The sequence below is a fragment of the Paractinoplanes aksuensis genome (assembly GCF_024137025.1).
Lineage (GTDB): Bacteria > Actinomycetota > Actinomycetes > Mycobacteriales > Micromonosporaceae > Actinoplanes > Actinoplanes aksuensis.
In genome coordinates this window covers 1-44,379 of the sequence record NZ_JAMYJR010000065.1, presented here as the reverse complement: position 1 = coordinate 44,379, position 44,379 = coordinate 1, and the positions used below count along the sequence as shown (strand labels likewise).

The 44,379-nt window shown below is 67.9% G+C and carries 36 protein-coding genes and 2 pseudogenes; 21 read left to right on the top strand and 17 right to left on the bottom strand.

Annotated elements, in window-relative coordinates; genetic code table 11:
* Positions 1-209: 209 nt before the first annotated feature.
* From def to M1L60_RS45310, 3 genes are all read left to right on the top strand, one after another.
* Positions 210-743, top strand: coding sequence for a peptide deformylase (gene def / locus M1L60_RS45320; RefSeq protein WP_253243819.1), 534 nt, complete (start codon positions 210-212; stop codon positions 741-743).
* A 280-nt stretch (positions 744-1,023) separates the two neighbouring features.
* Positions 1,024-2,127: an esterase-like activity of phytase family protein gene (locus tag M1L60_RS45315; RefSeq protein ID WP_253243818.1), complete on the top strand. Its 1,104-nt coding sequence runs from the start codon at positions 1,024-1,026 to the stop codon at positions 2,125-2,127.
* Positions 2,128-2,323: 196 nt separating this feature from the next.
* Positions 2,324-3,256, top strand: coding sequence for an esterase-like activity of phytase family protein (locus M1L60_RS45310; RefSeq protein ID WP_253243817.1), 933 nt, complete (start codon positions 2,324-2,326; stop codon positions 3,254-3,256).
* A gap of 187 nt (positions 3,257-3,443) precedes the next feature.
* Here M1L60_RS45310 and M1L60_RS45305 read toward each other — a convergent pair whose 3' ends face one another.
* From M1L60_RS45305 to M1L60_RS45235, 14 genes are all read right to left on the bottom strand, one after another.
* Positions 3,444-3,641, bottom strand: coding sequence for a hypothetical protein (locus M1L60_RS45305; RefSeq protein ID WP_253243816.1), 198 nt, complete (start codon positions 3,639-3,641; stop codon positions 3,444-3,446).
* A 1,550-nt stretch (positions 3,642-5,191) separates the two neighbouring features.
* Complete coding sequence (locus M1L60_RS45300) at positions 5,192-6,400, bottom strand: beta-ketoacyl-[acyl-carrier-protein] synthase family protein (protein ID WP_308208642.1); 1,209 nt, start codon at positions 6,398-6,400, stop codon at positions 5,192-5,194.
* A gap of 117 nt (positions 6,401-6,517) precedes the next feature.
* The gene (locus M1L60_RS45295) at positions 6,518-7,927 is read right to left on the bottom strand and encodes a condensation domain-containing protein (protein WP_253243814.1); all 1,410 of its coding nucleotides are present in this window, start codon (positions 7,925-7,927) and stop codon (positions 6,518-6,520) included.
* 482 nt (positions 7,928-8,409) lie between these two features.
* Complete coding sequence (locus tag M1L60_RS45290; RefSeq protein ID WP_253243813.1) at positions 8,410-8,883, bottom strand: NUDIX hydrolase; 474 nt, start codon at positions 8,881-8,883, stop codon at positions 8,410-8,412.
* 2,427 nt (positions 8,884-11,310) lie between these two features.
* Positions 11,311-11,760 (bottom strand): peptidase inhibitor family I36 protein, encoded by a 450-nt coding sequence (locus tag M1L60_RS45280; RefSeq protein ID WP_253243812.1) that lies wholly within the window; start codon positions 11,758-11,760, stop codon positions 11,311-11,313.
* Positions 11,761-12,234: 474 nt separating this feature from the next.
* A complete protein-coding gene (locus M1L60_RS45275; protein WP_253243811.1) occupies positions 12,235-13,845 on the bottom strand; it encodes a GDSL-type esterase/lipase family protein in 1,611 nt (536 codons plus the stop codon).
* 849 nt (positions 13,846-14,694) lie between these two features.
* Positions 14,695-15,324, bottom strand: a complete 630-nt coding sequence (locus M1L60_RS45270) for a hypothetical protein (RefSeq protein WP_253243810.1) — start codon at positions 15,322-15,324, stop codon at positions 14,695-14,697.
* Between the two features lie 2,117 nt (positions 15,325-17,441).
* Positions 17,442-17,891 (bottom strand): LLM class flavin-dependent oxidoreductase, encoded by a 450-nt coding sequence (locus M1L60_RS45265; RefSeq protein WP_253243809.1) that lies wholly within the window; start codon positions 17,889-17,891, stop codon positions 17,442-17,444.
* Complete coding sequence (locus M1L60_RS45260) at positions 17,852-18,274, bottom strand: LLM class flavin-dependent oxidoreductase (protein ID WP_253243808.1); 423 nt, start codon at positions 18,272-18,274, stop codon at positions 17,852-17,854. Before M1L60_RS45260 ends, M1L60_RS45265 begins: the two co-directional genes overlap by 40 nt.
* A 766-nt stretch (positions 18,275-19,040) precedes the next feature.
* Positions 19,041-20,426 carry an IS701 family transposase gene (locus tag M1L60_RS45255; protein ID WP_253243807.1) on the bottom strand — a complete coding sequence of 462 codons (1,386 nt, stop codon included), beginning with the start codon at positions 20,424-20,426 and terminating at the stop codon, positions 19,041-19,043.
* Between the two features lie 168 nt (positions 20,427-20,594).
* On the bottom strand, positions 20,595-21,203 hold the full coding sequence (locus M1L60_RS45250; protein ID WP_253243806.1) for a hypothetical protein: 609 nt from the start codon (positions 21,201-21,203) through the stop codon (positions 20,595-20,597).
* Positions 21,204-21,815: 612 nt separating this feature from the next.
* The gene (locus tag M1L60_RS45245) at positions 21,816-22,814 is read right to left on the bottom strand and encodes an ABC transporter substrate-binding protein (protein ID WP_253243805.1); all 999 of its coding nucleotides are present in this window, start codon (positions 22,812-22,814) and stop codon (positions 21,816-21,818) included.
* Complete coding sequence (locus M1L60_RS45240) at positions 22,811-23,614, bottom strand: ABC transporter ATP-binding protein (protein WP_253243804.1); 804 nt, start codon at positions 23,612-23,614, stop codon at positions 22,811-22,813. The genes M1L60_RS45245 and M1L60_RS45240 overlap by 4 nt, the downstream gene beginning before the upstream one ends.
* The gene (locus M1L60_RS45235) at positions 23,611-24,720 is read right to left on the bottom strand and encodes a FecCD family ABC transporter permease (RefSeq protein ID WP_253243803.1); all 1,110 of its coding nucleotides are present in this window, start codon (positions 24,718-24,720) and stop codon (positions 23,611-23,613) included. Before M1L60_RS45235 ends, M1L60_RS45240 begins: the two co-directional genes overlap by 4 nt.
* A gap of 43 nt (positions 24,721-24,763) precedes the next feature.
* On the opposite strand from M1L60_RS45235, the gene M1L60_RS45230 reads away from it, so the two are divergent.
* A complete protein-coding gene (locus tag M1L60_RS45230; protein WP_253243802.1) occupies positions 24,764-26,017 on the top strand; it encodes an MFS transporter in 1,254 nt (417 codons plus the stop codon).
* Between the two features lie 19 nt (positions 26,018-26,036).
* Here M1L60_RS45230 and M1L60_RS45225 read toward each other — a convergent pair whose 3' ends face one another.
* Positions 26,037-26,369: an ArsR/SmtB family transcription factor gene (locus tag M1L60_RS45225; RefSeq protein WP_253243801.1), complete on the bottom strand. Its 333-nt coding sequence runs from the start codon at positions 26,367-26,369 to the stop codon at positions 26,037-26,039.
* Between the two features lie 281 nt (positions 26,370-26,650).
* On the opposite strand from M1L60_RS45225, the gene M1L60_RS45220 reads away from it, so the two are divergent.
* From M1L60_RS45220 to M1L60_RS45165, 12 genes and pseudogenes are all read left to right on the top strand, one after another.
* Positions 26,651-28,120, top strand: coding sequence for a choice-of-anchor M domain-containing protein (locus M1L60_RS45220; RefSeq protein ID WP_438862225.1), 1,470 nt, complete (start codon positions 26,651-26,653; stop codon positions 28,118-28,120).
* Positions 28,121-28,168: 48 nt separating this feature from the next.
* Complete coding sequence (locus tag M1L60_RS45215) at positions 28,169-29,188, top strand: WxL protein peptidoglycan domain-containing protein (RefSeq protein ID WP_253243800.1); 1,020 nt, start codon at positions 28,169-28,171, stop codon at positions 29,186-29,188.
* Positions 29,185-30,723: a TIGR03773 family transporter-associated surface protein gene (locus M1L60_RS45210; protein WP_253243799.1), complete on the top strand. Its 1,539-nt coding sequence runs from the start codon at positions 29,185-29,187 to the stop codon at positions 30,721-30,723. The genes M1L60_RS45215 and M1L60_RS45210 overlap by 4 nt, the downstream gene beginning before the upstream one ends.
* A gap of 71 nt (positions 30,724-30,794) precedes the next feature.
* Complete coding sequence (locus tag M1L60_RS45205) at positions 30,795-31,460, top strand: choice-of-anchor M domain-containing protein (protein ID WP_253243798.1); 666 nt, start codon at positions 30,795-30,797, stop codon at positions 31,458-31,460.
* Complete coding sequence (locus tag M1L60_RS45200) at positions 31,457-32,095, top strand: choice-of-anchor M domain-containing protein (RefSeq protein WP_253243797.1); 639 nt, start codon at positions 31,457-31,459, stop codon at positions 32,093-32,095. Before M1L60_RS45205 ends, M1L60_RS45200 begins: the two co-directional genes overlap by 4 nt.
* Before the next feature lie 67 nt (positions 32,096-32,162).
* Complete coding sequence (locus tag M1L60_RS45195) at positions 32,163-33,707, top strand: anchored repeat ABC transporter, substrate-binding protein (protein WP_253243796.1); 1,545 nt, start codon at positions 32,163-32,165, stop codon at positions 33,705-33,707.
* 13 nt (positions 33,708-33,720) lie between these two features.
* On the top strand, positions 33,721-34,584 hold the full coding sequence (locus tag M1L60_RS45190) for a choice-of-anchor M domain-containing protein (protein ID WP_253243795.1): 864 nt from the start codon (positions 33,721-33,723) through the stop codon (positions 34,582-34,584).
* Positions 34,585-34,598: 14 nt separating this feature from the next.
* The gene (locus M1L60_RS45185) at positions 34,599-35,321 is read left to right on the top strand and encodes an anchored repeat-type ABC transporter ATP-binding subunit (RefSeq protein WP_253243820.1); all 723 of its coding nucleotides are present in this window, start codon (positions 34,599-34,601) and stop codon (positions 35,319-35,321) included.
* Between the two features lies 1 nt (position 35,322).
* Positions 35,323-36,168 (top strand): anchored repeat-type ABC transporter permease subunit, encoded by an 846-nt coding sequence (locus M1L60_RS45180; protein ID WP_253243794.1) that lies wholly within the window; start codon positions 35,323-35,325, stop codon positions 36,166-36,168.
* A 249-nt stretch (positions 36,169-36,417) separates the two neighbouring features.
* A pseudogene (locus tag M1L60_RS45175) lies at positions 36,418-36,642 on the top strand (choice-of-anchor M domain-containing protein); the annotation flags it as partial.
* 117 nt (positions 36,643-36,759) lie between these two features.
* The gene (locus M1L60_RS45170) at positions 36,760-37,743 is read left to right on the top strand and encodes a cation diffusion facilitator family transporter (RefSeq protein ID WP_253243793.1); all 984 of its coding nucleotides are present in this window, start codon (positions 36,760-36,762) and stop codon (positions 37,741-37,743) included.
* Between the two features lie 295 nt (positions 37,744-38,038).
* Entirely contained in the window at positions 38,039-38,410 is a 372-nt protein-coding gene (locus tag M1L60_RS45165) for a hypothetical protein (RefSeq protein WP_253243792.1), read from the top strand.
* An 82-nt stretch (positions 38,411-38,492) separates the two neighbouring features.
* On the opposite strand, the gene M1L60_RS45160 is transcribed toward M1L60_RS45165, so the two are convergent.
* Positions 38,493-38,684: a hypothetical protein gene (locus M1L60_RS45160; protein WP_253243791.1), complete on the bottom strand. Its 192-nt coding sequence runs from the start codon at positions 38,682-38,684 to the stop codon at positions 38,493-38,495.
* A 21-nt stretch (positions 38,685-38,705) separates the two neighbouring features.
* Positions 38,706-39,263, bottom strand: a complete 558-nt coding sequence (locus tag M1L60_RS45155) for a helix-turn-helix domain-containing protein (protein WP_253243790.1) — start codon at positions 39,261-39,263, stop codon at positions 38,706-38,708.
* A 76-nt stretch (positions 39,264-39,339) separates the two neighbouring features.
* Here M1L60_RS45155 and M1L60_RS45150 point away from each other — a divergent pair, with 76 nt between their 5' ends.
* The 5 genes and pseudogenes from M1L60_RS45150 to M1L60_RS45135 form a co-directional block, all read left to right on the top strand.
* Positions 39,340-40,920, top strand: a complete 1,581-nt coding sequence (locus M1L60_RS45150) for a bifunctional NAD(P)/FAD-dependent oxidoreductase/class I SAM-dependent methyltransferase (RefSeq protein WP_253243789.1) — start codon at positions 39,340-39,342, stop codon at positions 40,918-40,920.
* A gap of 73 nt (positions 40,921-40,993) precedes the next feature.
* Positions 40,994-41,536, top strand: a complete 543-nt coding sequence (locus tag M1L60_RS45145; protein WP_253243788.1) for a hypothetical protein — start codon at positions 40,994-40,996, stop codon at positions 41,534-41,536.
* 597 nt (positions 41,537-42,133) lie between these two features.
* Positions 42,134-42,664: pseudogene (locus tag M1L60_RS48445) on the top strand (sensor histidine kinase); the annotation flags it as partial.
* A gap of 264 nt (positions 42,665-42,928) precedes the next feature.
* Positions 42,929-43,192, top strand: coding sequence for a hypothetical protein (locus M1L60_RS45140; protein ID WP_253243787.1), 264 nt, complete (start codon positions 42,929-42,931; stop codon positions 43,190-43,192).
* A gap of 412 nt (positions 43,193-43,604) precedes the next feature.
* Positions 43,605-44,379: RsbRD N-terminal domain-containing protein (locus M1L60_RS45135; RefSeq protein ID WP_498370532.1), on the top strand; the 775-nt coding region annotated here is incomplete at its 3' end.

Sequence of the window (44,379 nt, the reverse complement as noted above, 5' to 3'; positions counted from 1 at the left end):
ACACCATCGACGAAGCCGTCGACGACGGCACCTTCCTGCTCGCCTTCACCATGTGGGTGGCCGTCGGCACCCGCCCGTACTAAACGGACTCCCGAGCCCGGTGACCGGCCGGGAACTGGCGTTCAGCACCGACATCCCATCACCCGGGACGCTGCCCCTCACCGCGTGAACACCGGCCCGTCAACGCCATGACCGCTACGGAGGTCCGTATGACCATTGTTCCGATCCGGAAGATCGGCGACCCTGCTCTGCGTCAGGTCGCCGAGCCAGTGACCACTTTCGACGCGCAGCTGGGCAAGCTGGTCAAGAACCTGAGGCAGACGCTCGCGGCCTCCGGGGGCGCCGGCCTCGCAGCCCCGCAAATCGGTGTCGGCCTGCGGGTCTTCGCCATCAATCCAGCCCTTCCCGGGAACGACGGAAAGCTCGACCACCTCGTCAACCCCGGCGTCGAGTTCCCCGACGAGGAAGAACAGGACGGCCCGGAAGGCTGCCTGTCCATTCCGGGGATCTACCTCGACACCAAGCGGAGGATGAATGTCGTCGCCCGGGGAATGACCAAACACGGTGACCCGGTACAAGTGGTCGGGTCCGGGCTTCTGGCCCGCTGCATCCAGCACGAGAACGACCACCTCGACGGCGTCCTGTTCATCGACCGGCGGGACAAGGCGAACCAGGACCGGATCATCGCCACACTGCGCGCCGCGGACTGGTCGGGTGCACGGGTCGAAGTCAGCCCGCACTGATCACAAGTAGCTCCCGACCGCAGTCGTGCAAACGGGCCGGGCGGTGCCGCTCCGACGAGCGCCGCCCGGCCCGTCGCTGCACCACGAACGGGATCCGGCGCCTGAGGTCACTGATCCCGGCCGTCCGCGAGAGATCAAGATTTTGCCTCGGCGAATGGGCCTGCTGAACATCGCGGTCGGCATCTCGTCGGGACAGTCGGGCGGCAACCGGATGTCTCTCGGCTGCCGTACATCCCAGCCACGGGTCCTTCGACGGGACCATCCACCAAAGGAGCGATTCATGAAGGTGGCCTACACACTGCGCGGGCGCCTGATGGGGCCTGCGGTAGCGGCCGGCGTTCTGGTGCCGCTGCTCGCTGTTCCGGCAGCCCACGCCGCCGCGGCGCCGAGCGGGGGCAACTGCTCACCGCAGGCCGAGGCGGTCTCGTACAGCGACAGTCTGGACAAGACGACGACCGCCGACGGTGTCGCCGTCGGCGGGCTCTCCGCCATCGCGTACGACAGGTTCAGCCGCTCGTACGCGACGGTGGTCGACCGCAGCGGCACGCAACCAGCCCGTCTGGTCTTCCTCAGCACCGGCCGCACACCGCGAGCAACCGCGACGACGCTGTTGAAGCGGGCTGACGGCACCGCCTACGACGGCACGAACTTCGACGGCGAAGGACTGGCCGTCCTGCCGAACGGCAACTTCCTGATCAGCTCCGAGGCCGAGCCGTCGATCCGCATCTTCGGCCGCGACGGCGTGCAACGGGGCGAGCTCCCGGTGCCGGACCGTTTCCGGGTCGCGCCGACCGGCGAGGCGGTGGAGAACGCCACCCTCGAGAGCCTGACGATCTCGCCCGACGGCAAGTACGTCTACGCGGCGATGGAGGGTTCCCTGGCCGGCGACGCGCCGGCCGACGGCACGGTGGCCCGGCACCGCGTGCTGGTCTACCGGAACGACGGTCGTGGCGGCTACCGGCTCGCGCGCCAGTTCGGTTACCAGGCCGACCGGGGCAACCGGATCGCCGAGGTGACGGCCTACGGCGACGGGCGGCTGCTGTTCCTCGAGGCGGCCTTCACTTCAGGAGTCGGCAACACCGTCCGGCTGTACGCGGTCTCCGGGGTCAACCGGGCCCCCGACGTCAGCGCCGTGCCCAACCTCTCGACCGTCAGCTACCGCAACCTGGCCGGGAAGCAGCCCGTCGCTGATCTCGCGAACTGCCCGACCCTGGGCGCAACGAGCCCGCAGCCGCAGCTGAACCCCCTGCTCGACAACTTCGAAGGTCTCGCGGTCGAGCCCGGGGCCCACGGTGCCCGGCACCGCCTCCGGCTGATCAGCGACGACAATTTCAACGCCAACCAGAAGACCCGGGTTCTGTTGATGGACACCCGCCTGCCGTAATCGTCGTGAACGGCGGGAGCGCCGTGCCGGCAGTCTCGGTGCTCCCGCCTCCATCAACCATGGCGTCATTAGTGAGATCACTTCATTTCTCAGAGGGATACTTTCTCATTCCGGCGTCTTAGTTACTGAACCCTCCTTTGGACTGTCCGTCGTGGACAGAAGAACCACTTCCTGGTTCCACGAGAGAGGCAGTCGAATGACAATTTCGGAATCGGGTCGCGTAACGCTCGAGGGCTTTACCGACCACCTGGACAAGACGACTTTCGAAGGGGAGTTCGTCGGCAACTTCTCCGGTCTGGGTAGGGATCACGACGGCCGGATCGCCGCGCTGTCGGACCGTTCCGTGATGTACTACCTCGATCCCGAGAGCCTTGACCCGACCGAGATCATCAGGTTTAAGGACGAGCTGCGGCACCCCCTCGACGGCGAGGCCATCGTCTTCGACAACGACACCATCCTGGTCGTGACCGAGCGACCGGAGATCTTCCGCTACGACCGGGCCGGCAAGCTCGTCGGCGCCCTGCCGATGCCCGCGCAGTTCCGGGTGACGCCGCTGGGCCGGGCAAAGCTCAACGAGTCGTTCGAGGGCATGACCATGCTGGACGAGCGGACTCTGCTCGCCTCGATGGAGAACTCGCTGCTGGGCGATGAGGACGGCATCGCGCGGTTCCAGAGTTGGGAGCGCAGTGACCCCGATGACGACTTCAAGCCCGGCGCCCAGTACGCGTACCGGATCGAACCCGGCCTGATGGTCTCCGACATCGCAGCGACCGGCGACGGCCGGCTCCTGGTGATCGAGCGGGGCTTCGACAGCACCGGCAACCAGGTGCAGCTCCACCTGGCCGACCTGAACGGCGCGGCCGACGTGAGCGCCGTCGAGCACCTCGACGCGGACTCGCCCGTCCTCGCCAAGCAGCTCCTGCTGGACCTGGCGGATCTGCCCGACTCCGGCGCGGTCAGCAAGCAGCCTCAGGTCAACCCGCTGCTGGGCAACATCGAGGCCATGGTGGTCACCGACGGTGGCCCGGACGGCGAGATGCGGGTCCTGCTGGCCACCGATGACAACGCCAGCGAGAAGCAGATCACCCGGATGTACCGGCTTCGCGTCCAGCTGCCTAAGCGGTCCTGACCAGCGTCCCGGCCGGGTGGCCCACTCGGCCGGGACGACCGGCACAGAATCTGTTGCCGGTAAACTTCCGACTCGAAGTCCATCGCACTGAACAAGACCTCACTGATCGGCCTCTCCCTGCCGGCCAACGAGGTGGACGGCCCCGTTCACTACCCGCAGACCCCGGCTACGTCACCGAGTGCTCCACCTAAAACTTGCTGACCCCGTAGCCGTTTACACCGCCGGGGGTTGCCGTGGTGCTGATAACGCTCGACCGGTTCCAAGGCGTGACGGTCGACCCCACCGGCGCCCGGGCGCGGGTGACCGGCGCCGCCCGCCGGTCGGAGGTCATCGAGCAGACCACACGGTACGGGCTGGCGCCGATGAGCTGGTCGTCGACCACCACGCCAGCCCCGCATAAGCCCTCGGCGGCGCCAGAGCACGACCTTCAGCCGGCTGCACGGCTACGTCCGGTCGTCAGACATCACCGCGGACTGCGCCCTCCGGACCCTCAGCGCGGTCGACGACCCGCCGTGTTCGCGGCACTGCGCGGCGCCAAGGTCAACTTCGAGTTCACGCGAAGATCCGCGCCCGAGGTGAACGCGCGATCACGATGAGCCATCGATGGGAACACTCATCGAGGCCCGGTCGATATCGCTGTGAGATCGCGGTCTTGCTTTACTTGGAAGGAGAGCAAGCGATGGCGATGATAAGTGTCAACAGTGCGGCGGCAAACGCCTCTCTGAAATCTGATCCGCTGGTGGCAGCCACCGCCGGTCCTTACGAACTTCTGGTCGGCGGTGGCTGCTTGACGCCCACGGGCAGCGACCGTACGTCACCGCAGGTCAGAAAGACTCCCGCTTGATCATCACGACCCGGAGGCCGGAGCCGGAGCCTTACTCGTCCAAGAACCGCCAATTCTTGCAAGTGGCGCCGACCAAGGGTCCCGCATCCCCGCAGACACGGTAAGTTTGAATCCCCCGGCTGAAGCCGAAGGAACCAGTACTGTTCGCCGGGACATCGGCGTGCCGGAGGACACCGGCACTGCCGAACAGTCGGAATTCGACCCAGCCCCGACCCGGCCCTTGTACCACGAGTACAATCTGCTTGTTCCAGTTATAGACCCCGGCTGTGAAACTCCTGTCCGGCACCGGGGGCTCGAAGTCGACAAAGAGTTGGTCGACATCGCCTCTCGCAGCGAAGGCGGGCGACGAAATTCCCAGTCCCCCCAGGACCGCGACCATCGTCATGACTGCCGCTTGGACACTTCTCTTCACGTTCATCTTGACCCTTCGTTCGATAGGAGTACCTTTCGACCGAAATATCGCGGTACGCAGGATGCGAGCCAGGCGAAATCACATCTCTGCGATGCTTGCGTGCGCTCCATTCACCCGAGTGAATCATCAAACATCCGTACCGTTCTCCACGACATTCCGACCGCGGGGCCTTATCATGATGGCAACCAGAATCTCCCCTGTGAAGTGATAGTGAAATTCGCCCGGACTTTGAATTACTGGGCGCGCGAGACGTCTGCCATCGGTTCAGTCCTTGTTCACGCCGCCGGACGGCGATACCGCATATTCGGACCGAGCCTGTTCCGAGCTGACCTCAGGGCCGATCAGGCGGCATTCTTTCAGACAGCCGAGTCCATCAGCTCCGCGTCCATACGTTCACTCTCAGCAAGGGCATGGGTGTAGACCTCCCGAGCTCGTCGTTCTGGCGTTCCTTGTTCCCTCGTAGCACGCGCACCGTCGCGGTGCCGATCGCGATCGGGCGTGCCGGCTCTTGCCTTCGGAGACTGATCCAAGCCTTGTTGGCGGAAGATCACCCGCCATATCGATGCCCTCAGCGAGGATTTACTCGAATAGTTCGTCGACCTAATCCATGGTGTCCAACGAGCGACTCCCCCTGCCCGGCTGTCCGGCGGGTTACTGGCAGACGTCCTGGCCGGCGAAATCAAGGGCGGGTGAACGCGAGTACGCAATTGTGCCCGCCGAATCCGAATGAGTTGCTGAGTGCCGCACGCAGATCGACGTTCCGCGGTTCTCCCAGTACGACATCAATATCGAGTGCGGCATCGAGCGGACCCGCCCCGGCAGAGAGCGGGATGGTCCCATGTGCGATCGCCTGAATCGTCGCCACGGCCTCGATGGCCCCGGCAGCACCCAAAGTATGGCCCGTCAGTGACTTGATCCCGGCGATTGCTGGGCGGGTAGCCCGGTCCGCGAAGACCTTGCGGAGAGCCAGCGCCTCGTGTGCGTCGTTTCCGGCGGTCCCGGTGCCGTGCGCGTTGACGTAGCCGACCTCATCCGGGCGAAGGCCGGCCGAGCGCAGAGCACTTCGGATCGCCCGCTCGGCACCGGCCGCGTCGGGATGCAACCGGAGCATATGGTGGGCATCGCTGGAACGCCCGTATCCAGCAAATTTCGCTACTGGAGCCCGGCCGCGCGCCGCGGCGTGCGACGCCGACTCGAGAATGAGGTAGGCCGCGCCCTCGGCCAAAACCATACCGGTGCGGGTCGCGCGGAACGGCCGGCACGCCTGTTCGGGTATGTCGTTGTCACGTGACAACACGCCGAGCCGATCGAAGCCAGCCACGATGTGCGGCGTGAGGGGGGCTTCGGCGCCGCCGGCCATGACCAGATCTGCTTCGCCGCTGGAAATCATCTGATGGGCCACAATCAGCGCGTCGGCCGCCGAACAGCATGCGCTGGTCGTCACCGTGGCCGGCCCGCCAAATCCGTAGCGGATAGCCAGCCAGGCAGGCGTGTTGTTGTTCATGGCCATAGGCGCAAACCTGGCCTGTACCGCCTCCGGACCGTCCGTCACGAAGTTGCGATGGCTGCCCTCGAGAGACTCGACGCATCCCCAACCGGTACCCGAAACGATGCCGGCGTCGGAGAGATCGAAGCCGTCCAAGCCGCCGTCGACGATGGCCATCTTGGCCGCAGCTGCGGCCAACTGCGTACAGCGATCCGTGCGGGTCAGATCCATCTGGGGATCGGCCAGGCTTTCCGGGATCAGTGCCTCGCCCGCGATGCGCACGTTGTGCAAGGTCGCGTCGAACCGGGTGAGCTTGCGTATTCCGCTGCGGCCGGCAACTTGCGATTCCCAGAACTCCTGTTGGCCAGATCCGTTGGGGGCGACGACGCCCATGCCAGTCACCACTACTGTCGGCGGATTTGTCGGCGACCACGATGCGCTACTCACACGACGCTCCCAGGTTCTCCTACACTCGCCCCGGAGCCGGAGTTGTGCGGTCACAGCTAACGAGTGCCACGGTCATTCGGCGGATACCTGAGTCGGGGTGACGGGCTGTTTGAGGCTGTAGGAACCAGCACTCGCGATCTCCCGCAGGACCTCGCGTAGATGATTGACATACAGCTCCAGCGGGGCCTGCGCGGACCCTGTGTCGGGGTACTGCACGTGTATGTCGGTCGATTCCGGGAAACGGCTGAGCCACATCGACACTTCGCTGGTCGGGCTCGGAGCGGCGAGCCCGGTAAAATTGAGACTCGTCCATTCTTCCGCGTGTGGCGCATGCCGGAAGTCGAGGTAGGACACGACCGGCGCGATCGCCGCGGCGGAACCCCTTTGGGGGTCGAGTTGCGGCAGAAGCTCCATGATCTTCCACATCGGCACCCCTGACAACTTTCGGCCTCGATCGAACCCGCTCTGAGCGGTCTTGAGCAAACCCTCGAAGTTTTGTTCGTCCACCGTGAAGGAGATGGGCAGAAGATTGATGAACCATCCCTGGGCTGACTGCCACCGCGGCTCACCGCGAGTGCTCACGATGGTGAGGGCGGTGTAACGGCTCCTTCCGGTCATCTCGTAATCGGTGATGGCGAGCGCCGTCAGCCAACCTGCGGTGAATCCGGCGCCCTGTTCCCTGCACACCTGAGTGAAGCGCTCACTCAGGTCCGGCTCCAGCATCTCCCGGTGCAGGATGGCGCTGGTGTACATCTGGCCGGGACGAACCCCGATGTCCAACGCAAAGGAGGGCGGCGGACCGGACCGCCAGATATCCAGCCACTCGCGGGCCTCCGGCGAGTCGCGGGTGAGGTCAGCGACCCGTTTCCTCTCCCGCGCGGCCGTTTCGGCATAACTACCGACCTCAGGAAGTGCCAGCTCGACGCCGATCGCCGACGATTGGTAGATCATTCGCAATTCATGGAAGAGCAGCAGCATGGACGTGGCGTCGGTATGGGTGTGGTCGACGGCATAGTAGAACGTGGTGGTCGATTCGCCCAGGATGGCGCCACTCACGAAGGGCGGCCATTGGAAAGGATCGGTTCCCTCGTCAAACCGTCGTTTCAAGTAGCCCCTGACATCCTCACCCGCCTCCACCGCGACATCGGTCATGGTGACCGGACCAGTGACGTGCCGGTTTAAACGACCGTCGTCGTCTGAGGAGAACCAGCTGAGCAGGCTGGAATGGCGCGCCACCCAGATCTCCAGGGCGGCGGTCATCGCCGGTACATCCAACGCTCCGGGCAGGTCGAAGGCGACAGCCAGCCAGGGTGACTGTGGCCGGCCGGCCCGCTTGTTGGCGAGGATCCGCCGGAGATGGTTCTCTTGGACGTAGGTGAGCGGGTCAGCGCTGACCTGGGCCGTCACGCCTGCCGCCGTCGGACGGAACTCAATCAAGCGGCCAGCAGGCGGACAGTAGTCCTGGATGAACACGTTCTGCATGTCGGAGGCCTTTGCTGAATGGGTCTGACATCTGGTTGCCCGACCGCCATTTCCGATCAACCGCCCTGACAATCGTGGTCGCGGGCAAGAGCGTCAAGATCCATACATATGCACAAGAGGAACGTGCGCGCGATTCAGCGAACTTTCATCAGGGCCGGAGTCGGCCGGTTCGATTAGGCCCCTTCTCGGCTTCCCCATGCTGGATCAAATCCGCAGTCTGACTGAGATAGAAGGTACGGGGTGGCCAGACGTTGAGCCGGCCACTCCGTCACAGCAACAGGAACGCCTAGAAAATTAGTTACCGCCGCACCTTTTGCTGGCACTCGCCGACCTTAAGTGCGACGATACCTGCCTATCGTCCATAAACCAGCTCACGGAAGAGCTCCTGACGGAGCACAGTCCGTCGGCGGCAACCACTTTATGAGCAACATCGGCAACTTTTACCCGACCGTATACTCCGGCCAGGAATCAAACTGATTGCTCTAGGCCGCCGGAACGAACCACGCCTCTGCGGAACCTCCGAAGGCGGCCTCGATCACCTGCGTGTCGTGGTGGCCCAGCTTGGGGAGCCGGTCCTTCGCGAACCACTCGAACCCGCTGCTTTCGTCGTTTCCACCGACGATGGAGCCGCTGACGACCTTGCACAGGAAGGCCGTATCGAGGTAACGGCACTGGTCGCCGTTGCTGTAGGTCCGCTCGTACGCGATGACGCTCGCGATCCGCTGCGGCGCGACAGTCAGACCGGTCTCTTCGAGCGCCTCTCGTACGGCCGTATCCGCGGGCTGCTCATTCGGCTCGACGAAACCGCCGACAAGACCCCAGGTCTCGTCGTCGGCCCGCCGGCCAAGCAACACCTCATTATTGTCGTTCATGATGACGGCAATGGCGCCCGGAACCCAGACGAGATCGTGCCCGATCTTCTCGCGCAGCTTTTTGATGTAGTTTGAGGTAGCCATGCCAGAAGGCTAGTTCGCTCGCCGCGAGTCCACAATGGTGCAACGCGACATGGCTTCTTCGCCACACTTCGACGCTGATCTGAAATATCACCCTGCTCGTACGTTGGTCTCAAGACGGCCGCCAAAAGAACGTCATGGTAAATTTACTTGAATCCGATTGAACGATCGTCTGAGATAGACGTCGATGCGAGACACGTTTCGTCGCCGTCAGCCGCGGAGGAAACTGGGATGCCTTGGCCGCTGAGCGGATCCTGGAAATCGCCAACGCGGCCAGGTTCACCCTGCCGGCCGCCCCAATTTCGCGCCGATCTGGTAGAGATCTCCAGCCCCGCCGAGGCGGTCAGGCTGAGCCAAGCCTGTGCTCGTGAGCTCGCGGTTATGTTGTGCGGGTGGCCCGTGACCGCGAGCCCGATGGACCGGTCGAGCAGTTCGCAGAAGACATCGGGTTCACGCGATGACCTTTGAAGCGCTGCGCCAGGTCCACATCGACTCCGGCGTCAAGCCGGGCTCGACCAGGAGCGAGTTGGCGGAACTGCGTAAGCCGCGACGTCGCAACAGGTCCTCAAATGGGAGAACGAGGTATTGCCCCGGGCCGCGGCTCACCTGTCGCAGTCGAATCTGCCGGGAAAGATCCATACCCTTGTTAACCAGCCCGCCACCGGCTCCTCGATGGGGATGCCTCTGGCCGTAGTCGACATCCAGCTGGCCGCTGTCGCTAGCATAGGCCCGAATATTGTCCGCCCGGATCCGCAAAACGGTGCAGCGCCGTCGCGGCCCGGATCAGGCCCGGCCATGTCCGAGACCGGACGCCATCGACGCGGGCGATGCAGAGTCTCATTCATCAAAAGAATTTATGCGAACAGCAGCGAGAACATCGTCGAACAGATTCAGATTTCCTCCGCAGAGATCCCCTTCGCCTTACCCGCTTGCGAGGCTGCACGCTTTGCCGAGGGCTCGATGACATCCAAGTGCGGGAGCAGCTGTGGCCGTACGGTTGAACCATCGGATCAAGACCTGCATTCGGTAGCGGTACCGATGGTCGGCACACGTCCCGCCGCGAATCGGGCTCGGTGGGACGGCGGGCCGACAACCAACATGATTGATCCGGCCCAAGGCGGACAGTCTCGCGGCTCATACGGCGGGTGAACTCTGGTCCGGCCCCGCCGTACTCTCATCGTGGGTTCCGACTTCGTGTTCCCCCCGCGCTCCGGTGCAGCGGGGGGAACCCGTCGAATTTCATTCTAAGAGGTGATGCGTTTCTGGATGTTGCCGATCGGTGAGAACGTCACCGCATCGCTTCGGTCATGCGGCCACAAGCCCGCTGTAGTACACCTCCCCGCCTGTGAAATACGTAAGCTGGACCTCGCAAAGGCCGCGATTCCCGACGCTGAAAAAGAAGGAATAGTCAAGGTACGGCGAGGTCGAGAACGCGCCGTGGTCTTGTGCCGTGTACCCCGAGGTACAGTGAAGGCTGAACCTCATGTTCGCGTAGCTGGGGCCACCAGCGCCCCTCGTCATGTATGCCAGGTAGCCATTTGCGTACGCGTATGCGCACAGCCGCCCGTACCTATAGTCCTTACAGTTTGATTGCGCTGCCTGCGCTGAGGTGGGGACGGCTACCGACCCCAGCACGGTCGCGACCATGGCAGCGACCGCGACAGCAGCCGCGCGGATAGACTTCTTCACTGCTCTAGCTCCTTTGTCCGACCGACCAGATCGGGCGGTCTGTAACCTCGCTTACACCCTGCAGACGGTTCAAGTGCTGCTCGTCTCATTCGCCACCTCGAAAATTTGGTGGTGCTGGAGGTGCGAGCGACCAGAGCGACTGGCCGGCGCGCGTCCAGGACTGACGCCTACCGGGCGCTACCAGCCGCAATCGTTTTCGTCTCCGTATCGGACGTGAGGGCGGTCGGTAGCTCGGGCTCAACGAGCGTACGACGGTGCTCGCCGGACCACTGACGGCTCAGGAACCCCGCCGTCCCGCCCGAGGAAGGCCGTGACCACACGGCAGGCGAACCGCATCCGGCAGCCATCCCAATCAGCCTTTTCGTCCTGCGCGACGATTGACTTCAACGTGGTGCATGACGAGGTTTGCCTGCACGATCATGGTGCCCGACGGAAGCAGCAGCGTAGGTTGGCGAGTATCTTCCTGGTCTTGAGAGCGGCGATCGCACGTTGGCAGCGGGCGCGGATCTTCGTGTGGGCCCGGTCGACGGCCCTCTGCAGGCCTGTCAGCTTCGGCCGGAACGGCGCCGCGGGGATGTGTGCGCTAGCGCAGGCTCCTCGACAGTCCCTGGCGGCGATGGTCGTCGCCTTTGCACTGATCAGCGGCTTGCTTGCCGGAGCGCCCCCGATTCCGTTGGAGCGGGAACTGGGGGCGCATGAAACTCGGACCGGCGCATCAAGGGTTTGGTGACTCGCGGTCCATTACCCGCAACTCGTGCCCGGAGCAACCCCGCGAAGGGAACTGACATTGTCGTTCATGGGAAGGCTCACATTGGCGAGGTTGTTGTTCGCGGTGTTGTGCGGAATTCTGAGAGGCCACCCCTGGTATCCGTAGTTGGGGTAAAGGCAGATGTCGACGCCAGTGCCGAAGTTCTTGATTGAGGACACACGGTTGTCGAAATTACCTCCATCCCTCATGTCGTACCTGTCGTTCCAGGCGTCGATCCGCCGCCCCTGAAAATCCGCGTGCTCGTACAGCTCTACCGGCGCCCGGAACACCATGTCTCGGGCCAGACCGGTCGAGCTGTTGACCGACGCCGACGTAGCCGGCCCGTCGCCCCAGGCCGGGGGTGCAGCTGACGCTGGCGTCCCGGCGAACACAGCAGCCATCGCCAGGATGGCGACCGGTGTGATGACTCGAGCAGTTCGCATTTTGTCTCCTCTGCAGACGGCCGACCCGGAGGCGCCGACGAGCCGATGCCACCACCGGCCGACCGATCAAAAGTTCGTGGAGCACGGTTTCACCCACGGGTCGGTGCTTCTCTCCGTGTCGACGCACTTGATCCAGAGGAGTTCACACGGAGTCGAAAAAGTCAGACAGCGCTGACCGGCGACCGCTCCGCCCAGACAACCCGTGACACCAGTTCAACCGACTCTCCGTTGGGATTGCCGCTCGGCGTGGGCCCCGCTACCGGCACGCTCTGCACGGGTTGGTCAGCGGCCGAGAGGAGCGCTCGCCGTCGGCATGGGCCTACCACCCTGAGGTTCCCCGGGCTTGGCAGCCGCTCCACCAAGCCCGGGGAACTTACTGCCAGGAGCTGTCGCGAAGGGCCGGCGTCGAGGTTGAGATACTCGCCCAAGAGCAGTCCACGTCCATCGGCGAGTATCTCACCGGTCAGGGCTGGCCTACTGTGGGGTCAGCTCCGCGAATTGCTCCCACGGGCCGATGCTGTCGCGGTTGGCGATCAGGGGCTTGGCGCCAGCGTCCTCGGCCGCGACGTAGCGGCCGTTGGCCACCGACCTGAGGCTGGTGCTGCCGTTGCCGTTGGCCACGAAGATGAACTTTTCCTCGAGGCCGACCTTCGTGGCCGACGGGGTGAGCGGAACATCGGTGGTAGCGGTGACGAACTTGCCATTGGCATGCGACCGCAACGCGAAACTACCGTCAGCCTGAGGGATCTTGTCGAACTGCTCCCACACTCCGAGCTGCGAGCGGTCGGCGATCAGCTGGGCGCCGTCCGGCGTCGTACCGACGATCTGCATGTTCTCCAGCGACCGAAGGCCGATCACCTTGGCCGGAGCGACGACCGGGCCGGTCGGCGCTCCGAAGGTGTCCAGGTTGATGACGTCGGCCATGGCCTGCAGGCCAGCCCGGTTGGGGTGGAGGTGATCACCGGCATCGAAGGCCCCGAGGAAGCGCTCCGGGGCCGCCGGATCCTGCGTCGCGGTGGCGAAGTCGGCCACCGCGTCGCAGCCGCTGGCCGACCCGCGGACAAACGCGTTGTACGCCTTCCGGGATTCTTCCCTGTCCTGACTCCAGGTCGGCCACCCGGCGAACGGCGTCAGGGTGGCACACAGAACCTGAACGCCCTTGTCGTGCGCGGTACCGATCAGCCCTCTGAGGGCAGCGATCAGCTCGGCGCTGGACGGGTTGAAATTGTTCAGGTCGTTGATGGGCATGTCGGCGATGACAACCCAGCGGACGCCGGCTTGATCGAGCACGTCGCGCTGGAACCGATTCACGGCGCTCGTCCGGTCGCCGCCGATCAATCCCTGACCGCTGATGCCCTGATTGAGCACACCGACCACCTGACCGCGACCGCCCAGCCGCGTGGCGAGAGCGTTGGTCCAGCGCAGATTCGCGCCGAACGGCGAGTTGAACGCGTCGGTGATGGATGCCCCGAGGGCCACCACGGAGCCGACCGCCGCGCTGTTCCGGACGTCGAGGTTGGCCAGCAACGTATAACTGCCGTTGGTCGTGTAGTTGGTCAGCGTGGCCTCACCAGCGACGTTGCCGTCCGCGATGTAGTTGGTCTGCCACGCGTCCCAGTGCTGAGTGGCGTTGACGACCTCGTTCGGGCTGTAGAAGCTGATCGCCACGTCGGACAGCGGCTTGACCGGGTAGCCGACCTCGTCGCTGACTGCCTTCCCGCCCGCGGGAATGGTGACCGAGCTCTTTCCGCCGAAAGTGACGCTACGGTCAGTGGACGGGTCGATAGCCGGACCCGCGAGTTGGTCGGCGATATGGACGTCGGCAATGGTCACGGCTTCGGTGCCGAACGCGTTGGAGAGCTGAACCCGCGCCGCGTCTCCGCCGATGCTCGTCCGCAGCGTCTGTCGCAGCGTCTGGTTCTTGAACCCCCGGTTCCCAGTCGGCGCCGGGGAAGCCGACCACGTTCCGACCCAGCCGTCGGCGGCTCGTTCGGCCGGGGCGGATGTCGTGGGGGCAGCCTTGGCCAAGGCGGGTGACGTGGGGACGACAACGGCCGCGGTCAACAGGGCAACCGCCGCCGTCAACCATCTACCTCTTTGCACTGCCGCACCTCTCGATGGATGGATGGATGGATGTCGACCATCGCGTCCAAGAACGAAAACATCAATGAATAGAGAGGGTGCGATTGATAACCCAAACGGGAATGAACTTTCCGGGATCGGTTGTGCCGCCTGGGCTTTGCCCGGTCACGCCTCGGCCAAGGGAGCGCTGCTGCCCGTGCTGATGGTGACGGCCCGGGACTGTGCTGGTGATTGCGTCACCGAGCGTCACCGCATGGGTGGTCGTCGCCGGCGACTCAGCGCCACCGTCCGCAGTCTGAACTGACGGCCGATGCCTCCGCCACCGCCGTGGCACCGGATCATCGGCTGGCCGCATCGGCTTCGCTGCCGGAGCTCCAGGGAGTCAGCGGGCGCGGCGACGGCCACTGCGGAACCCGCCAATTGCGTCCGCGCTATCAAATGCTCGATGCCAACGGCGTCGTGATCAGCCGAACGGCACCCGGAGATCAAGCACCGTGTCCCGGCCGAGCAGCGCGGAAAGTTGGTCGGCGATCTCGAAGGCCAGGTCGGTAAGCGGGCCATGCTCACCACCGAGCTCGCTCGGACGGTAGGCGTGAACCGGGGGCGTTTCGTCCCGCCCTCGCATCCATTCTGGGCATTCAGAGGTTTCCGGCCGACGATTCGGCGGGAGAACACGTCGCGGGCGGCGGCCAGTCAGAACGCGCCCTCGCCGGTCAGGATTCTGGTGACGTCGGCGACCCAGAGCCGGTTCGGGCGGTCCGCGGTGAACTTGCGGTTGACCAAGTCCGGGGCCGGGGGTGTGCCGCGAGTCCGGCCGCAACGATGATGATCTTGATGATGGCACCGAGCAATTCAGGCGTACCTGGACCATAGATCGCGCATCGGCTCCCATTTCTCGCCCAGGCCATCCTTCCAGTAAGCCAGCAGATAGCCAGCGACCGGAGTCTCGGCGTCGTCCCACCAGATGCCGCTCACCGTCCGGGTTACCCCACGCTCGGCAAGACGGAACGCGTACTCCAGGTAGGTTCCGGTGACGCGGCCCGAAGGGGTGACCCGATCCGCCGCCGGAGCGACTCCCGGGGTCAGCGTACGGGCGTCGACGGCCTGCCCCAGGGCTTTGAACCGGGCCTTGTCCCGTTCGGCGACCGAGTCGTACTCGACGAAGATCGCGCTCATGCCGTCCAGCGTGCAGCGGACGCGAACCTTCTCACCCACGTTGAGCTTGGGGCCGCCCGCGTCGCCGCTGCGCGAACAGGTTGACAGGTAGGGCAGCCAGCTTGAGGCCAGGGCGGTGAGGTTGCTGTCAACGAACTCCGGTTGATTGACGGCGACCTGGCTCTGCTCGAAGACGCCGAGGGAGCCAGCGCTGGGAGCCGGTGCGGTCGGACCGGCCGCGGGAGGCACAGTGGCCCGTCCGGCGAAGTAGCCGCCGGTACCGAAGAACAGCGATCCGGCAATGAGTCCGGCCAGCACGCCGACCACGAGGCGGCTGCGCCGCGGAGGCGGCGCGGGTTCGACAGGCCAGCCGGAGGACGAGGTGAGGCCGTGCGGGTTGCCGGTCCAGTCGTCCGGGCTGTCGGTTCCGATCCGGAATGGGCCGTAGCCCAGGCTGCCGCCGCTGGGCGTGACTCCGGCGGTTTGCGGGCGGCTGTCCGGGTACAGGCCGCTACCGGGGTACGGATCCCTGCTCTGATACGAGTCGCTGACCGCATATGGGGCGCCGCCCGCCAGGCCTTGGTTGCCACCAGGCTGTGGGCCACTGCTGGTCGGATGCGGGTTCCCCGCGATGGCCGGATAGTCGTCGTCGCGAGGGATGTCGAAGGGATGCGGTTCGCTGCCGGTCACTGTCGTCTTTGATCCGCATTGATGAGGGGACTCGGCGGCCGAGGACGGGTTCGCTTCGGCACCCGGCTCGGCCGGTCGCTGGGCACCGATCGGGACGGTCGCCTCGGCTACCTTCGAGAAGGGACCGTGTCCCAGAATGCCGCTCTGCGAGTAATAGGTCACTAGCTCACACGCTACCAATCAGTGACGAACGCCGATGTCCGGCGAGAAATCGTCAGCTCGGCCACAACACCTCTGCCGCGGCCGAGCTGACAGCGAATCACACGGGTGTCTCACCCACGGGCCTGCGGCGCCGGGTCACGAGGACCAGCCCGACACCACCGGCGGCGGCGACTGCCCCCAGCCCGGCCACGCCGAACACATTCATCCCGGTCACCGGCAGGCTGCTGCTACCGGAACCCCCGGTGCCGCCGGTACCGTCGTCGCCATCCTCCAGCCCGTCCTCGGCCCCAGTGCCTCCACCCGTGCCGGGTTCGGTCGTGGGTGGAGTTCGTCCCGGCCCGTCGTCGCCGGGCGGGGCCTCGCCGCCTCCGCTACCCGGCTGGTCGCCGTCGTCAGGAGGATTACCCCCACCGTCACCAGGCGGAGTACCCCCGCCATCACTAGGCGGAGTACCCCCACCGTCGTCAGGCGGAGTACCCCCGCCATCACCAGGCGGAGTACCCCCACCGTCGTCAGGCGGAGTACCCCCGCCATCACCAGGCGGAGTACCCCCACCATCACCAGGCGGGGCGTCTCCGCCGTCACCGCCTTGTTCAGGCGTGCCGTCCTCCGGTGTGCCGCTGCCTGCTTCGTCGTCCCCCGGAACCTTTTCGTCCTTGGTGGCGTCAGTACCGGCCCGTTGTTCAGCGACAATCGCAGGCCCCCGAGGGGCGGCCGAGTCGGTAGTCGCGCCGGCCGCTTGACCGCCCGCGAGTGCCGCCACACCGACCGCTCCCGCCAGTACTCCGAGGCGTACGACTGCGCGCATACTCCGATGTCGCGCAAGCTGATTGATTCGCATGTTCCTCCCCGTACGAAGCGATGCGGGGGCACAAGTCCACGGTCGACCAGGCACCTCTCCCGCCGCTAGGCGAGGAACGTAGCCCAGGTCAAACCCCCACACCAGGCACAACTGACATAGTGTGGACTTGCTGACACTTAACGTCACCAAATGAACTTCGCCGTCTCCCCACCTCCGGCAGCAACGCGACGCGCTCGAAAACTACCTGGCACGAGGACACATCGTCAGCTTCGTGGGCCGGCCGCAGCAGGCGCACACGCTCGGTGTCGTTGAGCTGCAGCGCGCGGGTGAGAGCGTCGAGGACCCGGGTCAGCGAACCGGGCTCAGTTTGGCCAGATACTCCACGCCCACGCCGGCCAGAGCGGCCACCTTGCTGCAGTGCGCGGGTTCGACCCGAACTACAGCTTGACGAACTCGGTGTGGCTGTCCCTCGGTGTCGAGGAACAGCCACACGTCACCATCGACTCACGATCTCACTGACAGAGCTATGGATACAACGCTGCCGTTCAATCCGTCGGTTGAACCTCGGGAGGGCCGCACCTTACCGAGGCTCCGGTGTAGCTTCCGCCAACATCCGCCCCGCACGGTTAAGCCCAGTGATTTTGTGATTGATGCGGTACGGGGTGCGATCCGAGATGGACCCGAGAATTGTCAGCTGCTCCTTTCGCTTCGCTTCCTTCTTCGCCATCGACGGGGAGTTATCTTTTGGATTTCATGCCGGGCGTCACGCCATGCACAGCCATCGTCCTATTCACTCGGTGGTCGCGCGCACCGCGGCGTGGAGCTCGGCCAGCCGGTCGTAGTACTCGTTGCGGTCGCGCACGACGTACGGCAGCGTGGCGTAGACATGGTCGACGCCGCCCTCAGCCAGCTCGGCGATGTCAGCCGCCAGCTGCCTGGCACTGCCGGTGAACGGCTTGCGGTCGCCCTCGGCAACCTCGGCCAGCAGCGCGTACAGGCTGACCTGATAGACGCAGCGGATCTGGGCCGGGTCTCGACCCTCCTCCTCGGCCATCCGGCGGATCTGGGCCAGACCGGCCAGCGTCTCGGCCGCAGAGATGCCGGTCGGCAACCAACCGTCGGCCCGCCGGGCGATGCGCCGGAACGCGGTCCGGTTGCTGCCGGCCAGGTAGACCGGGATGGGCCGGGCTGATTTCGGGTTCACGTCGGCCGGGTCGATGCGGTATCGGCCGGTGTCCACGGTGACCGGGTTGGGCCCCAGATCGCCGCGGCGACGTCGAGGAACTCGTCCAAGGCGGCACCTCGCTCGGCGAATGGCCGGGGCACCGCAGCAACGAACTCGTCGACCGACCAGCCGGTCCCCAGACCGGCGATGACCCGGCCGCGGCTGACGTGGTCGAGGTTGGCCAGCGTCTTGGCCGGCTTGACCGGCAGGTGCAGTGGGGCCACGAGCACGCCGGTGCCGAGCTCGACCCGGCTCGTGACAGCCGCCGCCAAGGCCAGCGTGATCAGGGGGTCGGCGACGATCCCGTACAAGGCCGGCCAAGGTAGATCCGATACGCCGTACAGCCCGTGGGTCCCGGACTGGTCGTGCGGGAGGAGAACCCGTTCGAACGCCCACACACTGTCGTACCCGATCTGCTCAGCCGTGCGGGCCGCGTCGTGATGTCGGTGGCGAGGTCATAGTCGGTGATTTGCGGAAGGTTGACGCCCAGTTGATAGTCATACCCGCTACAGCGGACGGTGGGACGCGAAGTTCAGTTCGATGAGCAAGTTCGCCTTGAGCCCGAGATGGATCCGGCCCGGGCAATCGCAGGCCGACGCCGCTTTCGGTGTCCTCCGGTCGGCAATGCCCTTGGTACCACCGGCCGGTGAACTTCGAGTCCCGGCGTCCGTCGGCGTCTTCGTGATCCCGCAAAGGTTTCTCCGGGCCGGTGCGGCCCCTCGTCCTGGTCCTCCTGCTCGGCCACTGGTCCGTCCCGGCCGGGCTGCCAAGTCGGTGCTGATGCTGCCATCGTCACCCCGGCCGCACTCGGCTCCCGCACCGCGGATCTGGAGCAGAGCTCACCGGGCGGAGGCGACCACGACGATCATCGGCGTCCGGACGGTCGACGCATCTAGCTGGCAGCGGGCGCAGCGATCCCCGACCTCGGGAACGAAAACTGGCTCTACAAGCAGATCAGCTCGTTCCGGGCCGCACCGGCCTACCGTCAGTACTGACCGCGTCCTCGAAAGTAGTAGCGTCTGACCAGTTTCCTTGATCTGGTCGGCGGTCCCGGCACCGGCCTAGTAGGACTTTGTTAGGTGGGGACGGGTTGGTGGCAGTGTGGGCAGAAGCCGAGCCAGGTGGCGAGTTGGTATTGCCGGTGCCGTAGGACGGCGTAGAGGCTCAGGGCTGCCCTGCTGCTTTTGGGACGGCCGCCCGTAGCTGGGTGAGGAACAGTTGGGCGGTGGTGACGAGGGTGACGTGGCGGTGCCAGCCGATCCAGGAACGTCCTTCGAAGTGGTCGAGGCCGAGGCCGGTTTTGAGTTCGCGGTAGTCGTGTTCGATGCGCCAGCGGCTTTTCGCCAGCTGGACCAGGTCGGTGAGGCTGGTGTCGGTGGGCAGGTCGGACAGCCAGTAGTCGCTGGGCTCGGCCTGTCCAGGCGGCCATTGCACCAGCAGCCAGCAGTCGGGCAGGACCCCGTCATCGGCCGGTGGCAGGCCTTCACGGACGCTTCTGCCTGCGGGGCGGACCCGCAGGGCGAAGAAGTGCCCGGATAAGGTGCCGTTGGGTCGATCGCCGCCCTCGGCTGCGGGCAGGCGTTCACGCCAGTGCACGAGGGCGGCCTGGCCGGCGCCGTGGTCGAGGGCGAGGTCTTTGATGCTGCGGGCCGGGTCCGGATAGCGCGGGGTGGGATATTTCCCGACGCCGGCGTAGGCGACCGGGGTGGGCTCGGCGTGACCGGGCTGGGCGGTGGTGCTCGAGGTGGTCGCCACGACGAAGCTGATGCCGCGGTCGGTGAGACCTTGCCGGAACTCGGCGACCTGCCCGTAACCGGCGTCAGCGGTCAACAGCGGTGGATACAGCTCCCAGCCGGCCAGCTCGTCGATCATTTCCAGGGCCATCAGCCATTTCGGCCGGTACCGTTCATCGGCCGGAACCTTCGACGCCGCCCGCCGGGCGAGAATCTGGGCGATCAGCTCTTCACGCGGGACCTCTTTACGCAGGTGAGGTTTCTTCTTGCCGGCCTCGTCCAGGGTGACCGGCTGCCGCCGCAGACGTCGGGCGTGGGTGTTGGCGACCTTGCCTGTCTCGTCAGGAACGCAGGTCTCGTCCCAGGACTCCGGGACGAACAACCGCCAGTTCAGCACCGCCGACGCCGCATCACAGGCGGCGTGAACGCTGACCGCGATCTGGCAGTTGCCGACCTTGCCGAGGGTGCCGGAGTACTGCCGGGCCACACACGCCGACGCCGGCCCGTCTTTCGCGAAGCCGGTGTCGTCGACCACCCACACCGTCGGCGAGACCACACCGACTGCGGACGTCGCAACCCGGCGCCGGACACCGGTCACGTCCCACGTCGACGACGTCAGAAACTGTTGCAGCTGCTGGTGATCCACGCCCAGACGGGCAGCCATCGGCTGCATCGACTTACGCTGCCCGTCGAGCATCAACCCACGCAGATATCGAACCCCGGTCTCCCGTTGATCGATCCGCCTCAGCCCAGCGAACACCTCAGCAGCGAACTCCTGGAGCTGCACCCGGACCTGCTCCAACCCGCCCTCATCCACACCGAGCAGCCAACCACCACAGCACAACCGTCACAAGCGACACGCCACAACGACCTAACAAAGTCCTACTAGTACTGCAACGGCACTTGTAGTTGGTGGTGCGTGCCCGGGTGATGCTCTGGGGCGTTAGTCGGGCGTGGTCATCGGCACGCTCGAGACAACCCGGAGTCAGCTGCCCTCGGGTGCGCCGTCGCCGACGCTTGCGCCGCCTTCGGGTGCGTCCGTGAGGTAGACGTGTTGGTGTCCATGACCGGCGTCGATGTTGATCTGGTCGAGCTGCGTGGCCGCCACCGACCAGTCGTTGACCGCGAGTAGTCGCTGGCGCGATGCCACAGCGAAGAGTGGCGGTTGATGGCCGGACGGCAGGGCACGGGCAGCGGCGAACGTGTCGAGGGCGATTGACAGCTGGCTGACCGCGTTGCGCAGACCGTTGCGCGCGACGTTAGTGGCGGTGCTGCCCGACGGTGTGTCTTTGTGCCGCTCCACCTGCTGCACCATGATCTGTTTCCAGACGGCCAGTTGCTTGTCCGTAACCGCGGTGCTCGCACTGCCGCCATCCGTGTTCGGGAGCCCGGCCTTCAAGCCGGCCACCACCGGCTTGACCTGCTGTGCGGTGCTACGTGCCAGCGCGGTCAGCTCGACGACTTGAGCGGCGTCCCGCTTGGCCTCAGCCTCTTGCAGCGACGCGACTGCCGTGTCGGTATCGGTATCGGTGGGGCTGGCTATGAGTACTCCGATGAACAGACCCACTGCCGCCGCCACCATCAGTGCGATCACAGCGCGAAGCGGCCCGGCGGAAGGCTGACCGGTTGCGGAGTTCCGGGGCGTCGCCCTGTTTGACTGCGGCCTGCTGATCTTTCGCGCCATGCACACCCCTGCCCACCGGGTTCGGAACGAACGTCAGATTACGTGGGCTTTTAGACAGGCGTCAATGTGGATCCACGCGATCGAAAGTGTGCCTACGGCACCGAAGTGAGTCCGATGAACCAGTAGCACTGCCGGAGCTTGCGCGCAGACACCCAAGCAGCCACTGCGAGTCAAGACACCGTACTGGCTGCCGCAGACCCGCTCCCGCAGAGCACCCAGCAGACTGGCTGACTCACTGTCAGCGACACCGGTGTCGGTACGGTCTCGCAAGGCATGACAGCGTTGACCGTCGCACACTACGACCGTGACCCCGGCCGGAGCAGTGGGCACGGGACTCATGACGCTCCCCTTCCGGCGCGTCGGGCTCGTCCCTCGGACGCAAGCCCGGCCGGGGGCCTCGTCGCTTCCCGGCCGGGTCCGCATCGGCGCCCGCTTCCCGCTGTCAGTCGTGGACATCGGGCGCGCACATCACCGTACAATGAAAATCGTTTTCGATGAAGTGGACTGGCGGGCGTACTTCGCTCACGAATGGAGCCCAGCCACCAGCTTCTCGACACCCGCGACTCCGGCCAGGTTGGTCGAGTCGTTCTGCGGGAGGTAGACGATGCGGTTGTCACGGATCGCGGCCACAGTCGGCAGGGTCTTCGTGAGCTGAGTCCGGGCGGTGGCTTCGCTCTCGCCCGCACGGAGCAGATAGACCAACGTGCCGGGATTCCGTCTGGTCACATCCTCCACCGACACTTGCCCGTAGTACGACTTCTCGGGCAGAACACCTGCGTAGACGTTCGTGGCGCCGGCCAGTCGGGCCATGTCGCTGTAGACGCCTTCGTAGGTGTAGAGCTGACGGTCGAAGGTGCTGAGGAACGCGACCGGAGTGGCCGGCTGATCACCGACGCGCTCGGCCACGGCGTCCAGGCGCCGGTCGAGGTCGGCGCGCAGCCGCTGGGCGTCGGCCGGACGGCCGAGGATGCGGCCCAGCGCGTCGAGATCGGTGTCGACGTCAAGCACCTTGGCCCTGGTGGCATCGTCGCCGCAGAACCCGCTCAGCACCATGACCTGCACTCCCTGTTCGGCCAGGTCGGCGATGGTGGGCAGCTGCTTGCCGTCGAACAGGTACTCGCCGTCGGCCCAGACGAGTTGCGGGCGGGCGGCCAGCAACTGTTCCCGGCCGGGGGCGTTCTCGCCCAGCACCGGGATCCGGGCCGCAGCATCGGCGTACTGGCCGGTGACCGTACCGGTGCTGGTGTTGTACTGCCCCACGAGAGTGTCGCCCGCGCCCAGTGCGAGCAGGAGTTCGGTGCTGGACGACCAGCCCGAGACGACACGGGTCGGCGGGCCGTCGAAGTGCAGGGTGCGGCCGCAGTTCGTCACATCGACCGGAAATCCGGCGGCCGACGAGGCAGGCGCCGGGTCGGCGGCCGACGAGGCAGGCGCCGGGTCGGCGGTCGCAGAGCCCGATCCGCAGGCCGCAACTACGCTCAGAATGGCCACCGCCATCGCGACAGGCCGGAACCTTTTCATGAGTTGTCCTCTCGGGAGGGTGAAACAGGGTCGGCGAAGATGAGGTGCGGGCGTCCGGTGTCGGGGTGGGCGACGCGGTGCGCGGTGACGCCGAAGACGTCTGCGATCAGCGCGGGCGTGAGCACCTCGCCGGGAGTGCCGTGGGCGACCAGGGCACCGTCTTGCAACAGGTGCACCCGGTCGCAGTACGCGGCAGCGAGGTTGAGGTCGTGCAGTGCGGCGAGGACGGTGATGCCGAGACCGCGGACCAGGGCGAGCAGGCCCAGCTGGGTGCCGATGTCGAGGTGGTTGGTCGGCTCGTCGAGGATGAGCACCGAAGGCTGCTGGGCGAGGGCGCGGGCGAGCAGAACGCGCTGCTTCTCCCCTCCGGAGAGCGCGCTGAACGGCCGGTGTTCGTGGCCGGTCAGACCCACGGTGGCGACGGCCTGCGTGACGATCGCACGGTCCGCACTCGCCCATCGGGCCCAGGCGCCGTGATGCGGCGTGCGGCCGGCGGCGATGACTTCTTCGACGGTGAAGCCGATTTCGTGCGCCGGCTCCTGGGCCAGCACGGCGACCCGGCGGGCGGCCTGCCGGGCGGACAGCTCGCGCAGCAGGTCCTGCCCGTCGAGCAACACCGCACCGGAATCGGGGGGTAGCGCCCGGTAGACGGTGCGCAGCAGCGAAGACTTGCCACTGCCGTTCGGCCCGAGCAGGCCGACGAAGGTGCCGGCTGGGCAATCGATGGTGACGTCGCGGACGAGCTGCGCCGAGCCGATACGCACGCCGACGTTGTCGAGGCGTAGTACCGCCCCGGTCATGCCGATCCCCCGGCCCGGCGCAGCAGGATCAGGAAGAACGGCACGCCGGCCACCGCGGTCACCACGCCGAGGGGCAGTTCGAGCGGTTGCACCACAACGCGGCCGACCAGGTCGGCGAGCACCAGGAAAAGGCCGCCGGCCAGCGCCGCCGCGGGCAGCAGCTTGCGATGGTCGGCGCCGATCAACAGCCGTATCGCGTGGGGCGCGACCAGGCCGACGAAACCGACTCCGCCGGCGACCGCGATCACCGCCGCGGTCAGGGCAGCGGCCACGACGAGCAGCCACAGCCGCAGGCGGTGCACGTCGATGCCGAGGGAGGCGGCGGCATCGTCGCCGAGGTGCAGCGCGTTGAGCCGGCGGGCTTGCCCGAGCAGCCACGCGAACGAGGCGCTGACCAGCACCAGCGGCAACAGAAGTTTGCCCCATTCCGCCCCGGCCACGGTGCCGAGCAGCCAGAACAGGACGGCCGCCAGCTGGTTGCTGCTCACGCGAAGTTGCAGGAACGTGGTCGCGGCCTGGAACAGATACGACAGCGCCACTCCGGCCAGCAGCAGCCGCGACGGGTCGAGCACGCCGCGTCGGCGGCCGAGCAGCAGCACGAGCGCGAGAGTCAGGACGGCACCGCCGAAGGCCGCGCCGGACACGCCGATCGTTGCACCGAGTCCGGCGCCGGCGGCCGTGCCGAGCGTCAGCAGGCCCACCGCGGCCAGGGAGGCGCCGGAGGAGACGCCGAGAACATAGGGGTCGGCCAGAGGGTTGCGGACGACGGCCTGCAGCACCGTGCCGGCCACCGCGAGACCGGCGCCGACCAGAAAAGCCAGAAGGACCCGGGGGATGCGGACCTGCCACACGATCTGGTCGGTCAGTGCGTCGCCGACCGGCGCTGCGCTCAGCCGCGCGGACACGACTGACCAGATCTGGTCGGGCGGGATCCACACAGCGCCGGTACCGGCCGCCACCACCAGCACGATCGGGATCAGCGCGACCAGCACGCCGAGCACACCGGCGTACCGGACGGCTGGACGGCGCCGGACCGCTTCGGGCCCGGCCGGGGCGACCGTCGTTGAGCGCACCGGGGACAGCCCGCGGACAGGAGGAGACGACACGGGAGCACTTTACAATGGAAATCGTTTCCAACAAGATGGCCGCATGGCCGAATCCTCGACCGCGACCAGCGACCGTCCCGCTCGGGGCCTGCTGCGGGACACCAACTTCAGACGGTGGTACCTGGCCCGGTCGATCAGCTACGCCGGCACCGCAGCCACTGCGGTCGCCCTGCCCATGCTCGCCTACCAGCAGTCCGGGTCGGCTGCGCTGACCGGGGCCGTCGCCGCCGCCGAAGCACTTCCGTACCTCTTGTTCGGCCTGCCCGCCGGCGCGGTCGCCGACCGCAGCTCCCGGCTGCGACTCATGATCATCGCTGAGCTGCTGGCCGCGACCCTGGTGCTCTCAGCACCGGTCGCCCACGCGTTCGGGCACCTGAACGACCTGCACATCGTCGGCGTGGCCGCCGCGATCGGCACCGCCTTCTGCTGGTTCGACGCCGCCGCCTGGGGCGCCCTGACCCGGGTGGCCGGTCGCGACCGCCTCGTCGAGGCGAACAGCCTCATCTGGGCCACCGCCACCGTCACCGGGATCGCTGTACCCGCCGTCGCCGGTGTCGCGGCGACGGTTTGGAGTCCCGCCCAGGTGCTCATCGTGGACGCGCTGAGCTATCTGGCCTCGATCGTGTTGCTCCGGCGCATCGGCGGCGGCCTCGAACCGGACGAACCTCGCCGCGACGGCCACTCCCTGCGATCGGACATCGTCGCGGGGCTGTCGTACCTGTGGCGCCAACCGGTCATCCGCACCCTCAGCCTCACCGGCTTCTGCCTGTCGACCACCGCCGGGGGCACTCTGGCGTTGCTGGTCGTCCACGCCCGCGAGCAACTCGGACTGGATACCGGCGACCGTCGTGTCGGTCTGCTCTACACCGCTGCCGCCGTCGGTGCCCTCCTGTCCGCACTGGCGTTGCCACGGCTGAGTCGCGCCGTGGGCGTGGGACGCCTGTCGATCGCCGGCTACCTGATGTTCCTGCTCGCTGTTCTCGCGCTGGCCGGAACCGAACAGGTATGGGCAGCCCTGCTTCTCTGGGCGGCGTGCGACTTCGCCAGTGCGACCGCCATCACCAACGGCATCACCGTCCGCCAGCAGCTCACCCCCGACCATCTGCAGGGGCGCGTCAACACCACCGGGCGGATGATCGCCTGGGGCGGGACACCGGTCGGAGCCGCTCTCGGCGGCCTCATCGCCGACACGCACGGCGTTGCCACCGCCTACGCGCTGCTTGCTGCCCCCGTGGCCCTGGGCCTGGGCATCCTTCTCTTCTCTCCGGTACGGCGGCTAGGCCACATCGACTTGTAACCCCACGCGGGACCGCGACTCAAGCGGCAGAGCCCGAGCCGCGATCCGCAGTGTGGTGCCAATCCTCACGGCTGTGAGTCAAAGCGTCCCGCACGATATGGGCCACATGGTCATCGACCAGGCCGTACGCGATCTCGCGGCGCTGCCGCACCCCGCGCACCAGCCCGGCCATGCGCAACACCCGCAGATGCTGCGATACGAGCGGCTGGGTCAAGCCGGTCAGCTCGACCAGCTGATGAACGTAACGCGGCTCCGTCGCGAGCAGGTCGACGATCGCCAGCCGAATCGGCGAGGACAGCGCTTTGAACAGCTCACCGGCCGCCTCGTACTGCCCGATCGCGCCGTCTTGCATGCTCACATGCTTTCATGCGCACTTCAGTGCAGCAATGCGTTGCGTCACCACGAAGCCTTGCGGATGCCCGCCCCCCACCTTCGTCCGGATGAGCCGGCGGCACCCGGGCAGCGACCTGATCCTGGCACTGCCCCGCCATCGAGCCCGAAGCCGTCGTGCTGTCCGCGTTCGCGAAAGACGGTACCGACGGCCATCGCTTTCCCTCGGGATCTCGTGCTAACGTCCCGACCTGCAAATGGAAGTCGTTTTCATCTAGTCGCCATCCAGAAAGGAGACAACGCGTGCCGAGACCTGACATACGCGTTGCGTCGGTCGTCGCCGGTCTCACCCTGTCCGCCGTCGCCCTGCTCGACCCCTCCCCCGCCCTGGCCGCCGAGGCGGTGGTGCTGGCCAAGGGCCACACCGACGCCATCGACGTGCACTACGAGGGCGGCGCCCTGAAGCTGAAGGTCAAGGACGACACCGTGAGCCCCGCGGTGGAACGCGACCCGGCCGACGTGACCTTCCAGGTCCTGCCCGCCGCCGAGACGACGGTTCCGGACCTGCCCGCCTTCTCCTTCCTGGGACAGGCGGGCAGCAAGATCTGGATGCTGCCCCAGGTGCAGGACGCCGCGCTGCTGTGGCCGGGATGGAACACCGGCCAGCTGGATTCGGGCGTCTTCGCCGGGAACAAGGTCGTCATCAGCTTGATCGGGGTGGACGGACCCGGCGACGTGACCCTGTTCGACACCAACTCGCTCGGCACACCGAACGTCAAGTTCCGCAGCAGCGACGGACTGCCGGACCGGCTCGACGTGCCGGTGCACACCCACGCCCACGCCAGTTGGGTCTTCTCCGCGCAGGGTGCCTACACACTGAAGTTCCAGGCGGACGCCGCGCTGACCAACGGCACGACGGTCAGCACCGGGCCGATCGACTACAGGTTCGTCGTCGGCGACCGTCAGTCCGGCGGTGGCGACGTCGGTCTCAGCGTCTCGGGCATGGCCGAAGGCGACTATCAGCCGGGCACCACCGTCACGCTGCAGGCGGTGCAGTCCCCGCAGGGCCCTCTGACGAAGTACCAGTGGTTCGCCAAAAAGGCAGGCGAGGACGACTACACCCCGATCCAAGGGGAGACCGGCGCGTCGTACAGCTTCACCGCGACGCGTGCACTGAACGCCACCGACTACGTCGTCCGGCTCTACGACGGCGAAACCGTTGCGGCCGAGAGCAATCCGGTCACCCTGTGGGTCGCTCCGCCCTCGTCGGGCAGCAGCGCCGCCAAGTCGGTGACGGCCACCATCCAGGCGTCCGAGGGCGCACTCGTGATCAGCGTGGATCCCGAGGACCGCACGGTGACTCTGCCCGCCGCCACGCTCGCGGCCGCCGGCGACCGGTGGGAGAGCTCCGGAGCTCTCCGGCCGGTCACGGTGACCGACACCCGGGCGGCCAAGCCCGGGTGGACGGCCTCCGGCCAGGTCGCCGACGGCTTCCGCACCGAGGACGGCCAGTCTTTCGCGGGCGGCTACCTGGGATGGACGCCCAGCATCACGCAGCAGGGCGACGAGCAGGGCGTGGTGGCCGGGCCGGTGGCCGCCCCGTACGTCGCCGGTCAGCCGGGCACCGGCCTGGGCGACAGCGCGGCGCTCGCGTCGGCCCCGAACGGCCAGGGTCTGGGCACGGCTGAGCTCGATGCGGCGCTGAAGCTCAGCGTCCCGACGGACACGGCGGCCGGCACCTATACCGGCACGCTCACCCTGACCGCTATCTGATGAAGGACGTGGGGCAGCCCCGGCTGCCCCACGTCCCGGAGAACCCTCATGCGAACCGCCGCCGCCACGGCCCTCGCCGCCGTGCTCGTCCTTCCCACCCCCACGTCCGCGCGGGCAGCCCCCGCGGACGACTCGCTGACCTGGTCGGTCGCCCCGTCGGGCCCGAAGGGACCCAACGGGCGCCCGGCCCTGGACTACAAGCTCGACCCCGGCGCCACCGTCACCGATCACGTGGCGGTCACCAACCACTCGCAGCGTCCGCTGACCCTGCGCCTCTACGCGAACGACGCGTTCACCACCCCGGGTGGCGGTTTCGATCTGCGCGCCGGTGGGGCCGAGCCCACCGACGCGGGCAGCTGGATCACACTCTCCCGGACCCGGCTCACTCTGCCGAAGTCGTCGCGGGTTGTCGTGCCGTTCACCCTCTCCGTGCCGGACGACGCCACGCCGGGCGATCATGCGGCCGGAGTGGTGGCCTCCGTGGTGGCCGGTACCGACGACAGCAACGGTAATCAGGTCTCGGTGGACCACCGGGTGGGCACCCGGGTCTATCTGCGGGTCACCGGACCGCTGCGGCCGGCGCTGAGCATCACCGATGTGCGGCTGCGGACCGACACGTCGTGGAATCCGCTGCGACTGCCGCAGATCACCGCCGACTTCACGATCAGCAACACCGGGAACGCACGGCTCAGCGGAGCCCTGTCGGCCGAGGCGAGCGGCCCCTTCGGGTGGGGCCGAAAGGTCGGAACCGCCACGGCCGCACCGGAGATTCTTCCCGGCGGATCAGTGCGGACGTCGATCCGGCTGAGCGACGTGCCGCCACTGTTCCGCGAGCAACTGACCCTGAGTGTGCACCCGAACGGTGCAGACGGCCGCACGGAGTCGCATCACTCGCTCTGGCTCCTCCCCTGGCCCCAGCTCGCCCTGCTGGCGCTCGCCGCCGTCCTCGTCTCCGCCGGCATCGCGAGCCGGCGCCGCCGCCGACAACGGATGCAGGCCGCCCTGGCCGCCGCCGAGCAGCGCGGCCGGGAGCAGGCCACCGAACCCGTCAAGGAAGGAAGCTCATGACGCGCCGGACCCTGCTAAAGACCGTTCGCCTCACCATGGTCGCCGCCACCGCGTCGTTCACCGCGCTTCTGCCCGCGACGGCCCCCGCCACAGCCAACCCGGCCGATCCCCACGTCGACGGCGCGGACCTGGTCTCGCTGTCGCTGGAATCCGGGGCGCTGCGACTTGCCTTCCGGGGCGGCTCCGGCGCTGTGGATCCGGAGACATTGCGGTTCACCGCCCAGGACGGTCCGGTCGGAGCCGTGCCCGACGATGCTGCCTTCGCCTTCCTCGGCAAGCCGGGCGCCCCCGTGTGGTCGCTGATGGACGACGGCTCACGCCTGCCCGCCCTGGACACCACCGGCGTGGATCGCGGTCAGGTCGCCGACGGCTCGGTCACGCTCGAGCTGGTCTCGGTCGACGGACCCGGCACCTTCGCGGCCTACTCCCTGTCGTCGTGGGGCCGCCCTTCCCTGCTGCTCGACAGCGACGGCCCGAGAAGCGCTCGGCTGCCCGCCGGTCGGCGCATCGGCGGCCTCGCCTGGCTGTTCGGCGCGGCCGGCGACTACCGGCTGACCCTGCGCGCTTCCGCCCGCACCGGGACCGGGCCGGTCAGCGACGAGACGACCTATCGGGTACGAGTCCCGGGCCGCGCCCCGGCCGCAACGTCGACCCCACCGGCGGCCGCACCCGATGCCGCAGCACCGGCCGCTCCTCGCGCCGCGGCGAACGAAGCACCGTCCGCGGCCGTGACAGCCAACGCGGCGCCCGCAGCCGCAGCCGGCCGAAAAGTGATCTCCGACGGACACGTCGACATGGGTCCGCAGCTCGCCGGAGGGAAGCTCAGGATCCGCCTCAAGGACGACTCGACGACTCCTCCGACCTGGCGAGAGCTGTCCGACGTCACTCTGCGGGTCACCGACAAGGCCCGCATCGACGTGCCGTCCGGCCCCGGATACGCGTTCCTCGGCCAAGCCGGCGAGAAGGCCTACCTCCTGCCGCAGTCCCAGCAGGCCGGCATCGTGTGGCCGGGCTGGAACACCCAGCACGAGTCGGTGGTCAAGGGCACGCGGGGCAACGTCACCTGGCGGCTCACAAAGGTCAGCGGCCCGGGCGAGTTCAAGCTCTTCCTCACCGGTTCCTTCGGAACACCCGAGGTCGTCTTCGATTCGGACAAGTCGCTGCCCCAGCAGCTCGCCATCGCGCCGAACACTCATGCGCACGGCAACTGGGCCTTCACCAAGGCCGGCACCTACCGGCTGACCGTCGACATGGCCGCCACCACCACCGGGGGCACCCGGGTGTCGGACACCAGGACGTTGACGCTCGCGGTGGGCAACTCGACAGACACCAGCGGTGGTACGGCGAGCGACGGAAGCGGCTCCAGCTCCGGTCCCGGTGCAGGCTCCGGAAACGCGAAAGGCGGCGGCAACCTCGCGAAGACCGGCACCGACATCATGTCGATCGCCGCCGGCGGAGGACTGCTGCTCACGGTCGGCGCGCTCACCCTGGTTCTGACGCGCCGGCGGAATCGCTCCACAACGGACCCTTCCTAATGACAATGAGTTTCATTACCATGATGATCGATCCGGCCGAGCACGGCCGAACCGATCACAAGGAGAATTCGTTGCGTAAACCGCTCCGCCTGCTGCTCGGCAGCGGCATCCTGGCCGCTGCCCTGGTGGGAACAACCGTTCCCGCTCAGGCCCACACCGTTCCAGCCGCCCCGGTCGTGCTCAGCGCCGGCCACGTGGACGTGGTCGACGTCGCGTACGAGGACGGCGAACTCGGGATCGGCGTCCACGACGAGACCGTCGAGCCCGATGTCGAACGCGCGGTCGACGACGTCGTCCTGCTGGTCAAGCGGGCGGCCAAGACCATCGTCCCGGCCGCCCCGGCGTTCGGCTTCCTCGGCTCTCCCGGCGCGCCGGTCTGGATCCTGCCCGAGATCCAGAACGAGAACCTGCTCTGGCCCGGCCTGGCCGCCGAGGAGATCGAGGCCGGCGTCTTCGCCGGTGACACGGTCACCGTCAAGGTCGAGAAGGTGATCGGCCCCGGCCGGTTCGCCGTGTTCACCGAGGACGCCGTGGGCACGCCCCAGATCCTGGTCAACAGCGGCGACGGCCTGCCCGACGCCCTCACCCTGGCCGCCGGCACCCACCAGCACGCCAGCTGGGCCTTCCAGAAGGCCGGCGTCTACCTCATCAAGGTCCGGGCCACGGCCAAGCTCGCCGGCACGGGCACGACCGTCACCTCCGAGCCGGTCGTCTACAAGTTCGTGGTCCAGCCGTGAGGGCCGCCCTGGCGGTCGTGACTGCCGTCGCCGTCACGCTGATCACCGGCACGCCGGCGCTGGCCGCACCGGTCACGCTCACCAGCGGCCACGTCGACGTCCTCGACGTCGACTACGCCGCGCCGGGCACGCTCACGCTGAACGTCAACGACGGCACCGGAACCACCCCGGTCGAGCGCAACCCGGCCGACGTCATCTTCCAGGTGCCGGCCGCAGCAAAAGTCACGGTGCCCAGCGGAAGCGCATGGTCATTCCTCGGCACCGCGGGCAGCACGGCATGGGTGCTGCCGCAGACGAACGTCAGCGGACTGCTGTGGGCCGGCTGGAACACCGAGGAGATCCCGGCCAACGTCCTGCAGAACAACTCGCTCACGTTCAAGCTCAGCAGCGTCAGCGGTCCGGGCCGGGTCAGCGTCTACACCGTCTCGGCCGGCACCCCGGCCAAGCTGTTCGACTCCAGTGACGGGCTGCCCGACACCCGCACCGTCGCCCGTAACGCCCACACCCACGCCAACTGGGGCTTCACCCAGTCCGGCACCTACACCGTCACCTTCGAGGTGACGGCCCGCCTCGCGAGCACCGGCGCCACCGTCAGCACCGGCGCCAAGGCGTTCACCTTCACCGTTCTGCCGTAGTCACCGACGAGTGGGTCCGCTCCACCGGAATTGGAGCGGACCCACGCCCCACCGTACCCGGAGACCCATGAAACGCCTGCTCGCCGCCACGATCCTGCTGGCCGCGGTGGCCGGCTGCACACCGCCGCCCGCCCTCAGCGACGACGACAGCCGCGTCCAGGTCGTCACCACCACCGGCATCCTGGCCGACCTGGTCCGCAACGTCGGCGGCGACCGGGTGCTGGTCGACTCGATCGTGCCTGACAACGCCGACGCGCATGCCTACGAACCCACCCTGCGCGACGTGCGCAACGTCGTCTACGCCGACCTCGCCTTCAGCAACTACCTACTCCTCGAGGCGCAAAGCGTCATCAAGACTCTCGACGCGAACCTGCCCGACGGAGTGCGGCAGATCTCCCTGGCCGAAGGCGCCACCAAGTACGCGGCCGAGATCATCCCCCTGGTCGAGGACGTCTCCCTCGACACCGTCTGGCTCGGCCTGCGCGCCCGCGGCGAGGGCGCCGAGCACGGGGTCGATCGCTCGTCGGACGTCCGGCTCTCAGCGACCACAGTAGAGGGTCCTGGTCGGCTGGCCGCCTATCTGACCGAATCGTTCGGCCGGCCCGACATCGCCTTCGACTCCGGTGACGGTCTGAACCCGGCCAACGGCTACCGGGACGACACCGTGACGCTGCCGCCGGATGCGCACACCCACATGAGCTGGGCCTTCACCGAGCCCGGGGTCTACCGGCTCACCCTGCGGGCCGAACTGGCCGTCGCCGCCGACACCAAGCCCGTGCCGCTGGGCGAGCAGACGTTCACCTTCGCGGTGGGTGTCGACCCGCATTCCGTACGCGGGATGGCCGGCGCCCTGGTGCTGCGCGACGGCCACACCGATGTCACGGCCGACATCGACACCGGCCGGCTCTACCTCTACACCGACGGCGAGGGCGGGGCCGAGCAGAAACGGCACGACCCCGCCCGTACGGTGATCGAAGTCCCCGCCAAGGCCTTGCGCGACGTTCCCGCCGGACCCGGACTGCGGTTTCTCGGCCGGCCCGGCACCCGGATCTACCAGCTGCCGCAGGCGGTGCTCGGCCGGCACGTGCACGGCGAGATCGACCCGCACCTGTGGCAGGACGTGGGCAACGCCCAGGCGTACGTCGAACTGATCCGCGACAGCCTGATCGCCACCGACCCGGTCGGCACCACCACTTACCGCACCAACACCGAGCGCTACCTGACCGAGCTCAGCACCTTGGACGCGTACGTCAGGAACCGCATCGACGCCATCCCGGCCGCCGCCCGGCACCTGGTGAGCACCCACGACGCCTTCGCCTACCTGGCCCGGGCGTACGCAATTCCGGTGGCCGGCTTCGTCACCCCCAACCCGGCGGTCGAGCCGAGCCTGACCGACCGCCGCCGCCTCACCGAGACCCTGCGCAACCTGCACATCAAAGCGGTGTTCCTGGAGCCCAACCTGCGGGCCCGCTCCTCGACTCTGGTCGAGGTGGCCAAGCAGGAGCGGGTGCGGGTCTGTGACATCTACGGCGACGCCTTCGACGACCGGGTCACCAGCTACGTCGCCCTGATGCGGTTCAACGCCGACTCCCTGCACGACTGCCTGACCTGACGAGGACTCACCTGTGATCAACGCACTTCTGGCCCTCACCCTCGCGGTGGCGCCCACCCCCTCCGGCGGCCTCGACCAGACCCTGGACGCCGGCCAGTCCCAGGCGACCGGCCGGGCCGTGCTGGAGACCGGCCATGTCGACATCGGGCCGCGGCTGCGCGACGGCAAGTGGACGATCCAGATCCACGACGACCATGCCGTGCCCTCGGTCTGGCGCGAGCCGGACGACACAGTGCTGCGCATCCGCGACACCGCCCGTCAACCGGTCCCGGATGACGAGGCCTATGCCTTCCTCGGCGAGAAGCCGGGAACCGAGGTGCACGTGGTTCCCCAGACCGAGAAGCCGGGGGTGGTCTGGATCGGCTGGAACACCCAGGACCCGGGCGTGCTGAAGGCGATCGTCCGGGGCGTCACGATGAGCCTGCGTGGCGTGCAGGGTCCAGGCCGTGTCACCGTCTTCCTGCAGTCCGGCAACCTGGGCGCCCCGCAGGTGCTGTGGAGCTCGGCCAAGCCGTACCCGCAGCCGATGTGGGTCGAGACCAACACGCACACTCATGCGAACTGGGTCTTCGGCCGGCCGGGCAACTACCAGGTCGCCGTCGACATATCCGCCGACCTCGCCGACGGCTCCACCGCTACCGCGAGCACCGTGCTGCGACTCGCGGTCGGCGACTCGGCCGAGCCCGACTTCGATGCCGCGTTCACCGCTCCCCTGCCGTCCGCTTCTATCGCTGCCGTGGCCGAGCCGGCCGCACCGACCCGGAACGGTGTGGTCGTGCTGGCCGGGGCGGGCCTCCTGGCCGTCCTCGTCGTCGTGATCCTGGTACTGCGCCAGGCCGGAGTGCGCCGCCGCGCCGAACGTGAGGCGGCCCGGTGACTGCCGCCCTCGAGATGACTGGTGTCGCGGCCGATCTCGGCGGGCGACCGGTGCTGCGCGACGTGAACCTGCGCGTGGACGCCGGCGAGTTCGCCGCCCTGCTCGGCCCCAACGGCGCCGGCAAGACCACCCTGATGCGCGCGGCTCTCGGCCTGATCCCGCTGCGCGCCGGCACGGTCACCACCGGCAGCGCCGGCTACGTGCCGCAACGGCACGATTTCACCTGGGATTTTCCGGCCTCGGTGGAGGACGCTGTGCTCAGCGGCCTGGTCGGCCGAATCGGGCTGTTCCGCCGCCCGCGGGTCGCGCACTGGCAGGCCGCCTGGCACGCCCTCGACCAGGTGCACCTGGCCGACCTGCGAAAGCGGCCCGTGGGTGAGCTCTCCGGCGGGCAGCGCCAGCGGGTCCTGGTGGCCCGCGCCCTGGTCCTGGAACCGGCCGTGCTGCTGCTCGACGAACCGTTCACCGGCCTCGACATGCCCGCCCAGGAGACGCTGACCGAACTGTTCACCCACATCGCCCGCGAGCGGGCCGTGCTGATGGCGACGCACGATCTGGCCGCAGCCGCCTACACCTGCGACCGCCTGGTGCTACTAAATCGGACCGTCGTTGCCGCCGGCCGGACCGCGGAGCTGCGCGACCCGGCGATCTGGATGCGGACCTTCGACGTCGGCCCGGGCAGTCACCTGCTCAAGGCGCTCGCCCTGCCCGTACCCACCGAGCCGGTCGGAGCCTGACGTGTCCCCCTGGCAGTTCGTGGCCGACCTCGCCAACCCCGATCTGGCGTTCCTGCCCAAGGCCCTGACCATCGCCGTGCTGTCGGCGGTCATGTGCGGCGTCGTCGGCTGCTACGTCGTCCTGCGCGGCATGGCCTTCATCGGCGACGCCGTCGCCCACGCCGTTTTCCCAGGACTGGCCATCGCGTTCCTGTTCTCCGGCAGCCTCGTCCTCGGCGGCACGATCGCCGGGATCGTGACCGCCCTGCTGGTCTCGGTGTTCGCGCAGAACCGGCGGCTCAAGGAGGACTCGGTCATCGGGATCTTCTTCGTCGCCGCGTTCGCCCTCGGCATCGTCGTCATCTCCCGCGCCCCCGGCTACGCCGGCTCACTGCAGCAGTTCCTCTTCGGCTCCATCACCGGCATCCCCGACCGTGACCTCTACATCGTCGGGGGCACCACCATCGTCGTCCTGCTGGCGGTGTACCTGCTGCACAAGGAGTTCGTCGCTGTCACTCTGGACCGCGAGATGGCCCGGGCCCTGGGCCTGCGCGCGTTCTGGCTCGATCTGATCCTCTACGTGCTGGTCACTCTGGCCGTCGTGATGGCCGTGCAGACGATCGGCAACATCCTGGTGCTGGCCCTGCTGGTGACGCCCGCGGCCACTGCCCGCCTGCTCACCGACCGGCTCGCGGTCATGATGCTGCTCGCCCCGGCCGTCGGGGCCGGCGGCGCCCTGATCGGCCTCTACGTCTCCTGGTCCTGGGACTTCCCCGTCGGCGGCACCATCGTGCTCACGCTGACTGCCGCGTTCCTGCTGGCTCACCTTTTCGCCCCCCGCCACGGCCTCATCGCCCGGCTCGCCTGAAAGGCCTTCTGTGACCGTCATTTCTCCGCGGCGTCGAACGACGCCACGACCACGCCGGAAAGCGGTAGCGCTGGCGTTGATCGCTGTGGGCATCGGCGCCGTGCTGACACCCACCGCGCCCGCGGCAGCGGCTGACGGTCCGGCGCCGCAGCCGAAAGAGCTCCGCATCGTTGCCGGTGTGCACACCGACGCCGTGTCGACCTTCCTCGACGACGGCCGGCTGACCCTGGCCTCGAAGGCCGATGTCGTGGAGGGACACCCACCGTGGTCCGGCAGGGTGAGCGGCAGGGCGTCGTCGCCGGGCGGGTCAGCGCCCCGTCCGGATCCGGACTCGGGAGCAGTGCTGTGCTGGCGACCGCCCCGGGCGGAGCCGGGCGCGGCACCGCGCAGCTCGACGCCGAACTGAAGTTGAGCGTGCCGACCGAGACAGCGGCCGGCACGTACACCGGCACACTCACCCTGACCGCAATCTGACGAGTCCGGGTGAGCGGCCCCTTCGCGGGACGCTCACCCGGAACCGGCTCGCGCGAGATCGCCGCATACCCGCCGCAAAGGTGAAAACATGAGGGCGTACGGGGTCCGAGGAGGGACATGGCCGGCCACCTTCACCACCACCATGGCAGTCACGGCGCGCATGACCACAGCGTCCGCGCCGATGCCGACCGGCGCTGGCTGGTCATCGCGCTGGTCCTCATCTCGTTGCTGATGGCCGGTGAGGTCGTGGCCGGAATCGTCTCCGGCTCCCTGGCCCTGCTGTCCGATGCGGCGCACCTGCTGACCGACGTCGCCGCGATCATCCTGGCTCTGATCGCGATGAGGCTGGCCGCGCGCCCGCCCCAGGGAGGCTTCACTTTCGGTCTCCAGCGGGCCGAGATCCTCTCCGCGCAGGCCAATGGTCTGACTCTCGTGCTGCTGGGCTGCTGGCTCGCCTACGAAGCCGTCGAGCGCCTGGTGCATCCGCCGCCGATCGCCGGCGAGCTCGTTCTCATCACCGCCTCGATCGGCGTCGTGGTCAACATCGCTGCGGCCTGGAGCATGTCGCGGGCGAACCGGACGAGCCTGAACGTGGAGGGTGCATTCCAGCACCTGCTCAACGACCTGTTCGCCTTCGTCGCCACCCTCATCGGCGGCGTGGTCGTCGTGCTCACCGGGTTCACCCGCGCCGACGCGATCGCGACGCTGGTCGTCGTCGTGCTCATGGTGACCGCCGGGGCCCGGCTCATCCGTGACTCCGGGCGCATCCTGCTCGAAGCAGCGCCGGCCGGTACGGACGTCGACGCCCTCGGCGCCGAGCTGGCGGCCGTCCCCGCCGTCGACGAGATACATGACCTGCACCTGTGGCAGATCACCTCCGAGCAGGCGGCGCTGTCCGCACACGTGATCGTCGCCGACCACGCGGACTGCCATACCAGCCGCATCCGCCTGGAGGAGTTGCTGCGGGTCCGGCACGACATCCAGCACACCACCTTGCAGGTGGACCACGTCGCCGACATCACCGAATCGGCCGGACTCGAGCGCTGCGGTCCGGTACACCGCAGCGAGGCTCCCGTCTCTGCCCACACTCACCAGCACTGACGGACCATGGATCGCTTGGGCAGCCGGGTGAAGCGGCGATGAACCCCGCAGGGCGCAACAGCCGGCCTCAACCGGAAACCACATCCGCACAGCAAACGTCCGATACCCCTGGTCACCACGAAGACCGCCCGGGATCGGAGCGATCTCATAATATGCGCGTCTTGCAATATGCGGATGGTTGCATGTTAGGGTTTGCTCGATCCACGACGACGGGAAAATGATGACCGACACCTTGCACGAAATTCACCAGACTCACGGACACGTCCACGGCACCGAGTGCGGCCACCCTGCCGCCGTGCACGTCGGCCACGTGGATTACGTCCACGACGGCCACCGGCACTTCGCCCACGACGGCCACTACGACGAGTGTCAGACCGGCTCCCACACGACCGCCGAGGAGCACCAGCACCGCCACGGCGACGACTGCGGCCACGTGGCGGTCACCCATGACGGCCACGTCGACTACCTGCACGACGGCCACGTGCACGCCGACCACGGCGGACACTACGACGAGTGCAGCACCGAGGCGCACGTGACCGCCGAAGCTCACGACCACGTCCACGGCACCGACTGCGGGCACGAGTCGGTCACCCACGGCGACCACATCGACTACGTCCACGACGGGCACCGGCACGTAGCCCATCAGGGCCACTACGACGAGCACTGATCACCGTCCCGACGAATCGCGGCTCGGGCAGCAAGATCGGAGAGCCGCGGTCCGTCGGGGACCGGCGAGGATCACGTTCACCTCAGCAAGGAATCTGCGTCGCTATCGTCGGCTCCAGCCCGGCCGCGCGCACTACCGGGACCGAGCGCAGGTCACGGTCGTCCACGTTGATGTTGGTCTGATAATCGACCAGGCAAATCTGGTAAAGACGTTCGGCTTCGCCGACGAGTTCGGCGGCGCGGGCAGCATGCTCCTCAGCGGTCACGCCGATCATGGCGCCATCCCGATCCGGGGTTCAGTGGTGGACGTGGGCGCGCTGCCCCTCGCGGTCGAACACCTCGATCAGCTCGGCCGGCCCGCCGATCGCGGCCTTCGAGTGCGGGGTCATCGTCGAGAACTCGGCCGCCTCGCCCGCGACGACCTCGATCCGGCGGTCACCGAGCCACAGCAGCACCCGCCCTTCGAGTACGAAGAACCAGTCGTGGCCCGGGTGCACCCGCTGCGACGGCGGCGAGTCGTCGGGTTCGAGCCGGGTCTTCACGGCCAGGGTGCGCCCGTCGATGCGGTTCAGTTGCCACGTCGTCACGGACTTGGACCGGTGCTGCACCGGCCGGATCACGACATCGTCGTCGGCCGCCGACTCGAACAGTGCGTCCAGGCTCAGCTGGAGCGCATTGGCGAGCGGGAGGAGCACATCGAGGCTCAGCGCCCGCTTGCCCGTCTCGACCCGGCTGATCGTCGACGCGCTGAGGTTCGCCCGCGCCGCGAGATCGTCGAGCGAGTACCCGAGCGTGGTCCGGAGGCTTCGGAGCCGGGCGCGAACCAGATGCTCCACGACGTCTGCGTCAAACACCCTCCCACCCTGACACACTTTGCTATTTCCGCAAGACGCCTGTCAGTTTTAGAAAGGCGCTCCTAGGCTGAGCATCATGACCGAGACACCCACCCTCGTCCGCACCTGTGACGTCGCCGTGATCGGCGGCTCGGCCGCCGGCCTCGCCGCCGCTTTGCAGCTCGTCCGGCAGCAGCGCTCCGTCCTCGTCGTCGATGACGACACACCCCAGAACGCCCCCGCCGAACACATGCACGGCTACCTCGGCCGGGAAGGCACACCCCCGGCCGGGATGCGCGCCATCGGCCGCGACGAGGTGCGCAGCTATGGCGGTGAGATCCTCGCCGGCCGAGTCGTCGACGTCCGCCGCAAGGACGACGGGTTCCACCTGGACCTGACCGGCGGGCACACACTCGTCGCCCGCCGGGTCGTCGCCGCCACCGGGGTGGCCGACGACCTGCCCGACATCCCCGGACTCGCCGAACGATGGGGACGCCAGGTCATCCACTGCCCGTTCTGCCACGGCTACGAGGTCCGCGATCAACGCGTCGTGCACATCGTCAGCACGCCGATCGGCCTGCACCCCGCGTCGCTCATGCGCCACCTGACCGACCGGCTCACCATCGTCATCCACGACGCCACCGGCATCGACCAGACGACCGCCGACAACCTCGCCGCAACCGGCGTCACCGTGCTCACCACCCGGGTCCGGCGGGTGTCCGACGGCACGGACGCACCACTGTCCGTCGAACTCGACGACGGGCGCGCCCTGCCGGCCGACGCCGTGCTCACGGGTACGACGTTCCACGCCCGGACCGAGGCGTTCCGCGGTCTCGACGTCGCCACGGCACCGCATCCGAGCGGGCTCGGCGACATCGTCGCGGCCGACCCCACCGGGCGTACGAACGTCGACGGATTCTTCGCCGCCGGCAATCTCACCGGCGCCGGGCAGCAGGTCATCGCGGCGGCCGCCCACGGCGCCTTCGTCGGCGCGCAGGTCGCCTTCAGCCTGGCCGCCGAAGACATCGCCGCCCACGCCCGCCCGTCCGGCCGGGAACAGGAATGGGACGCGCGCTACGCCGAGCAGGAACGGATGTGGAGCGCGAACCCGAACGGCACGATGACCGCCGAGACAAGCGAACTGCCGGCCGGACGCGCGCTGGACGTCGGCGCCGGCGAAGGCGCGGACGCGATCTGGCTCGCCGAGCACGGGTGGCAGGTGACCGCGACCGACATCTCCGGCAACGCGCTGGCCCGGATCCGCACCGAAGCCGAACGCCGAGGACTCGACGTACGCACGCTCCGGAGCGACGCCAACGACATCACACCGTACGGCAATGAGACCTACGACCTCGTGTCGCTCCAGTACGGCTCGTTCCACCGCACACCCGACCAGCGCGGCCTGCACAACCTGCTCGCAGCCGTCGCCGTCGGCGGCACGCTGCTCGTCGTCGGGCACGACCTGACCCACCGCCCGACCGAACACAACCCCGCCGAGCAAACCTGGATCTTCGACCCGGACGCATACGTAGGCATCGACGAGATCCGCGCCGCACTCGAAAGCTCCAAGGACTGGCGGATCGACGTGCACGAGACCCGGGCCCGGCCCACCGGCGCGATCAGCACTCATCACGTCACCGACGTGATCCTGCGCGCGGTTCGCACATCGGCCCCCTGATCCCGGTGGAAAGAACGCGCCCCAGCCGCCGATCCTGGCCCGGGCAGTTGACCGTGGTCCGTATCGTGAATTGATGACGAGCCACCCGAACGGCGTCCCGTGGCGCCCCTACCTGCGCGCACTCGTCGAGGCCGGCCTCGACGTGGCGTCCGCAGCCGGCTGGATCGCCGCCGCCGAACTGCCACCGGCCCGCCGCCGCCTCGCCCGGACCGCGCTGGCCGCGGCGATCGCCGCCACGACGATCCCGGGTCTTCGCGCCGATCGCTCCGCAGCGGTGACCCCAACGGACAGCCCCCGCCTCCCTTACGTCGACGTGGGCATTCGACTTCCCGCCGCCGAACCGCCCGACAACGACGGCTCATCCCGCCGGCGGGCCGTCGCGGTCGGCACCGCACTGACCGCCGCCGCCGCGGTGACGGTCGGCACCACCATGGCGAGCCGTTATCTGGAACGGCGCTGGCTGGCCCGCCTCACCCGGAACGGCCACCCTCATCCGCACCGGGCCCTGGCCATCCGGGTGGCCGCCCTGTACGCGCTGGTCGCCGTGCCCAGCCGACTGCTCGCCGTTCGGTCGGAAGCACCGGTCCACCCGGAAGAGCCGCCCCCACCTCGCTGACGGGTGGTGCGATCACCTCGGCCGGGAGCGCGGGTGCCCCAGCGCTGAACGGCGCGATTCCAGTACGTGCCGTAGGCCCGGCGCAGCCCCGGTGAGACCGACGCCGAAACCATGGGCACATACTCGGCGAACATCGGAGCCTTGGGACGCACGGGTGCGCCGGAAGATGCCGCGGCTGTCGGCGAACACCGCGATCAGCCCGCGGCTTACGAGGATGTACAAACGCCTATCCGGGTCCCAGCCGAGTGCTTCCATGATCGCGGTCAGCGATGCGGCCCCGTTGTCATGGCGAGCGCCGCCCACCAGGGTGACCGGTTCTGACCATGTCACGCAAGAGTGATTGGCGTGGTCAGGCATACCTGACCACCAGTACGTTGAATAATGCACGGATGCGACGAGGTTGTGTCCGGAGATTGACTCAGACCAATACCCATTCCATCCTACATACTATCATTTCGCTTAAATAGCTTCCCCGGAACCCCCGCTCGGGACTACTTCACCCGAGCGGGGTTCTTCATGGTCAAGCTCGCACACCGACAGTCAGCAATGGATGCTTGGCCTCGATAGGCTTGGCGACCGTGCCGGCCATCCCTGAGCATGCCGACATCGGCACAGGCAAACCAAACCGCCCCGCCGAGTTCGACCATCGCGTTCTTGGCTTTCTCCGCCTCGAACTCTCACCGGGCCTATAGATCATCGATCGGCCAGCACGATCAGCAGTGCGTCAAGCGAAGTGCCGGCAACGATGTGTTGTTTGTCTATGACGCTGCGAATGTATGCGCAGGCGAGCGCAGTCGCCTACACAGGAGGAATACAGCAGAGCTCGCCTCGGCACCGACCGCCACCCGCAGCAAGCAAGCCGCGGCCCGGGCGCGTTCGCGCATCCCCGATATAGCGGTCGCGCTCGACGTGAGGAGCTCCGTGTGGGTGAGCGGGCGTCCCGCCGCGCTGCAGCGGGCTGTGCTCGACCTCATCGACAACGCCGGCAAGTGGTCTCCCGCGGACCAGCCGGTCCAGGTCGGCCTCCATGCCGTCGGCGCGTCGGCGGTGCTCGAGGTCGACGACGCCGGACCAGGCATCGACGCCGTCGACCCGCCGCGGGTGTTCGACCGGTTCTACCGGGCCGACAGCGCCCGGGCCCGGCCGGGATCCGGTCTCAGGCTGTCCATCGTGCAGCGGTCGTTGACGCCCACGGCGGCCGGGTCACGGTCGCCCGCTCCACCCGCGGTGGCGCACTCCTTCGGGCCGGCCTTCCGACCGCGTCCCCGCCCACCGCGAGCGAATGGTCCACCGCCGGGAAGGACACCGCGGTGCGCTGATGCGCCTCGGCCACCCAGCACCGCGCTCGAGACCGCCGAAACAGTCCCTCGCCGCCCTCCTGCACTGCAGTGCATGCGGAATCTGTTCGATCGAGGTGAATCTCTCTCAGCGTTCCTGACTAGGTGGTACGGCGAACCGGACCGGGACCGGAGGACCGGCGAGCTGGATCCGGCCGTCCCCGACGAGCTCGCGACCTGGCACCGCGACGCGGCCGGGTGGGAGCAGGGCATCGCGTTCCAGGGCTATCCGCTGCCGCCTGAGGAGCTTCGGCGGCGTCCCGACGGCAAGATGGACTTCTGGATCGAGAACCAGGGCGGCTACGAGTGGTCGGCGTAGCCGCCCAGCCGGTCGGCAGGGTTGGGCCGGGCCGCTGACGAACGGGACCTCGTCGACCCCGGTGTAGAGGATGCCGGCCCGGGCGGGACGGCCGGTCCCTGGGCAGCGCGTAGATCTTTCATCGGCTGGAGGTTCAAGCCGAGCTCACCCCGTGGCGCCTCGCGACAGGGGGCGGGTGGAGGGGATGAGTGCGGCGGACTCCATCAAACCCGGTGCGAGACACTCGGTCGGCGTCGCCGCCCTTCGGGACTGGCGATTCTCAAGGTACCCGTGCCGCCCTCGCGGCAGAGGAGGCCGTTGACGGTGACGGCCACCCTGAGCGGCAAGCGGCCCGGCCGCCCGGCGTGCGGTAGCGTCGGCGGCGCCGGCTCGTCGACCTGTACGCCGGCGTCGGCGGAGATGAGGGCCGGTGATGGTGAAGCGTGCGGCGGGGCAACCCGAGGACCGATGGCTCGCCGACGTCGCGTCCGCCGCCGGGCGGGATGCCGGCGGTGTGCCGGTCGAGTTGCTCGGTGACTATCTGCCGCTGCTGGCCGATGCCGCCATCACCGGCCGCCGGCCCAAGCGGGCCGAGCTCGACGCGGTGGAGAGCCTGGGGCGCCGCGCCGCCGAGCAAGGAGTGTCGGCCGGACGGGTGGTGCAGCTCTATCTGTCGGCCGCTCGCCGGTTGTGGCAGGACCTGCCGGCCGTGGTGCGCAGCCGCGACAGCGAGGTCGTGCGGGCCGCGGCCGCAGCAGTGCTGCAGGTGATCGACGACGCGGTGGCGACCCTGGCCGACGGGTACGCGGCGGCTCGGCGCGACCTCGTCCGACGGGAGGAGACCCTGCGCCGCGAGCTGGTCGACGACCTGTTGCGCGGCGACTCCGACCCGGGCGCGCTGGCCGACCGGGCCGAGCCGTTCGGCCTCGACCTGGCCCGCTCGCACCAGGTCGCCCTGGCCGCGCCCAACCGCCGGCTGCCCGACGCCGACGCCGCGATCACCGCCCTCGAGGCGGTGATCTTCGACCGCCTCGGTGACCGGGACGTCCTGGTGGCGACCAAGGACGGCCTGCTCGTGGTGGTCGCGCCAGCCGACCCGGTCGTCGCGGACCGGACGCCACCGGGCCGCGACGCCTCCGACCTGGGCGAGCTGATGCACGACCAGCTTCGCCGGCTGCCCCGGGGACGGCCGTGGCGCATCGCTGTCG

Excerpts from the sequence above, each read along its gene's own strand:
- M1L60_RS45145 (WP_253243788.1), top strand. The coding sequence starts at position 40,994 with ATGACGAGCCACCCGAACGGCGTCCCGTGGCGCCCCTACCTGCGCGCA.
- M1L60_RS45245 (WP_253243805.1), bottom strand. The coding sequence starts at position 22,814 with ATGAAAAGGTTCCGGCCTGTCGCGATGGCGGTGGCCATTCTGAGCGTA.
- M1L60_RS45240 (WP_253243804.1), bottom strand. The coding sequence starts at position 23,614 with ATGACCGGGGCGGTACTACGCCTCGACAACGTCGGCGTGCGTATCGGC.
- M1L60_RS45315 (WP_253243818.1), top strand. The coding sequence starts at position 1,024 with ATGAAGGTGGCCTACACACTGCGCGGGCGCCTGATGGGGCCTGCGGTA.
- M1L60_RS45210 (WP_253243799.1), top strand. The coding sequence starts at position 29,185 with ATGACGCGCCGGACCCTGCTAAAGACCGTTCGCCTCACCATGGTCGCC.
- M1L60_RS45160 (WP_253243791.1), bottom strand. The coding sequence starts at position 38,684 with ATGATCGGCGTGACCGCTGAGGAGCATGCTGCCCGCGCCGCCGAACTC.
- M1L60_RS45195 (WP_253243796.1), top strand. The coding sequence starts at position 32,163 with ATGAAACGCCTGCTCGCCGCCACGATCCTGCTGGCCGCGGTGGCCGGC.
- M1L60_RS45170 (WP_253243793.1), top strand. The coding sequence starts at position 36,760 with ATGGCCGGCCACCTTCACCACCACCATGGCAGTCACGGCGCGCATGAC.
- M1L60_RS45225 (WP_253243801.1), bottom strand. The coding sequence starts at position 26,369 with ATGCAAGACGGCGCGATCGGGCAGTACGAGGCGGCCGGTGAGCTGTTC.
- M1L60_RS45215 (WP_253243800.1), top strand. The coding sequence starts at position 28,169 with ATGCGAACCGCCGCCGCCACGGCCCTCGCCGCCGTGCTCGTCCTTCCC.
- M1L60_RS45150 (WP_253243789.1), top strand. The coding sequence starts at position 39,340 with ATGACCGAGACACCCACCCTCGTCCGCACCTGTGACGTCGCCGTGATC.
- M1L60_RS45185 (WP_253243820.1), top strand. The coding sequence starts at position 34,599 with ATGACTGGTGTCGCGGCCGATCTCGGCGGGCGACCGGTGCTGCGCGAC.
- M1L60_RS45280 (WP_253243812.1), bottom strand. The coding sequence starts at position 11,760 with ATGCGAACTGCTCGAGTCATCACACCGGTCGCCATCCTGGCGATGGCT.
- M1L60_RS45290 (WP_253243813.1), bottom strand. The coding sequence starts at position 8,883 with ATGGCTACCTCAAACTACATCAAAAAGCTGCGCGAGAAGATCGGGCAC.
- M1L60_RS45140 (WP_253243787.1), top strand. The coding sequence starts at position 42,929 with ATGCGGAATCTGTTCGATCGAGGTGAATCTCTCTCAGCGTTCCTGACT.
- M1L60_RS45230 (WP_253243802.1), top strand. The coding sequence starts at position 24,764 with ATGGCCGAATCCTCGACCGCGACCAGCGACCGTCCCGCTCGGGGCCTG.
- def (WP_253243819.1), top strand. The coding sequence starts at position 210 with ATGACCATTGTTCCGATCCGGAAGATCGGCGACCCTGCTCTGCGTCAG.
- M1L60_RS45310 (WP_253243817.1), top strand. The coding sequence starts at position 2,324 with ATGACAATTTCGGAATCGGGTCGCGTAACGCTCGAGGGCTTTACCGAC.
- M1L60_RS45295 (WP_253243814.1), bottom strand. The coding sequence starts at position 7,927 with ATGCAGAACGTGTTCATCCAGGACTACTGTCCGCCTGCTGGCCGCTTG.